This is a genomic window from Pseudoalteromonas sp. N1230-9 (assembly GCF_032716425.1).
In the GTDB taxonomy this organism is placed as follows: Bacteria; Pseudomonadota; Gammaproteobacteria; order Enterobacterales; family Alteromonadaceae; genus Pseudoalteromonas.
On sequence record NZ_CP090419.1, the window covers coordinates 3,401,986 to 3,459,656 of the forward strand.

The window sequence follows — 57,671 nt, forward strand, 5'->3', positions numbered from 1 at the left end:
GCTGCTAACATACCGTTTTTCATGCCACCATGCAGACTGTGCTTTAATACCACAGCTAAACTCGGCCCCGGTGACATTGCGCCCATAATACAAACAGCGACTAAGCTAAGCCATAAAGGTAATGTCATTACAGCTGGTACTCAAAATCGTAATAATGAATCCCTTCTTCGACCCGAATGTGCATTTTTCCTGTTAAACCTTCAAGTTCACCGGCCCCCGAGTCAGGCACTACTTCTAGAATCAAACGATCTGCCCCTTTATCCATCGTGCCAAAATGTTGCAAAACAAAACTGCCCTGCTTGCCATTGAGCTTTCCTACCACTTGTTCAATTGCAACATAACCTGCACTGCCTTGGGTTGCTGTCATGGCACTTAACATCTCACCTTGACTCAATGCCTCAAGTGCACCAGAGAATTCTTTATCTATTGACATACGTCCAAGATTCACACCATCTTGACCTGTCGCATAACCACCGATTGGGTTTAATTTAACGGTGAATTCACCACTAACAGTTATTGATTCCATACTAATCCCTTACTTTACTGTTGATTTTTAAAACAAAGAATCCATATCTATACCCTATTCACTTAAAAGAATCTAGCATGGCAAAAACCAAAGAGCAGGCCGCTTTTCGAAGCTTATTACCCATTTTAGCGTTTATAAAGCCTTATAAGTGGGTGGTATTAGCCGCCCTTGCAGCTTTGTTACTCACCGCAGGTGTCAATCTATCGCTTGGTCAAGGCGTTAAATTTGTCATTGATCATGGCTTTATTGCTGGCTCACAAACCCAGCTTCAACAAGCTGTAATGGTACTCATTGGTTTGATTAGCTTATTAGCTGTTGGCACATTCTGCCGCTTTTATTTAATGTCGTGGATTGGCGAGCGAGTCAGTAATGATATTCGTAAAGCGGTGTTCGACCGTATCGTCACTTTGCACCCAAGCTACTTTGAAGAAAACCGCAGCGGCGAGCTTATGTCGCGCCTGACCACCGACACCACCTTGTTACAATCTATCATCGGCTCCTCTTTTTCAATGGCATTACGCAGTAGCTTAATGCTGATTGGTGGCTTGGCTATGCTACTTATCACCAACTTAAAGCTAACCCTTGTGGTTATTGCTTGCGTACCTGTGGTACTACTTCCAATGATGATTTTTGGCCGAAAAGTGAGGAAACTCGCGAGCTCTAGCCAAGATGCCATTGCCGATATCAGTACTTACGCAGGCGAGATAATCCAGAATATTAAAGTTGTACAAAGCTACAGCCATGAAGAACGTGAAAAAGCGGCCTTTGCTAACGAGACCAATAAAGCCTTTCAGGTGGCTAAAAGCCGCATCAAGCAACGCTCATTTTTAATTGCAGCAGTGATATTCCTCACCTTTACAGCTATTAGTATTATGCTTTGGATTGGTGGCAGTGATGTACTTGCGGGCACAATGACAGGCGGTGAGCTTGGTGCTTTCGTGTTTTATGCCATTATGGTGGCGATGTCTGTGGCAACGGTTGCCGAAGTTTACGGTGAATTACAAAGAGCAGCAGGTGCTGCCGCGCGCTTGCTAGAGCTACTTGCCGTTGAAAGTATGATCCAAAGCCCAGACAAAAACAGTGATGCACAATTTCATGCAAATAAAGTAGCACACCCTGCAATTCAGTTTGAAAATGTGTCTTTCCATTACCCTTCAAGGCCAGATAGCGCCGCATTAAATACGCTTAATTTAACCGTAAAACAAGGGCAAACAGTGGCGATTGTCGGCCCATCAGGGGCGGGTAAAACCACATTGTTTGAATTACTACAGCGCTTTTACGATCCAAGTTCAGGGAGTATTTCACTAGCAGGGGTTAATATTAAAGACCTTTCACTAAATTGCTTGCGTCAGCAAATGGGTATGGTGGCACAAAACCCTATTTTATTTAGTTCAGATGTGATGCATAACATTCGCTATGGCAACCCTGATGCAACCGAAGAACAAGTTTATACGGCGGCAAAATATGCTCATGCAGATGAGTTTATTACTCAATTACCGGATGGTTATCAAAGCTTTTTAGGTGAACAAGGAGTCAGGCTTTCTGGTGGGCAAAAACAACGCATTGTGCTGGCACGGGCAATATTAAAAGATCCTGCCATTCTTTTACTTGATGAGGCTACCAGTGCTCTTGATGCGCAAAGTGAGTTTCATGTACAAGCCGCACTTGAACATTTAATGCAAGATAGAACAACACTGATCATTGCACATCGTTTAGCAACAGTTAAACATGCTGATGTAATCGTGGTAATGGATAAAGGGGAAGTGATTGCGACAGGAACACATCCGCAATTACTAGCTGCTAATCCTTTGTATAAGCAGTTGTGCGAGCTTCAATTTAATCGTGATTAACAAAAAGGGATTGTCAGGTTTGAAAGGGCAAATCAAACCTGACCACAAGCTCAGGCTTTAAGCCTAACCTTGTGTGTTTGGTACAATTTGAATCTCTACACGACGATTCAGAGCGCGACCGTTTGCCGTATCGTTACTTGCTACTGGACGTGTTTCACCATAACCTCGTGTACTTATACGGGCAGATAATATCTGCTGATTCACAAGGTAATCTTTAACACTTTGTGCACGTTGTTGAGAAAGCGTCATATTATAGCTATCACGACCAGTGCTATCAGTATGACCTTCAACACTTAAATAGGTTTTTTCGTACTTGTTCATCACCTGAGCAATAGCATTCAGCGTATTATGAAAGCCCGATGTGATATAAGATTGGTCAGTTGCAAATGTAATATTCGATGGCATAACTAGACGAATATTGTCGCCTTCACGAACAACCTCAACACCAGAGCCTGCCAGCTCATCACGGAAAGCCTCTTCTTGCTTGTCCATGTAATCACCTACAGCTGCACCCGCTAGCGCACCGATTGCTGCACCAATGAAAATACGTTTATCATCATGATCGCCTGTCGCTTTACCTAAAACAGCTCCTGTTGCTGCGCCAATAGCTGCGCCTTTACCTGTATTTGTTGTCTCACAACCTGTTAATAAAACAGCGAATACACCTACTGCTAGAACCGATTTGCTAAAAGTCATGTGTCTCTCCATGGCAATTACTAAATATTGAATTATTAACAATTATGAACAAATAACAATGAACAAACCATGAAGAATAGGTTAATTGTTCACATTTAGTTTTGTAACAGCCGGCAGGTTATAAACCTTAACTAACTCGCTCAGCCGACCACTTTCAACAATTGTATTCAGGTGTTCTTGAAACTGCCGTGCTAATTCAGTGTTAGCAAACTGCTTACTAAGCGCAAGGTGCCCGTAGATTACATCATCAAAACGATAAGGCATTTTAATAATTTGTTTTGTGGGACGATGTAAAAACACTGACGCATTATCGGCAGTATCTTCGACACCGATAACTAACTCTACACGTCCTTTAAGTAACATCTCGAAGGCATTATTTTCACTAAGCGCTTCCACTTTTATCAATCGTTTGTCTTGGTCAAAGCGAGGAAAGTGAACAGCACCACGCGTTACAGCTATGCGTTTACCACGTAAGTCTTGATATTTATTGACAGTAAATACGCTACTAACACGAGCATAAAACACAAATGAAGACGTCAGCACCATATAAGGAGGTGTTAAAAAGTGCATTGTTTTCTCACGCTCAGCGGTGCGGATTAATCCACCTTTAACATCGATTTCATTTTGCTGAAGCATTTTCACACAGCGAGGGAATGGACAAGCAACAAAATCAACTCTAAATGGTAAGCTTTTTTGCATGTCGCGCATTATATCAACTACTACACCACTAAATTTTCCATCTTTAGTCGCTACGCTATAAGGTGGCGCGTGATCTAACCCGACCGTTACTTTAGGCAACGGCGAAGCAAAAGCAACTTCTGTACTAAATAGTAATAGCAGATAAGTAAAATATTGTTTCAAAGGGCTACTCACACCAAGTTCACTCATTTTTGATAATGAAAGACACGTTAGTGTCATAAAAACCACAAAAATGTCATACAATGTTGTCATAATAGAGTGGATTACCTGTATGGCAAAAGCAATGTTACTCATTATATTTAAACAATTTTTATTACTAGGCTGTATGAGTTTTGGTGGCCCTGCAGCTCACCTTGGTTATTTCAAAAGGCATTTTGTTGACAATCTGAACTGGCTAAGCAACGAACGGTACGCGCAATTAATTAGCCTTAGCCAAGCTCTACCTGGACCGGGGTCCAGCCAAGTCAGCTTTGCTATTGGGGTCGAAAAAGCAGGATTGCTGGGTGGCCTTAGCGCATTTATTGGCTTTACCCTACCTTCATTTTTAATTATGTTTTTCCTCGCGTTGAGCGCCCATCAATTTGGTAACCTTTACTTTGCCGTGATTGCAGGTCTTAAACTTTTTGCTGTAGTGATTGTCGCCGATGCAACCTACAGTATGGCAGTGAGCTTTTGTAAAACCCACTTACACAAGCTTATCGCGATGATGAGTACACTTGCGCTAATATTCTTTTCACAGTTATCAAGCCAAGTTTTTGTGCTTATTGTGGTAGCTGTAATTGGCTGGTTTTCCCCGACCATTAAACTTCCCCTCACCAATAATAGTAAAAAAGTGACTATCGCGTGGCTCCCCCTTGGGCTATTCGGTACCTTACTGTTACTTAGCTTTTTGCCTTTAGGTGAATGGTTTGAAATGTTCGCACCATTTTACCAAACTGGCGCGATGGTATTTGGCGGTGGTCATGTAGTGCTCCCCATTTTGCAAGCTGGCGTACCAACTCTTGAGACCGAACAATTCTTGTCGGCTTATGCTAGTGCACAAGCAATCCCTGGACCTATGTTTACTATTGCCACATACTTAGGCGCACAAGTGATGCCCAACTCCTCATTGACAGGCGCAATCATCGCAACAGTTTTAATTTTCTTACCTGGTTTTTTATTAATGTTCGCATTTTTGAAAAGCTGGTTGCAGCTTGCTGATAAGCCCCGTTTTGCAGGAAGTATTGCTGCATTAAATGCCGCAGTAGTCGGCTTTTTAGCAGCTGCGCTTTACTCTCCGATTTGGCAATCAGCAATACACTCTGTGTGGCATATCATCGTTGTGTTAGTCGCGTTTGCTTGGCTCAGACTTGCAAAGCCACCAATTTGGTGGCTATTGATAGGTTTTATTATGCTGGCGTTGGGGCAGCAATATATTAGCTAGTACTATTATTAACTCGCCGTGCTATTTACCTTAATGCTCGGTTTGATACTGCTCTGATCATTAGCGCTAAATTGCCCCGTGACACTTTGATATGGGCGTAGTCCAAAAATCGGAATCACTGCTAGCAAATGGTCCATAATTTCAGCTTGAAGATGCTCGTAAGAAATCCAACGCTTATCTTCACTAAAGCAATAAAATTCAATCGGTAACCCATGGTTGAGCGGTTGTAACTCACGTACCATCAACGTGAGATCACGGTTTATCTTTTCGTGCTGTTTTAAATAGCCTTCAGCATAACGACGAAACAAACCAAGATTTGTAACAGGCTCAGGTAAGCTAGAAACACGAATATAATCATGTAATGGAATCGCACTGTCGATTTGCTCGCGAAATGCTTCATCAACTAAGCGAATACTGTTCATATCAATGTTCAAAGAACGCTTGATACGACGCCCGCCAGACTCCTGCATTCCTCGCCAGTTTTTGAAAGAGCCAGCAACAAGCATGTAAGTCGGGATCGTTGTGATTGTGTTATCCCAGTTACGAACTTTCACCGTATTTAAGCCTAGATCAATGACTTCTCCATCCGCGCCATAACTGTCAACTTGAATCCAATCACCATAAGTAACTAACCGATTAGCTGCAATTTGAATACTGGCAACAAAACCTAAAATCGTGTCTTTAAATACTAACAAGGTCACCGCAGCAATTGCACCAAAGCCAGACAAAATATAGGTCGGTGACTTCTCAAGTAAAATACTGACAATTAAGATTGCACAGATCATAAACGTGATAAGTTTTACCACTTGAATAAGACCTTGAATCGGCACTTCTCTTGCGAAATCAAGCTGATTGTAAATACCGCCTGCGACACTAACAATACTGCTAATGATGAAGCCGCCATAAATAATTAGCACTATTTGCCCTATCGTTTTAAGTATAAGGGCTGCAACATCAGTAACAGGGTATACATTGTCAAAGGTAGCTAAAAATAATACACAACATAACGTACCGGCAAAACGGCCATTAAGCTTAGTCAACAAAGGGGCTAAAGCGCCAATGCGCTCAGGTGATAAACGCGTCACTGCTTTTTGAATACCAGGAAGCATAAGTTTGCGTGTAAAAACATACACAAACAGTAATGCACACACGCCAATAGCCGTTGCAGTAAGTGCGCTAAGCAGCTGTGCATCAGGCATATTTTCAAACCAAGGCATGACTAATTTTTGCAGGTTAGTTTGCTTCATGGTGTTTCAACTTCCTCATTCATCGTTGCCATATAGTTGTCTTGTTGCGTTTGGTGATAACTTATTAGCTGAGCATCTTTTTGCAACCATAAATCGTTAATATGTTGCTGGAAAGAGGTTCTAAAGTCACGGTCATGCTGATAGTCGCCAATCATTTGTGCAGCAATTGCTTGCACTTGCATATCCACTTTTATCGCATCAAGACGACCACGAATTAAATTGCGGCAGATATGTTCTCCCTCTCCTTGATAAATAATCGATGTATTCAAAAGTGCATCAAATTGCTCTCCCAATACTTCAAGGGCAAAAGCAATCCCGCCAGCTTTTGGTTTGAGTAAGTGGGTAAAGGGACTATTTTGTCTATGGTGCTTTTGAGTGGTAAAACGCGTGCCTTCGACAAAGTTAATAATGGTTGTTGGGTGATTTCTAAAATCTCGACAGCTGCGCTTGGTTCTCTCAACGTCAAGGCCTTTGAGTTTAGGGTTTTTAGCCAGCTGCGACTTACTTATACGCTTCATAAATGGCATACCCATTGCCCATGCCCCCGTGCCGATGAAAGGCACGTACTTTAATTCATCTTTTAGAAAAAATTTAGGTGCTGGTAGTGCATCAATCGCACTCAATACAACAATATCAAGCCAGCTCATATGGTTTGAGATAAGTAAGTACCAACCTTTACGATTTAATGAGCCTTGAATATTAACTTCTATACTGGGGCACCCAAGCCATAGTGCAAGGCGGTTACCATTACACCAGCCTTTATAAGCTAAATGCAAAGTATGACTAACCACCTTAAACGGTAAAACCAATTTGAGCACACCTAATAGCAGCACAAGCGTGCCCCATAGAATGACATTGGCAAACAGCACAATACTGACAAGTAGCCCTGTTAGCCAATTAGGTAAAAATTTTTTTAACATATGTGTGCTCTCAATGGCGCAAGTAACTATGATTTTACTTGCGATTCAAATTGCGCTAATTGCTGATTTTTCTGCAACCAGATTTGGTTCAATTCAGCCTGAAAGTTCACCCTAAAGTCTGCATCGTTAGTGTAATCACCAATTAAGTTAGGGCTTACATCCATCACTTCAACACGGACATCAATGCATTTTACACGGCCGCTCGCAAAATCAACAAAGCTCGGGATCCCATCAGGGTAATGTATGGTGACATTGACCACTTTTGAGATTTGCTCTCCCATCGCTTGCATAACAAACGCTACACCACCTGCTTTAGGCTTTAGTAAATACTCAAACGGGCTATTTTGACGTTGATGCTTTTCAGCCGTAAACCGTGTTCCTTCAACAAAGTTAACAACACTTACTGGCATCTCTTTAAACTTTTCACAGGCTTTACGTGTTGTTTCTAAGTCTTTACCACGTAACTTGGGGTTTTTCTTCAACTGACTTTTACTAGTACGGGTCATAAATGGAAAATCGAGTGCCCACCAAGACAAACCTAAAAAAGGCACATAAATTAATTCTTTTTTTAAGAAAAAATTTAAAAATGGAATGCGTCGATTAAAAATGCGTTGCATCACCAAAATATCAACCCAGCTTTGATGGTTTGCAATCACTAAATACCAGTCTTTTGCTTGTAATTGCTCAAGCCCTGTAACATTAAGCTTGTAAGGGGCAAATATATTTTGATTAACACTGTTACCAGAAACCCAAACTGTCGCACACTGCTTGGCAAGCCAGCTCATTAGTTTTTGCAATGGCTTGATTGGAATCAACTTAATCAGACCGCAAATAAAAATCGGCACAAACCAAAAAAGTGTATTGATGGTATAAAAGAAAATACTTAACACACAACGAATAACGGACATTACAACTTATTCCTTTAACGCTTAATCTTCAAAATACGTGTAGCCTGCAAGGCCGGCATTTAGTTCGGACAAATATTGTGCCTTATATTGCTCATCAATTGCCAGTTCACTGACCCTTTTTGCGAAGTTTTCAGCAAGAATTTCGCTATCATAATCAACAAACTTTAATACGTCCTTAACGCTATCACCTTTTATTGCATTCGTTAGCTGGTAGCCGCTGTCGGTGAGTTCCACATGAACCGAGTCAGTATCACCAAACAAGTTGTGTAAATCACCTAAAATTTCTTGATATGCCCCCACTAAGAACATCGCAATATGGTACTGCTGCCCCGGTTTATATTCAGGGATAGGTAGGCTGCTCTCAATCCCCGTGCCTTCAACATAATTACGGATTTGCCCATCAGAATCACAGGTAATATCTTGAATAATGGCGCGTTGGGTTAGTGGCTGATGTAAATTTTCAACAGGCATGACGGGGAATAACTGTTGAATCCCCCACACGTCTGGCAATGATTGAAACAATGAAAAGTTAACAAACAGTTTGTCAGCCAACTTTTCATTGAGATCATCGAGCACCTCACGATGCGCACGTGCATTTTCGCTAAGCGAAGCACGAACACGATGTAAAATAGTAAAATAAAGCTGCTCTAGCTTAGCCCACTCAAGCATGCTCAGTAAGCCGTGCACATATTGGTCGTGAGCTTCACTAAATAAATGCATAGCATCATGATAGATTTCTAAGGCCATACGGGGTGTTAAACGCTGTAAGCATTGCCACATATCTTCAAGCACTAACACACTATTTGTTTCTGGAGGCGCAGGGTTAGCATGATTAGGCGCACGCTCAACGTCAATCACGTCAGTAATCAATACCGCGTGGTGCGCAGTTAACGCACGACCCGACTCTGTAATAATAGCTGGATGTTTTAAGTCATGCTGTTGGCATACTTCAGCAAACGCATTCACAACATTACGTGCATACTCTTCAACACTATAATTCATTGAACATGCGCTACGTGAACCAGAGCCTTCATAGTCAACACCGAGTCCTCCACCAACATCAACGGTATTAAGAGGCACACCGAGTTGTGTTAGCTCAGCAAAGTGGCGGGCACATTCGCGTAACGCTCTATGAATGTCACGGATATTGGCAATTTGTGAACCGATATGAAAGTGCACTAGCTGCATCAGGTGTAATTTATTATGTGATTTTAATAACTCAACAGCCGAAAGCACCTGTCCCGCCGTTAAGCCGAACTTACCTTTTTCACCACCTGTGTTTTGCCACTTACCTTTACCCACGGAGTTTAAACGGATACGAATACCAATTGAGGGTTCAATACCTAAATCATCAATTTCAGTTAATAGCGTTGTTAACTCAGAAAGCTTCTCAACGACAATGTGAACTTTATGACCAAGGGCTTGACCTATGCAGGCTAGGCGCAAAAACTCACTGTCTTTGTAACCATTACAAACAATGGTAATAGGGTTTTGCGCAACACCCAAGATCGCCATTAATTCAGGTTTAGAACCTGCTTCTAAACCAACCAAGCCGCTTGGATGAGCCAGAAGTTTAGTTACCACAGAGCGCTGTTGGTTTACTTTAATTGGGTATACACAAGTATAACTACCTTGATAATCTCGTGCATCGCGTGCTTTGGTAAATGCACTCGTTAAAGTGCCAACACGATTTTGCAGAATATCGGTAAAACGCACTAGAACAGGTAATGTTAGACCTTGCTTTTTAAATTGTTCAGTCAGTTCAGATAAGGAAATCGCCGCCTTAGCTTGATCACCATCAGGGTAAGCAACCAGCTCTCCCTGCGCATTAATGTCAAAATAGCCGTCACTCCAATGAGCGACATTATACGTGTTGCGTGCTTTATCTAAACCCCAAGTCATGGCATTGTCTTCTGTAGTTTCTTTAATATAAACGCATATTTTAATACGCTACCCGCCACCACGCTAACAAAAAATACTGATTAGACCAAAGACAAGTCAAATTAAATGATGTTTATTATCTAAGTCCCCCTTAAAATTCCGAAAATAATAAACCTATCAGCTGTAGAATGAATAATATTAGGGTGCCGTTAGCTGGCCTTCATCTACACTCAAAACGCCTGTATAGGCTATGGGTGCCAGCTCTGGCTCACTTACGAGTAAAAGCGTGAAGGAGTACTGCTCAGCAACATCATTCAGTAACTGCCTGATCTCAGGGTGAGCAATAAACACCGGCAAATCGATTACCAATACCGCAGGTTGTATAAGTAGTGCTCTCGCTAATAAAATTCTGGCGACTAAGCTTTGTGGACAACCGCGTCCAAGCTCAGCAACTCGGCTATCTAGTAAAGATTCATTAAATCCTAATTTTGCAATGAATGCTTCAACCTCTGTACTTCGCTTTTTTCCCGTGCCGTATAAAATATTGCTGTAAATTGATCCCTTAAAAAGCTGAGAAAATTCATCAATAACAACAATCAACTGCTGTAAACGTCTAAAGTCTAGGTTTTCAAACCGTCTTCGACCTAACACTAAAAACCCAGAGACAGGTTCTAGTTGTTGCGCAAGAGCGCGACATAGCATTGACTTACCAGCTTGCCCACGAATTAAAATACGCTCGCCAGCAGCAATCACAGCATTACACTCTGGCATTGCACTCAAAATACGTAACTGACGTAGTTTTAAATCATAGCGTTGAAAACGCTTTAAACGATGCTCCGCACGCTTTGTTGTTAATGTGCAGCGATCATGAGCTAATTTTAAACGCTTTCGAGCAACATAAAAGTTAACCCAATCGGCCCAGCTTCTAATTAAATAATCGATACTCAATAAACATAGAGATAAAATAAGTACGCGAACTAAACTTGACCACGCCATTATGTTCATATCTTTTGAGTTCAGTACGATTAAAGTGGTCACTGTGAGTGGTGCTAAGCTTCGGCATATTAAAATACCTCCTCGCCAATACACAAGCTGCCATGCTAAATCACGTCCTCGACGATCAATACGCTTCACTTCTTTACCTTGATTCCTCATCCGAGCAACATTGAGATAACCAAAGCAACGCTCGCTCAAATGCCCACTTAAGCGACCACGACTAGTACGAATATTACCCGCGACCCGCAAAGCCCACAGCGTAATGGACGCAATAAAAGCAAACACTATAATCACAGCAAGTAGTACATCAAAAGCCAGTTTTTGATTCTGCATAAACAGCAGCCAACCAAAAACGATTAGCCCTATTCCTCCCATTTGTCCGTAAGCTAAGCCTCGTCCTGCAAAATGAGCAACACCATTGGCGTCACTTATTAAGCGGTTCATAGCCACGCCAAGACGGTTGGGCCCATGCTCTATATCTGCACTCAACATCCGCTGAAAAAGCGCATTACGATATGCTAAAACGAGTTTCTGTCCATTTTGCTCGGCAAGAACACTGAGGCAAAATCTGGCTACAAGATTAACTAAAACGCCCCCCAAAAGTGCTATGGTTAGCGAGAACACCTCGCTTTGCCAAGCATTTGAAAACCAAATTAACTTGTAGCTACTCGCTCCTACACTTAGCAATGCTAATAGAGTGAGGGATATAAGCCGCAACGGCCCAATCCCCGACAAAAATGTAGGAAATCCACTGTTCATACTAGGCTGTACCTGATGTGTAAGCGTCAGTTCCTAAAATATAACAAGCTGTTGTAGGGTCGCGTAAATCAGCTAAATCATACACAGTCATTCCTAATGCATTTGCCGCCTCACGTGTGGCTAATGGAGAAGCACAGATACGTCCACCAATTCCCTGCACATTGTATCCCTGGTTCACCAGCCAACTGGCACCACTTTGCGCCCCCATAGCTTCGCGTGCAGTAAATAAAACATTTGGAAAATGTTGTTTAAAGTCAGGACTTTCTAGAATCGCATTTGTTTCTTGTTGATAGATACCATCAGCCACTTCAATCACAATTGCAGTGCAACCCTTGCGTATTAGTTCTGCCGCTAGAACAGGATAAATTTGCTTCGCTTGTTCATTACCAATATTAAAACTTGTTGGATAACCTGCATCAGTAAAGTCAAGTACGTGCGCGGCACCTGAATCCTTCATTAGCCAAAGATCACCACCTGCTCCAGTGCCTGTAATCTTCATTGCCCCCACAGTGTGACCAGCAGCATTTAAACCATGAATTAAATGGGCCGCTGTGGTTGTTTTACCCGCATTCATCGAAGTACCAACCACCACCACGCTTGGCACACTATTGGCTACGAGTCCATATTGATGGCTGGGCAGTTTATAATCAGCGACATTTATAACCTGATCATGTTTATTGGTGATTAATCCTATTGGTTGAATAGCAGTGGGTACTGAAATGCGACTGTGCCAACCAAGCGCTAAACCAGCAATACCACCAGCAGCAACCATATGACAAGCATCTAAGTTATTGGGTACGGTCGCTTCAAATTGATCTGGAGCATAACGATTGCCAAAAGCGAGAATAATCTCATCACCTTCATATAAAGTTGCTTTACGACCATCAATTCGTTCTATTTTTGTGTGGTGACCAATCTCTGTCACTCTTGCTAATACAAGGTCACCACTTTTAGGTGACTGGTTTGTGTTTAATCCCTGCAAATCATTGCTGTCTACTCGGCGCGTTACAAAAGCACGCTTTGCAGACTGAAGGCGCTGTGACATAGTGTAAGATGATGCTGACATAATATAATTCCTATACATTAAGTGACTATAATTGGCCTCATTGCCAATCAATGAGTGCATCTTAAAAGCATCACCCTGACAGCTATGTTATATACCCAGTAAGCTTGCTGTAATATTCAAAAAAGACATTACAAATCAAATAAATAACTATTTATTTTTTATTAAAATAATAAATTAGTAAACCTAAGTGGTGACTGTAAGGTTGTTGTAAGCTAAGGCTAAGTATACTCCTTTGTTGCTATCTTCTTTTTTAGGCGGGCTATGTCGTTATCCAACAATAAACAATGCCATTTTATCCCTTTAGCAATCGTTTTATTTTTGCTGACAGGGTTCGCTTATGGTCAAGATGAGCAGTGCACAGTTCAAAGCAACACTCCCTCAGCGAAAGTTTTTTATCGCTTTATTAAAAAGTTTAAAGCTGAAGACTTATTAAATGGGGAGACTCTTTTGAAATCAAATGTGCAGCAACTCGACTGTCAACCAGTCTTTAAGGTCAAAATTGTTAATCGTAGTGGTGATGTCAGTCATCGTTATTACCAAACCGACACCTTTGAGTTGATATTAGATGATAGTAAAAAGCAATGGGATCCCATCAACCGTGTTTTTCAAGAATTAGATAAACTGGTTGGTGATAAGAGTAGCAGCAAGGAACAACCATAAAAGGAAGCAATATGCGCGCGTTAGTCGTTGAAGATAATACTCAAGCTGCCGAGCAAATTAGTCACGCATTAACTGAACATGGATTTGCAGTCGATCAATGTCATGATGGTGAAGAAGCGTGGTTTATAGGTGATACGGAAGAATATGATATCGCTATTTTAGATATTGGCTTGCCAAAACGTGATGGCTTAAGTGTCTTATCTGATTGGCGAAGAAATGGTAATAAAATGCCCGTTATTATCTTAACCGCCCGTGATACATGGCGTGAGCGGGTAACAGGGTTAAGAGCTGGCGCAGATGATTACTTAATCAAACCATTTGAAATGGAAGAATTACTCGCACGCGTAGAAGCCCTTGTTAGGCGCAGCAATGGCCATGCTAGCAGCGTTTTAAGTGCCGGTTCTTTGGAATTAGATACCGCAACTCAACGTGCGACACTGGCAGGAACTCATCTTGATCTAAGCGCATTAGAATATCGTTTACTCGCCTACTTAATGAATAGACAGAATCAGGTTGTCTCCAAAGCAACACTGACAGAGCATTTATATCAAATGGACTTTGAACATAACTCAAATGTTATTGAAGTTTTGGTCAACCGTGTACGTAAAAAGCTAGGCACCACGCATATTCAAACCCGACGCGGACAAGGATATCTTCTCAATGCCGACGAATAAAACTTACTCGTTACGCGGTCGTTTAATCCAGCGCATGATCATTTTCATGATAATTGCGCTGAGTGTGTTATCGGTGGCACTAGTCATGCTTTTCGACTCATATATAGAGCGACGATTTGACCGAACGCTAACAAATAAATCAAACTCGTTATTGGCTGCCACACAGTTCACCGCATCTGGGGAGTTACAGCTGGATCACATCTCTGCGGCAGCGCGATTTCAAGAACCTTTATCTGGTTGGTATTGGCAAGTCATTCATCAAGGTGAGGTAAAACAGCAATCAGCTTCTTTATATGCCGACGCCCCGTTTCCTTTAATTGCTGAGCATAATAACCCGCAGCTAACTTTTATTGAATTTGAAGGACCAACAGGCTTAGCCTTACGAGGGGCCATTCGTCGTGTTCATTTTCAAGCTATCGATCAAACGGTATTCATCATTGTCAGTGGTCCAAAAGATGATATTCATAGTGATGTAATTGCTTTTGCAACACGCTTAATAGTCGCGTTTGCACTTTTAGGCTTAGTATTTGCCAGCCTTTTACTCTGGCAACTAAAAAAAATGCTTCATCCGATAAAAGAGTTACAACGAGGAATTCGCGCCATTCGAGATGGACAGCAAGACTCCTTGACTTTATCTCTTCCGAATGAGCTTGATGAAGTACAAACTGAACTTAATCATTTGCTACAAAATAATAAAGAAATATTAGAACGAGCTCGTTTGCAAGCATCGAATCTCGCTCATGCTTTGAAAAATCCAATTTCAGTGCTGAAGAATCATGCAAATCAGTTACCTCAAAGCGACGCAAAAATCATTCTCGAACAAGCTGAAAAGCTGAGTCAAAGCACGCATAGCCACTTGGCACGCGCTCGTTTGGCGGGCTCATTTGAAAAACTGGCAGCAAGAACCAATGTCGCAGACACACTCAGTGAGCTGATTTTTAGCCTTGAGCTTTTATATAAGCAAAAAGGCTTGAAAATAGATTTCTCTTGCCACCCTCATCTGCAATTTAATGGCGATAACCATGATCTTGATGAGGTCTTAGGGAATCTAATCGATAATGCCTGTAAATGGGCCATACAACGTGTATTTATTAAAGCAACACATGTTGAGCGAGGCATAGAAATATGCATAGAAGATGACGGCCCAGGTATTCCAATCACTGAACGCCAAACTGTGTTTGCTCCTGGCAAGCGCTTAGATGAAACAACACAAGGCAGTGGCTTAGGCCTCAATATAGTTCAAGATATTGTTCTACTGTATGGCGGCACTATTTCCTTGTATGACAGTACACTTTCAAAAACAGGTTTAGGTATCACTTTGCTACTACCTGGCACGCATATAATCATGGATTGACACTCGGAGTTCTTATGAAACAATTAATCTTATCAATTGCTTTATTTACCCTAACTGGATGCCAGCTCACTGAATTAATTAAAGATCCTGGGACAATTGAAACACAACTGAAAAAACAGCATGCCTTAGCAGCATTGGCGATCAACGAAGAGCTTGATCTGTTTTTAAGTGATCAAGGTCGTCAGCACCTGTTTCGTGAGTTGGCTCATAGCCTAAAAAAACCCACACACAGTAAAATAGTTAATCAAGACTCAGTGACTAAAACTCGCTGGACGGCAACCATCGACGACACCACTTTACAAGCCTTTCAGCTACAACGTGTTGGTCAAGAAAGTATAAAAACCAATTTTGAACTCATGTTTCTTGATATACCGGTGATTAGCAAAAATAAAATATCTCTTTTTCAGGCGCCATCGCCTGATTCAGCACCAATGGGTCAAATTGCCAAGAATGAATTAGTGAAAGTGCTAGCCTTAGAGCTTAATGAAGAATGGGCATTAATTGAGCGAGATAACCAGCTCATCGGCTATGCAAAATATGCCGATTTTGAAAATACAATCAAAAAGCGAGATTTTCTAAACAGCCGTCCGTATGAGCTAAAAGTAACATATGATAACGATCTAACCCGCGATGGCTATGTATTACCTATTCACCACATTTTTGGGTTAGCGCAGTGCCGCATTGTTAAATTACAATTTAAGCGCCAAGCGATACAACAGCAGCGCACTATCAATTTATGCCAAAAAACACCTGATGTTTGGTTTATTGATCCTCACCACGATAGCGCAACCACAGCCAATTAATAACCTGACACTCACCTTACAACGCCTCTAAGTATTTTGTCAGGATAGGTTTTTTACTATGTCTCTTATTTATTTAATAAGAGACAAAACATGCGATACTCATACACTATTTTCCCTGTAACCCTACTACTCACAAGTGCACAAGTCAGCAGCAGTGACATACAATTAAAAGACTTAATAAATGAGCTTGATATTTCACCTTACGCTAATTTAAAAATTGCCGCGACTTATAGCAATAAGCAAGAAAAAACAAATGAACGGTCAAACCGTTCTTCTCAACAGTGGCAATTAAAAGATAATGCCAGTAAAGCAGGAGTTAAATTTAATTACCCTGTTGCCCAAAGCAAGATCTACGGTCGTTATGAATTGGGAACCAATGCTAATACTGATGACACGCCCTTTTTTAAAACTCGGCAAGCCTATTTAGGTGTACGCACCCAATGGGGGAAACTACAGTATGGGCAACAAAATGCGATTGTAAAAAACTACGACAACTTTGACCGTAGCCACCGTGTGGGCGCATCGGTTCATTTAACAAAAGACGAGTTAAACACCAAACGCCCTTCTCATACCATGCAATATCACACTCGCTTTGATGAGTTTCGCCTTTCAGGTCAATACAACTTCAGCCGCACACTGGAAAATAGACCGCAATTGAGAATTGGTAGCCAGCGATTGAGGGTCAAAGATACTAAGCTAGATTACGGGGTTGGACTAGGTATTCATTACACAGGTCTCAAAAATATCGAGCTTGAAGCTGGTTATCAAGCCAGCTATTACGAACAAGCCAAGTATCATACCCACATCGCTTCTGCTAAATGGCAAGCAAGCTCAAATTTGCAAGTTTCTATTTATGGCGCAACACACTCACTCAAAGACTTACAAAAATCTAAAACCGCAGAATCTCGACACTACGCACTTGGCGCTCGTTATCGTTTATTTGACCAGCACCGAATCTATGGCAGTCTAGAGTATGCTTATGGCGCTAATGACATAAAAGGAGCGAAGCAACGCGCCCTTGTCATTGGTAACGACTATCGATTTGCATCGCAAAAACACGCTTATGTAGAAATTCGAAAACGTTATTTCGATGCTGATAAGGCTGATGATATTAATGTGGCTCTTGGCATTAATATTAAATTTTAATTAGTCTTACTATTTGGATAATGGTTTATTTTTGTAATGCCTGTAGTTTATTGTTTTATATAATTATTAATTGTTTATCTCGATAAAACGACACAACCTTTATCACGATTAAAAAGGTGCCAACTACAAGGTGAAGAAAAATTTTCGCTATACTGATTAAAATTTGATTGAGCAATTGGCCAAGCACTGGCAGAATTGCACCCCTTTTTTACCATTAACCAAAAGTGTATAAGCAAGATGGCTAATTTAGATCAAAACAACTGGTTCACTGAAATTAGTGACCGTGATGGTAGTGCCTTTTCACTTCGCATAAACAAAAAGCTTGATGAACAGCAGTCACCATTTCAAAAAGTAGAAATGTATGAAACGACTGACTTTGGTAATCTTATGATTATTGATGGCTGCACTATGGTAAGTAGCCGTGAAAACTTTTTCTATCACGAAATGATCAGCCATCCAGCATTGCTTGCACACCCCGCTCCTAAAAATGTAGTTATCATTGGTGGTGGCGACTGTGGAACATTGCGCGAAGTATTAAAGCACCCAGGTGTTGAAAGCGTGACGCAAATTGATATTGATGAAGTCGTGACACAAATGTCACTAAAATATTTCCCAGAATTATGTGAATCAAACCAAGATCCACGCGCCACTGTGATGTTTGACGACGGTATCAAATACATGCGTGAAGCTGCACCTGAGTCAATCGATGTTGTGATTGTAGACGGTACAGACCCTGTTGGTCCGGGTGAAGGTTTATTTAACCATGCTTTTTATACTAGCTGTTTAACGGCCTTGCGCCCTGGTGGTATCTTAATTCAACAAAGTGAATCACCGCTTATGCACATGCCACTGTTAGTAGAAATGCGCGACGCGATGACTGAAGTTGGTTTTAATGACCTGCAAACACTGCCTTTCCCACAACCAATCTACCCAAGTGGTTTATGGTCAGTGACGCTTGCGCGTAAATCAGAAGCTTTCAATGGTTTTCGTGAAAACGATGCTAATACTCTTTCACAAAGCACAGAATACTATAACGCAGGCATTCACCACGGTGCATTAGCCACACCAAATTATATGAAACGTGCTTTTGAGAAAAAGTAGTTTTACCTAAATTGAAAAGGGCTCAATGAGCCCTTTTTTGTTACCAATTGGTTTTAAACCTTAAATCGATTAACTAAATGATTAAGCTCATTAGTTAATTGGCTCATACGATTAGCCACCTCTTGAGTCGAGCTTGCTAAGCCTCCGCCTTGCTGAGTTTGATCGTTTAAGTCTGACAAGTTTTGACTTATTTCATCAGCCACTGCGGTTTGCTCTTCAGTTGCTTGCGCCGTCTGCATTGCCATGTCGTTGACTTTCACTGATGATTCTTGCATCAGGTTTAATACATCATTTGTTTGCGTGAATGATTCAACCGCTTCATCGGCATAACGCTTACCACTATTGATAGCCTGTAGTGATTGCTCCACACTTGCTGCAAACTGCTCAACCATCGTTTGTATGTCATTCGTGCTGTCTTGCGTTCGCGTTGCAAGGGTACGTACTTCATCTGCTACAACAGCAAACCCACGGCCTTGTTCGCCTGCTCGAGCAGCCTCAATGGCCGCATTCAAAGCGAGTAAATTTGTTTGCTCAGCAATGGCACGTATTACTTCAAGTACTTTGGCAATATTATCTGAGCTTTGTTGTAACTCTGTAGAGCGTTGGCTTGCATGCTCCATATTTTCGGATAATGCGATAATTTTTCTGCTTGAGTTATCAACTGCCGACAAACCCTGCTTGGCAAGCTGTTGTGAGTTATCAGCCTCATGGGATGAGTTTTGCGCTACATTTGCCACTTCACGGCTAGCGACACTCATTTCATGTACTGCGCTGACAATCGACTCAGATGCTTGGCTGAGCTTTTGATTAACTTGATGGTTTTGATTAGCAAAACTGCCTAAGTCGTTACCTAAGTCATTTAACTCTTTAGCTTGTTCTAAAATGTCTTTAATCAACTGCTGCAAATTATCTAAAAAGCGGTTGAAAGCAGTCGCAAGCTCAGCAAATTCGTCTTGTGTTTTTACATTAATTCGCCCCGTTAAATCACCATCTCCAGAAGCGATTTCATTAATGCGCTCGGTGACATAATTAATTTGTGTAGTTAATTGACGCGGTACAAAATAACTAAACCAACCTGCAATGGCTAATACAACGGCGATCATGATCATTAACATCACTTTAAAGCTAATCACTTTGCTCATCAGCTTCTCGGTTTCAGCTTGTGAGGTTTTATCTGCCGCTTCCCCCGCTTTATCAAGGATATCTCGAAGCGCTGAAAATGCGCGCTCAGCGTTTTGTTTTTTCTCGCTACTCAATGAATCATTTATGTAAGAAGTGGATGCTGAAAACCATGAATCAAAGGCTTTATTAAAACCACCAAATTGTCTTGTTACCTCAGGATAGGCAGACATATAAGATAGATACTGTTTGAAACGATCAGCCACTTGATTTGCATTTTCTTGATGATCATCTAAATAAGCTTTATCACCTTTATCTGTGGTCACTAAGTGAAGTTCAGCCACTTTTGCTTGGTATAAATCTCTGTCTGCATTTACGACTACTGATACAGCATTAACAAACCGCTCTGACTGTGCGTCTATTGCTACTCTTTGTAAGTTTATTAAGTAGGTGTAACCTGCTATCAAGATCACAATAGCAATTGCGAGTAAAACGATAGGCAGTGAACTTTTGACACGTATGCTATGTAATTTCATACATTTTCCTAATCAAATTCTTAATCAGCATATTTGTAAGAGCTTAGCTGAAATACATTAAAAGTGTATGAAGTTAAAAGCGCCAATGTGCAGAAAGCATAAATTGTTGTTGTGAATTGCGCTCATTAAATCCCATACTTGGTCTATTTTGAGCGTCACTGCTCAGTACTGAATATTCAGCACCCACTTGCCACTGTGTTGACAACTGATATCGCCAACTAGCGGTTAAAGCTTCTCCTCGGCTTTGGTTAGGATCAAACACCCAATCATCATGATCACTAACCTTAAAGTAATCATACCTAATTGTGAGACGATGCTGGTCTAACTTGTGGCTTAACATAATAAAATGACTGTAAAAACTATTGTTTACGCCTCGGTTTTTACCCATTGCGGTCTTACCATCTAAGAGCTGCATAATAATGCGTGTCTGCTTGGTAAACTTGTACAACCACGCAGCACTCAAAAAGCGCGTATCCCAAGCATACTGACCGGTACGCGTATTTATTGCACTTGGATCACCATTGTTATCATAGTAGTAGATACGAAATTGTGAGCGCTTTTGATAATCCCAATGTGCGCCAACATAGTAACCAAACCGACCATCGACTTCTTCAAAAGGCTGCACATAGTCGGCCTGCTTGATGAGCTGTGAATTAGAAAAAGATGCTGGCACAGAAAAGTCGATACGCTCATTAAATGTTGTTTGCCTATCATGAAGTGCAAAACCACGCCAAGACAACAGCGTTCCTGCAGGATCGTTACCTTTAAAAACCGCTGCAACGGCCTCAAAACTATGGTCACTACGAAACTGTCGACCTGGGCGCTTTATACTTGTTTCCACACCAAAAGTACGAACTTCTTCACCTAACCAACTATTAATGGCTGAGTTGGTGTAGTTATAAGGCGACATCCAGCCACTTTGTGGGTTCTCAAGCGACATTTTCGGATAAAAACCACCCGCTTTAACAGCTAACTTATAACGACTTTCTGTCAACGGCTGGTATTGTAGATAAGCTTGGCTAAAACCAATTGTCATAGAAGGGTCAGCATGAACATTAACAGTTGTGTGCACAGACCAATCTCTATCTAACTCTAAGCGACTGCTGAGCATCGCTTGAGAAAGACGAATACCATCATGGTCATTATCATAGCGATATAAACCAATACCGGTACGCTGGTAGCTGGCTAATTGATCGCCTTTTAGTGCGGATATTGCGATTAATCCTTCATGCTCTGCAAGTACAGAGCTAGGTAAACCAACAAGCACAGAGCACAGTACTACTTGCCACTTATTCATAGTCATCGAACTCGTCACTGCTTAATTCAAGTGCTGGTAAAAGCGCCTGCTTTAATTGATAACGTAACACACTGTTTTTGCTATTAAACGAAGTAATTTCTGGTTCGCTAATGTCAGACAACCGATCATGCCATATCGCTAACTCAAACGTCCCTTCGGGGAGATCTAAATCAACAAAACCTTGTTCATCAGTTTGCGCAAATGATGGACTATCAACCACAACAATATAACCCAGCATCCAGTCATGAATATTACATCCGAGTTCAACAACCCCTGTCTGCTCAAAACGAACCGGCTTTTCAGGTTTATCTCGGTAAAGTTTTAATTCGAAGTGTTTTGCTTTAGAAAATGAATACACATGGTGCATGATAGAATCTAAGTTCGGAAACTCAACATTCGCCCCTTTAGGCACCACTAATACATGAGGAGAAAAAGCTCTATTTTCTTGGCTCATGGTGTAACTAGCTTCCGTTGATGGACTTTGAGAATGGTCTTTCAACCAAACAACAGCATTAGCAACAGGCTGACTGTTTTGGTCAACAACTTGAATTTTCTGTGCCATAAGTGTTGGACTAAAGGTAAGTAATAACAGGATTATTCTTATCATTTTTGATGAACCTTTTCATATGCTTGGCTTTTTAAAATCAGTGCGTACTTTGCTGAATACGTATGCAGATACCTCGTATTAACACGCAAGTCAATTTATGCTTATTGTGACAACAATTCACAATCATAAGCCGCCAAGGAACAACAATGCGATTTACAGCTTTAATGTTAGCAGCCTTTTCAGGTACTTGCCTAGCACAAACCACGACTGTCAGCTCTCCTGATGGGCAAATAAAAGTCACGATTTCCGATGAACAACACGCACCTAGCTACGAAGTTAGCTTTGCAGGTAAACAAATTATTGCAAACTCTGCGCTGGGCTTGGTGTTCAAGCAACAACCAGCAATGAGCGAAGGCTACAAAATTAGCAGCCAGACAACTGATTCTGTAAAAAGCAGCTGGGAGCAACCTTGGGGTGAACGCCAAATTGTTGTTGATAACCACAATGAAGTGGCTGTTACATTTAAAAAGCCACAACCTCAAGGCGGCACATTTACAGTGCGCTTTCGTGCTTTTAACGACGGGGTTGGCTTTCGATACGAATTACCAAAGCAAGCAGGCTTTGAAGATATAGAGATCACAAAAGAACTCACTGAGTTTGCTATCACAGATTCATCAGATGCAACGGCTTGGTGGATACCTGCACGCGGTTGGAATCGCTATGAATATGTTTATAACACCACACCATTACATAAAGCGGCACTGGTACACACACCATTTACCTTAAAAAACAAAGATGGCATCCATATTAGTATTCACGAAGCTGCCCTTGTTGACTATGCTGGCATGGTGCTAAATCAACGCCGTGACGGTACTTTTCAAGCCGATTTAACACCTTGGTCTGATGGCGTAGCAGTTAAGAAGCACGGCGCATTTAATACTCCTTGGCGTACTATTCAAATTGGTGATGAAGCTGTTGATTTAATTAACTCAGATATAATCTTAAATCTAAACGAACCAAATAAACTTGGTGATGTATCGTGGGTTAAACCTGGCAAATACGTCGGTATTTGGTGGGGTATGCATATCAATGAAAATACGTGGGGTAGCGGTAAGATTCATGGTGCTACAACCGCAAACACTAAATACTATATGGACTTTGCAGCTAAGTATGGCTTCGATGGCGTACTCGTCGAGGGCTGGAATATTGGCTGGGATGGCGACTGGTTCTATAACGGTGATGTATTTAGCTTCACACAGCCTTATGATGACTTCGACATTGAGGAATTAACTCGCTATGGCAAAGAAAAAGGCGTGCAATTAATCGGGCACCACGAAACATCAGGTAACGTTACCAACTACCGCAATCAAATGGAAGATGCGTTTGCGCTGTACGAAAAATCAAATGTGAGCCAAGTAAAAACAGGTTACGTTGCTGACGGCGGCAACATAAAGCGTATTGATGAAAACGGTATTGTGCGTAAAGAATGGCACGATAGTCAGTTTATGGTAAACGAATACCTATATAACGTAAAACTGGCTGCAAAACATAAGATTAGCATTAATACTCACGAACCAATCAAAGATACTGGCCTGCGCCGTACATACCCAAACTGGATAACCCGAGAAGGTGCGCGCGGACAAGAGTTTAATGCATGGGGAACCCCTCCAAACCCACCAGAGCACATTCCTATGCTTGCCTTCACTCGCATGCTGGCAGGCCCAATGGACTTTACGCCAGGTATTTTTGATATGGGCTTTAACGGTTTAGGTGCCGATACCAACCGCCCACAAACAACCCTAGCGAAGCAATTAGCGCTATATGTTGTAATGTACAGCCCAATTCAAATGGCGGCAGATTTGCCACGTAACTACTTAGCGAAACCAGATGCATTCCAATTTATTCAAGATGTACCAACTGACTGGCAACAAAGTATTGCACTACAAGGCGAAGTTGGCGATTACGTTGTGTTTGCACGTAAAGAGCGCAAGCGTGATCAATACTCAGGTAACGACTGGTATCTAGGTGCTGTTACAGACGAACAAGCCCGCACTTTAGAAGTGAAGTTAGACTTCTTAGATAAAGGTAAAAAGTTTGAAGCGCAAATCTACCGCGATGGTGACAAAGCACAGTGGGTAAATAACCCTTACGACTTAAAAGTAGAAAAACGCATTGTTAGCGCCGATGATAAGCTAACGTTAAAGCTTGCTACCAGCGGCGGCACATCGATTCGTTTTAAAGCAATCTAAGCTGTAAGTTTTAAGCTTCAAGAAAAAAGAGCGCGGCATTTGATGTCGCGCTTTTTTATTGTTTTGAGAAATAGGAGGACTAGTAATGGCTATGGTTACTTGCAAATCACCTTTCTCAAAGGTAAATTTTTTGAATGATTACTCAGGTAAGTAAAGAATGGACCCTTTAGAAAGACTTGCACAGAGAAATACCGCACATAAAACAGCTCGTAAAAAAGAAAAGCGTGAATTACTTTGGCATATTCCGATCACTGTAATCAGTATTTTAACTTATATGTCTATTTACATCTTTTTAGTGACTGACGACATAAACCCGAATGATTTGCCAATAACTGTAAAGCCAGTATGGGTGGTTTCAAATCTACTAACTCTGGGGCTAGGTGCCACGCTCTTTGTAAGCAGTATTGCGTTTTTAGTATTTCTATATTTTTTAACGAAATATATAAAGGTAAATATTTTAAAGCTCAAAGTGGCAACTATAACTGCTATGCTATTTCTGGTTAGTGTATCTTTTTTTGCACTTGGCAATTTTTGTAACAGCTTAATTTATAAAAATAAAATTTTAATTGCCGAGTTCATGCATTTTGGCTTTTATGAACCACCGACTCTCATTCAGATGGCTTTAAACTGGCTAACTATCTTAATAGTTATCTTGCTACTTTCTTTAAATTTCATCATTGCTTCAGCCCCCTTCAAAGCAAGAAAGCACTTTAAAACTAGTTTTATTGATAACTCATAACTGTGGCAACTTAAATTATAAGTAACTAACTGCTCTGTAAATCTTCACCCATAAAAAAAGCAGCCCACTCGGGCTGCTTGAAACTCATAGCTTAAGGCTTAAAGCTAAATACTTTTAAAAAGGCAAATAGATTTGCGCGCTGAGGCCTCCCTCTGGGCGATTAAGTAGTTGTACTCGGCCGCCGTGCATATCAACAATACGTTTGATAATCGCAAGGCCTAAGCCACTGCCTTCACTACCACGTGCCGCATCACCTTGTTTGAACGGCTCAAAGACAGTTTCAAGTTCGCTTTCAGGAATACCCGGCCCTTGGTCATTCACAACCACCATGGCAAACTTTTTATTACTGCTCATGCGCGTTTCCACTTCAATATCACCATCAGAGTAACGAATAGCATTTTCAATCATATTGGTAACAACACGCTTTATAGCAACCGTACTGACAGGTACATTACTAATGCTGGGGTTTTCTTTAAAGCTAATTTGCCGATGATGCTTTTGCTCAGCCTCAACCACTTCATTGACGATGGCATTAAGATCTTCAAGAGCAAGCTCTTCGCGCTTGTGATGACGCAAATATTCAATAAATTGATCGATAATTGCATTCATATCCTCAATATCATGAATAATTCCTTCACGCAGATAATCTTCGTCGTCAGACATCATTTCTGTTGCTAAACGAATACGTGTAAGTGGCGTACGTAAGTCATGGGAAACCCCTGCCATAAGTAAACGACGATCGTTTTCTAATGCCGCAATACCACGCGACATTTGATTAAACGCACGGGTTACTTCTATCACTTCAGTTGAACCTTGCTCTTCAAGCTTTGTTGAGAAGTCCCCAACACCCACTTTAACTGCCGCCAGCTGTAGCGCTTTTAATGGTCGGTTTAGATGGCGCGCAAACAACCAACCACCTAATACGCTTAAAAAGCCGATACTAGATAAATAAAAAGTGAGGAATTCAAGGTTATTCTCTTGTAACCCAGTTAATGGCACTCGCACCCAATAACCAGGGGCTTGTGGTGCTTCAACCCAGTATACAAGTGGATCTGTTTGGCTTATACGTACGCGCGCAGAGCCGTTGAGTTGCTCCGACATGCTGCGTGAAAGCATTGAATACTCTCGTGTCTCCGCCAGACCTTCACGCATAGCTTGGCGCTGCGTCATGACTTCAATGCCAGTGATTTCAAAAAACTTTTCAGACGCTTCTTTACTTACTTCAACGCCTTCTTCCCACTCAATAAACACTGTTTTAACTTGTTTCGAGAGGATCAGATTAACTTGCTCTATGGTGGGTTTAACAACATAAAAACTAACCGTTATATAGGACACTATTTGATTGATTAAAAGCAGTGCAGCAACCAAAAATACGGTTTGTCCAAACGCACTACGTGGAAACATCCCCATAACAGCTACTTTTCACCATCTGGCACAAATACGTAGCCTAAGCCCCATACTGTTTGGATATAACGAGGATTAGCGGCATCCACTTCAATCATACGTCGCAAGCGCGACACCTGCACATCGATACTACGCTCAAGTGCACTGTAATCACGGCCGCGGGCTAGATTCATTAGTTTATCGCGACTAAGCGGTTCACGAGGATGTGTTACCAACGCTTTTAATACCGCAAACTCACCACTGGTCAGCGACATCGTTTTATCACCATGCGACATTTCTCGAGTAGCAAGATTAAGCGTAAATTCGCCAAATGATATTTCGTTCTCTTCTGCTGCTGGCGCACCAGGTACTTCCTTTGCTCGACGACGTAAAATGGCTTTAATACGCGCTAACAGTTCACGGGGATTAAATGGTTTTGGAATATAATCATCAGCGCCGAGTTCTAAGCCGATAATACGGTCTACCTCATCACCTTTTGCCGTTAACATAACAATGGGTATATCATTTTCTTTTTGACGTAAACGACGACAAATCGACAAACCATCTTCTCCAGGTAGCATAAGATCAAGCACCATTAGATGAAAATTTTCACGCTCAATTAAGCGATCCATCTGTTCAGAGTTTGCCGCTGTACGAACGATAAACCCTTGTTCTACCAAGTAACGTTCAAGCAAACTACGCAAACGCATATCGTCATCAACTACCAATACTTTTGTCGTTTCGTGTCCCATAACTTTCATTCTTTTTGTAATATGTTACTTGTTAATATAAATGAAAAACTTAAGAATAAAAAACGAATTGAACGCTTAGATTGTTACTGAACATTTCAAAACTATCTCGACAAAGGCAAAAGACTTTTATACCTTGCACAGGTTTTCTTTAAAGGTTTAATAGATATGGCAAAAACCAACTTAATCACACGTGAAGGGTATCAGCAATTGCAACAAGAGCACGATTACCTATGGCATGAGAAACGCCCTGAAATCACCAAGATTGTGACATGGGCTGCAAGCCTTGGTGACCGCTCTGAAAATGCCGACTATCAATTCAATAAGCGTGTATTACGACAAATAGATCGTCGAGTGCGCTATTTGCGTAAACGTATGCCTGATCTAAAAATCGTTGATTACAACCCACAGCAAGCTGGGAAGGTGTTTTTTGGTGCTTGGGTTGAGATAGAAAACGAGCAAGGAGAAACCAAACGCTTCCGAATTGTTGGCCCTGACGAAATTTATGAACGCAAAGATTATATTTCTATCGATGCGCCGATGGCTCGCGCGCTCCTTGGCAAGCAAGTCGATGACGATTTTTCAGTCACGACCCCTGAAGGCCAAAAAGAATGGTATGTCAATGAGATAAGCTATCCAGATGCGCCATAATTAATAAAATAAATTCAGAAAAGGTTAATTTGTGATTGTTTAGTCTAAAAATGTGATCTATAACTAAAGAAGCTTAAGACGTTTTTAAGCTTGATGTTTAGAAGGTAGTAACTATGTCAAACGCAATACATCGCATATTAAGTAATGCCATTGTGTTCGCACTTTTAATCAGTGTGAGTTTGATTTCTTACGCCAGCGACATAGAAAACCATTCTGATAGTGTTACACCCACCTCACATTTTATTGCGTGTGATAATGCAGACCTTGCTAACCTTGATACTGATTTAGATAAACATACTCCAGCACTCAACTTTCGCGCAGCCCAACCACTGCCTGATGTGCGCCTAGGTGTACGTGTTTTTACTCAGACTAAGGCCTCTGTATACAGTGCGCACCAGCGAGGGCCACCTGTATTTTAATTTAACTACGTTTTTAAAAATCGATGCTTAATTAAAATTTATGGTGACAAATATGAATAATTTCAAAGAATTACGTCTTCAAGATGTATCTAATGGTGCATTATCTAACGCTGTTAATGAAGTAGAACCAACACTTGATCTAACATCTCCAGCATTAAAAGTACTAAATAGCTTTACACAAAAAGATCCACTACGTGCTCACGCAAGCATCACCATTGTTGATGCGCTAAAACAAACAAGTAACCGCTGCTCTGACTTCATCTTAGTCGTTGATGACACAGACAAGTTAGTTGGGATCACATCGAGTGCTGATCTACAAAGCTCTAAAATAATGATTCTTGCACAACGTTTGAACTTACATCGCGATGAAGTGACTTTGCATGATGTAATGACACCGCTAAATAATCTAGCTGGTGTAAGCTTACAGAGCATCAGCTATGCATGTATTGGGGATGCACTACAAACCATGGAACACCAAGGTATGATGTTTCTTTTAGTAACAAGTGCTGAACATGAAATTTGTGGGTTAATTTCTGCACGTGAAATTGCTAAAAAGCTACATATTCCTGTCAATATTAACCCTATTGCAAACAGCTTCAGTGAAGTGATGCAGCATATCGATCACCCTCACTAAGCCATAAATATTGCGTTGTGTAGAACAATTTTCGAAGGCCTTAAAAGCAGTGCTTTTAAGGCCTTCTTATTGTGATATTATTCAGGCAATTAATCTTCAGTTTACTGATTTTCTATTTTTAAAAAGGTTTATGCATGAGCAATATCTCTGCACGCTTAGCGACCGAGCTAAATGCCCAGCAACCACAAGTTGTTGCTGCAATCAAATTACTTGATGAAGGTGCCACAGTCCCTTTTATCGCACGTTACCGGAAAGAAGTTACAGGCGGCCTAGACGACACGCAATTACGACTACTTGAACAGCGCCTTTCGTACCTACGCGAGCTTGAAGAGCGCCGCAGCTTTATTCTTGCCACAATTGAAGAACAAGGTAAGCTAACCGCCGAGCTAAGTAGTGATATTAATAACGCTGACAGTAAAACAGAGCTTGAAGATTTATACCTACCATTCAAACCTAAACGCCGCACGAAAGGACAAATTGCCATTGAAGCGGGTATTGAACCACTTGCCGATGCGCTATTTAATGACCCCAACCTCGAACCAGAGCAGCAAGCTGCTGACTATATTAATGCTGACGCAGGCTTTGCTGATACAAAAGCGGTGCTTGACGGTGCTAAATTTATTTTGATGGAACGCTTTTCTGAAGACGCCAAACTGCTTGCTAAATTCCGTAGTCATATTGCACAACACGGCCAAATTGAAAGTACAGTAATCGCTGGTCAAGAAAATGAAGGTGCTAAATACCGTGATTACTTTGAGCACCAAGAGCCGCTTAAAAAAATCCCTTCACACCGTGCTCTCGCCATGCTTCGCGCTCGCAATGAAGGCATTTTACAATTAAGCATCAACCCAGAACCAAGTGCAGAAAACCCAGCACAGGTATGTGCACAAATGATTGCTGACTACTATCGGTTAGATGTGAGCAATAGCGCTGCAAGCAGCTGGTTAATGAGTGTTGTACAGTGGGCTTGGAAGATTAAATTAAGCCTACACTTAGAAAATGAATTTTTAGGTGCAATGCGCGAAAAAGCGGAAACCGGCGCGATTGACGTATTTGCAAAAAATCTAAAAGACTTATTAATGGCTGCGCCTGCAGGGCCACGTACAACCTTAGGACTTGATCCTGGTTTACGTACGGGTTGTAAAATTGCTGTTGTAGACAGCACTGGTAAGCTTTTAACAACGCAAACAATTTTCCCACATGCGCCGCAAAATCATTGGGAAAAATCACTTCGCACACTTGAGCAACTTTGTCGCCAATATAAAGTTGAGTTAATCGCGATTGGTAATGGCACTGCATCACGTGAGTCTGATAAGTTAGTTGCTGAATTGATTAAAACCAACAGTGAACTTAAATTAAATAAAATAATGGTCAGTGAAGCAGGTGCATCTGTTTATTCAGCGTCTGAATTTGCCGCCAACGAATTCCCTAACCTTGATGTATCATTGCGCGGTGCAGTGTCAATTGCACGTCGTTTGCAAGATCCGCTTGCCGAGCTTGTAAAAATCGAACCTAAATCAATTGGTGTAGGTCAATATCAACACGATGTTTCACAAAGCCAACTAGGTCAAACCCTGACCTCGGTTGTCGAAGACTGTGTAAACTCAGTCGGTGTTGATTTAAATATGGCCTCAGTGCCGTTACTGACTCGTGTATCTGGCTTAAACAAAACACTAGCGCAAAACATTGTTAGCTATCGTGATGCCAATGGCTCATTTAGCAAACGCTCTGAGCTTAAAAAAGTTGAGCGCCTAGGACCAAAAGCCTTTGAACAAGCAGCTGGTTTCTTGCGTATTAGCACAGGTTCAGATCCTCTTGATAACTCATCAGTTCACCCTGAAGCCTACCCTGTTGTTAAGCGTATATGTGAAAAGAACAGCTTAGATGTAAATAGCTTAATTGGTAACACTGATATTTTGAATAAATTGGTTGCCAACAACTACACAGATGAAAAATTTGGTTTACCAACCGTTACCGACATTATTAAAGAGCTTGATAAACCAGGTCGAGACCCTCGCCCAGAGTTTAAAACTGCTGAATTTAAAGCCGGTGTTGAAACCATTAACGACCTAAAACCAGGTATGATTCTAGAAGGTGTGGTTTCCAATGTTGCCAACTTTGGTGCCTTCGTTGATGTGGGTGTACACCAAGATGGTTTAGTTCATATTTCAGCGATAACCAACAAGTTCATTTCTGATCCACGCGAAGTGGTTAAAGCAGGTGATATTGTTAAAGTAAAAGTACTTGAGGTTGATGCAGCGCGTAAACGTATCAGTTTTACAATGCGTTTAGATGATGATGTAGATACAAGCAATAAAACCGCACCTGCAGGCAAATCAAAGCCTGCGGCTAAAGCAAAAAGTGCGCCTAAGCAAAAGCGTGACTTTGGTAATGCGGCAATGGGTAACGCATTTGCCGATGCATTTGCAAATGCTAAAGTAAAAAAATAGTTTTAGCTTAAAAACAAAAACGCGGTTCAAATTGAACCGCGCCTCTTATAAATCTGATAATTATATAACCGCCGAAAAATTATTCTGTTCCCCAGGCGATGTAGCCATTTGATAAAAGTTGGCTATTCGTGTGGCTCGCTCATCAACTTCCACATCTCGTTTGGCTGTCTTGGTCTGAGAAGTGCTGACCGCTTCACTTTCATCTTCAGCACCTTCACGGTCAATTCTTAATGACGACGATTCATCACCACCCTGTGCTTTTTCGCGCGACTGCATAGCAAGTTCAGCCTGCGCTGCGGCAAGTTTCTGTGTCGCATCGGCTGCAATAGCACGGTCTGCACTGGATGGCTCTTGAGGTGCAAGCGCTGCCGCTCTTACCGTTTGCATTTTATCGATTGTTGCCTGAGGGTCACCACTTACCTCAGCCACATCAATTTGTACTTCCCCGCCAACCGCGTAGTTTGTGCCGTCGGGGCCTCGTTGATACTCATAACTTGGCGAGCCTGCGTATTTCCCCCCCACCGAAGCATGCGCCTGTTCATGTACACGCACTTCAGTGTCTCGCGCTTTCAGCTCTTTAATTTGTTCAAGCTCTAGCTGTTCTTGCTGTGCAACTTTTTGCTCTTGTTTTTGCTCTTCTTGTTGCTGCTGCTCTGATTTCTCGTCACTACCTTGTTCGCTTTGCTCTCGCTCTTGAATCGCTTTATCGTCTTCAAGACGACCCTTAGCATCATAAGTGCTTACATCGCCGCTTGGCTGTCTTGCTTTTTCGCCATCACTCAGTGCTTTATTTTCTGCGTTACTCGAACTAGTTGCCACAGGAGGTGGGATGACTTCACGCAACTGGTTATCACGGCGTGCACTTTCGGTATGTACGTTCGCCGTGTTAATGTTGATTACGGGAAAGGGAGTAACGATATTCATAGCTAAGCTTTTATATCAATTAGCGTGCCTAATACTTCATCGGCAGTTTGAATCGTATTAACGTTAGCCTTAGCATTGAACTCTTCAACTTTCAGGTTCACCAATGCTTCATCAATACGAGCAGGCTGAGACACAGGTGGCGTAACCGCTTCCTCTGGTCTTGCACCTTGTAATTGTCTTTGCTGAGCAAGTTGAGCGTCGTCTTGCTGGTCAATAGACGCGCGGCTAATTTGCGCACTTGCTTTTTCAATGCCTTGACTTGCGCGGTTGTAACCTTCTACGCCATTATTAAATACAGAACTGATTGGCATCATATCCTCCAACAGTGAGATCTTCCCTACAAGTATCGCTCACAAAACAATCAAAATAAAGTAAAATCCCCCTATTTTTGGGCTCTGCAGAGCAATATTTAATTAACACATTGATTTCAGAGCGCTTATAAATTCAGTTTTATGAGAAATAAAAGGAGCGTGAGATGCCTTATCGATCACCTCATATTCAAAGTTAGGCTGCAAAGCCTGCATATCCTTAATTGCACGGTAAGGAACTAGCGCATCTAAACGCCCAAATATACCGCGAATAGGGAGCGTTATTTTGCTAAATAGCTGACGTAAATCTTCTTGCTGTAGGATATCTAGGCCTGCACTGAGGGCTCGCTCTTGCGGTGCTGGATACTGTTTTAATAATCTTTTTAACGCTTTAATATCGTCACGAGCTGATTCGCTGCCCATGGCTTGAATCGCTAGGAATCGCTCGATAGTTTTGTCTGTGTGAGTGACTAGTTGCTCTTTAAACGCATCAAGCACTTCAGGCTTAATACCCGCCCAATTATCAGCTTGAGCAAAAAAAGGGCTCGATGCCACTAAAATAACCTTGGATACTTTTTCTGGCCAGTGAGCGGCAATGTAAAGTGAAAATAATCCGCCAAGCGACCACCCAACTAGTATTGAGTCGTTATGCAATTGTTCACTCAGCATCTTGGCTGCTTCATGCAAATTATAGGTATTGGGTAATGACTGCGCTTCACCAAAGCCTGGTAAATCAAGGCAGCGAATAGTGCCCTCATATGAAAACTCAAGCTCTGGCAAAATCACTTGCCAGACCCCTTGATTCATTCCCCAGCCATGTAATAACACCATTTCATTTTGCATATTTTTAAACTCTCAAGCACACTGATGGCTCATGATAGCGTTTAAAGGATTGAATGCAATGGCTCACTTAACGAAGATATTAAAACATAGCTTACATGCGCTGTTTCCTAACTTTTGTGTTACGTGTCAAACGCATATAAAAAGTAACTATGCACTTTGCGAGCATTGTTTAAACGACTTAAGGTTATTTGATCTAAGCAAACATGCTAATTTACTTCACCGCCCTGATATTTGTGATGCATTCCCCGATTGTCATTTTGATCACCTCATAGCCTGTGCATGGTATGAAGCCCCTATGAAACAGTGGCTTAAACAACTGAAGTTTAGTGATAAACAGTACTATAAAATAGCCCTACAACAGGTTATTTATTTGCAGTTACAGCACGCTAAAGCAGTCAATGAATCTTGGCCTGATGAGTTTATTATTATGCCGCTGCATAATAAACGCTTTATAAAACGAGGGTACAATCAGGTAAGCCAAACTTGGCTACCGGTGTTAAAAGCAATGAACTTAGTTGTAACAGAGCCGCTTGTTAAACAAAAAGCAACGATTGCACAATCTTCTCTCAGTAAAGCTAAACGAATTAAAAATATGCGTAATGCATTTATGTGCCAAGCAAATTTGCAGGGTAAGTCGGTCGCCATTATTGATGATGTAATGACATCAGGGGCAACATTGAATGCAGCAACCGATGAGCTAAAAAAAGCAGGTGCCAAACACGTATGGGCAATGCTGACGTGTTTGACCCCTTTAGGAGAACCTTAAAATACGTTAATCGCCCGCAGCATGAAAGGCATTACCAAAGAATAAAGCATTGCTCAATAATCGGCTAGTACCATACCAATAACCACGAAACACAGGGTTATCCGTCATACCAATAACACTGCCTTTTCCATATGAGTGAGCAATTAAGCCCGCAGCACCGGCAACTTGCTCTACATTCACATCATCAGTAAAGCCCGCTAATAATGGCTTATCTGTGTATGTCAAAACATTTACAAACGGTGCATCTGACTTTTCAAGCAACCAAGTGCTATTTTTAAATACTGGCAGGGTATTACGGTTAAGTGAAAATGTTAGCGGGTGTGATAAATCAACAGACGTATTAAAAATTGCTCCGGCAATACGTTGACGGCCCGCTAAGTGACCTTTATCGGCATAAGTAAGTCCTTGCGTATTAAATGCGCTCGCTACATCACGACGAGATAAGTAACTGGCCTTTAATAATTGTTGGTCAGCGAGGAACTTGGCACCTCCTTTATGACCCCAAATAACACCACCTTTACGCACCCAAGCTTTGATCGCAACCTTGGTCGCATCATCAAGTGCATTGTAATTACCATGAGCCAAAATAATATGGCTGTAATTCTCAAGGTCAAGGCTGCTAAGACGAGGCATTTCAACAATAGTTGGCGCAGTGCCTACAAAACGGTCGAGGTAATACCATACTTCACCCAACTCATATTGGCTGGTTCCGGCACCACCCACGAGTAAAACTTTAGGCGCTTTTACAACTGCCATAGAGCGAGAGCCTAAATCAGCCCCTTTCACCGTTAAACCTGAGCTAATTGGCGTAATTTCAATACCGAACTCAGTCTGTGCTTGATTTAAGTAATCAACCCAATTGCTGTCTGTTTGCAAACCTGCGGGGAGCAAAATACTACCGGGTTCAAATGAAACCTCACCACTGGGCGTTTTAGCGGTAAGAGGGCTCAATGCAACACGCGCTTTAACACCTTGCTTTAGCAAAGTATTCAACATTTTTGGTGCAAGATAATCATCCCACTTGAATGCGTAAGCATAGCTTTGTGGCAATGTTGCGTAACTTGACTTAACTCCTTTTTGCCAAGGCATTTTTGCAACATCAAGCCCCCATTTACTACTTACTTTTGCAAACTCTAAATTAAATGCATGCGCGAGTGTCCAGCCAGACACATCATAGAATGTGTTATCAACAAAGCGTTGTTGTTCACTAAAAACGGCTTTCACTAAGCGAAACTGTGGTTGTGCTAATGGTACGAAATAGCTGTTTTCAGAGAAGCTTTGACCATTCACTTTTAATGGCTCTTCAAGCATATACGCATTGATTTGGTGTTGCTTTAATAACGCTAAAAAGTACTGCATGCGGCTGTTATCTGCACCGCCTTTAACAACATACCCTTTAAAGTCTTCATCACCAGCAAGGTCAATCGCTTTGTTATAAAACTCAGCTTGGTAATCAAGCAAATCTTGGCGGTTTTCAATTGCAGCCTGAAATGTAGATAAACTAGTTAGTAATTGATTTTTAATCGTAAACGGAAAGCTTAACGGGCCGTTGATTGTATCTTGTAAATGACCACGTGAGCTGGCTTGCTCAAATAAAATACCCACCCCACCATTCACGTCAGGGTAAGTTGAACCTTTTCCGTAGTAAAAATCATCAAAACTTTCTTCGGTGAAGTACAAAGCATTATGCTCATCAAGCGTCTTCGCATGATAGTTAGCAATAGCTTTAGTCAAAGTCACATTTTCTTCTGGTGTAATCGGGTGCTTGCGCGTCGGAATACCGGGTTGAAAAAAGAAAGTGCTGTTTGGTCCCATCTCGTGGAAGTCAGTAAGAATATTCGGCTTCCATTGATGGAACTGAGCTATACGTGCTCGTGATTCAGGGTGTTGTAGTAATAACCAGTCGCGGTTTAAGTCAAATAAATAATGATTAGTACGGCTACTAGGCCAGTTTTCTCTATGCTCGCGAGTTTCTGGATCTGACGATAAATTCATACCGCGATTACTGTTTGCCCAGTTCGCGAAACGCGCTAAACCATCAGGATTTAAAGATGGGTCCAGTAAGATAACGGTATTGTCCAGTAAAGTATCAATTTCTGGGCCTTGCGCAGCAGCTAAGTAATAAGCCACTAATAATGAAGCATTACTCCCTGATGACTCATTACCATGCACGCTATACCCCATCCATACAACCGCCGGCTGTTTGCTTGAGTCTGATGATTCACCGTCCAAACGTGCTAGGTGGGCTTTACGAATAGCCTCAACTTGCCCTAATTTTTCTGGCGCAGTGATAGTTAACATAACCAATGGGCGTTGTTCATGAGTACGACCGATCACTTGAAAGTTCATTCGGTCACTTTTATCGGCAAGAATTTGCATATATTGCACAAGCTGATCATGGCGAACATGCCACTCACCTACTTCGTAACCTAACACCTGTTCAGGTGTTGGAATGGTTGGATCAAATTTCACATCTTGTTCAAAGTAATAAGAAAGGGGTTTCGCTAATGCGCTAACGCTCACTAGCATGGTTAATATTGTTATTATTAAACGCATAGATAGCACCTGTACTTAATTGATGTTTTCACGCTACCACTAGACAAAATAGATGCAACTTTTTACGCTCAACACTGGCGACAATACGATGAGCGGAGTATGATACACAGTATCCGAGTAATTTAGTCAAGTATAGTCCGTTTTATGATCTCTATTTCTGAATCTGCACAATCTCATTTTGCTAAACTTTTAGCAGACCAAGCTGAACAAACAAACATTCGTGTTTTTGTTGTAAATCCAGGTACTTCGCAGGCGGAGTGTGGTGTTTCTTACTGCCCAGAAGACGCGGTTGAAGCGACTGATATTCGTCTACCTTTTAATGGCTTTGATGCCGTTGTTGACGCAGAAAGTGCGCCTTTTTTAGAAGAAGCTGAAATCGATTTTGTAACTGACAAAATGGGCACTCAGTTAACTCTAAAAGCGCCTAATGCCAAAGCACGTAAGCTTAGCGACGACGCGACGTTACAAGAGCGTGTACAACACATGCTTGAAACTGAAGTCAATCCACAACTTGCAAACCACGGTGGTCAAGTTGGTTTAGTTGAAATTACCGCTGACGGTATTGCTGTTCTGCAATTTGGTGGTGGCTGTAACGGTTGTTCGATGATTGATGTCACGTTGAAAGAGGGCATCGAGAAAGAAATGATCGCTAAGTTTGATGAAATCAATGGTGTGAGAGACATTACCGATCACCAATCTGGTGAGCACTCTTACTACTAATCGGTATCTAAAGCATGCTTAAACAATGGGTATTTCGCTTAGGTAGCGACCCCAAATTAAGCTTAAAACGCTTTCTTTGCGGCCTAGCACTGTTTGTGCTGGCCGTAATTTTTATTGCCATTGGTTATTATGGCCCTGCAATCTTGCAACTGATTGGCTTACTTATTTTGGCCATCGCGTTATTTTTTGCCGCTTGGGGTTATTTAGGTATTTTTGCCAACCGTTTTGCACAGGTTCTTGAGCGAGCATCTCCCAAAGATGATGATCCTGACCTTTGGAAATAAACGCTTATTTCAACAAGCCATTTTGTTTAACAATATAACGATAGCGCAACCATAACGTTATACCGCGCATCAGCATAAAAATGGTCATTGCGAACCAAAGGCCATGGTTTTGCCAATCACTTACCAACCAAAACAGTCCAAAAAAGCCGAGCGCTGCACTAACCAGCATCGTATTTCGCATATCTTTTGCACGCGTTAAACCAACAAAAACACCATCGAATAAAAAGCATGCCATTGCTGCAATAGGTAAGATAATCACCCATGGCAAATAATCTGCTGCCATCGTAATCACTTCTGGCACATCGGTTAATAAACGAATAATTGCATTACCAAAAATTAAAAATATTAAGCTATAAAATAATGCAAAAAGCCCTCCCCAGAACAAACTCAAATTAACCCACAGCTGTATGTGCTCAGTGCTCTTTTCGCCTTTTGCTTTACCTACTTTAGCTTCACTTGCATATGCAATACCATCAAGCGCAAAGCTTACGAGCATTAAAAAGTTCAGCAGTACTGCATTCGCTGCGAGTGTCGTTTCGCCAATTCTTGCGCCATAGAAGGTCATAAAGCTAAAACACAATTGCAACGCCAGTGAACGTATGAAGATATCACGGTTTAAATTAACTAATTCGAGCAATTTAGCCATGTTAAACCACGCCTTTACCGCTAAGTTAATGCCCTGCTTTTTAGCCAACTGATAAACTAAACAAAGTGCAAAGGCTAAAGCGATGTAATCTGCAATTAACGATGCCCAAGCCGCTCCAGCCACTTTCCAATCAAGAAAAACAACAAAATAGATATCAAGCACGATATTGGTAATATTGGTGATGAGTAATAAATAGAACGGCCCTCTGCCGTAATGCACCCCCAACATCCACCCTAATAGCACTAAATTACACAAAGCAGCTGGCGCACTAAAAATACGGATTGAAAAATAGCTATGTGCTTGCTCCAACACTGCTTGATTTGCGCCCGATAAATATGCCATTAAGGATTGAATAGGTACACTAAGCGCGATTAGTATAAGCGCAACGAAAGTCGCTAACAATAAACTGCGCTTTAATAACTCAGCTAGCAAAGTATGATCGTCTCGACCGTAAGCTTGCGCAACAAGCCCCGTGGTGCTCATACGTAAAAATCCTGCTAGCCAAAATAATAGGGAGATAACTGCTGAGCCCAGTGCAATACCGGCTAAGTAGTGAGCACTGCCTAAATGACCGATGACAGCAGTATCAACTAATCCTAACAATGGAACAGTAATATTTGATAAGATCATTGGACCGGCTAATAACAGCAAACTTTTATGGTGTGCCTTATGACGTTTAAGAAAATGTTTCATGTAGTATTTGCAGTCCTGTTAGGTTTATCAGTGCGTGCCCACGGCGCCGTTATTTTACAGTATCACCACGTGAGTGAAACCCTTCCGGCTGTTACAAGCGTCAGCAGCGAGACGTTTACCAAGCACATGCAATATTTAAAAGACCAGCAATTTAATGTTATCCCATTGAATGAGTTGATTTCTCAACTGCAGGCAGGTCAAGAGTTAGCCGATAAAACTGTCGCAATCACGTTTGATGATGGTTATAAAAATAATTATGAACAAGCCGCCCCTATCCTCGAAAAGTATGGCTACCCCTATACTATTTTTGTAAACCCTGAACTTATTGATAGTGGTAAAAGCTATGTCATGACTTGGCAGCAATTAAAAGAGCTGGCTAATAAAGGAGCCTTAATAAGCAATCATACGCAAGTGCACAATTACATGCATTTAAAACAAGAAGGTGAGACTGATGCTCAGTGGCAGTCTCGTACTAAAAAAGATATTTTAAATGCCCAAAAGCGCATTAAAGATGAAATAGGTCATGATTATAAATACCTTGCTTACCCTTATGGTGAGTTCAATAACGAGTTACAAGCATTAATTAAGTCATTGGGTTTTGTTGGTATTGGTCAACATTCAGGTGCAGTAGGAGTTCACTCTGATTTTACGCGATTACCGCGTTTTCCTGCGTCAGGCTTTTATTCTAAACTTGATACCCTGTCGACGAAACTTGACTCACAAGCTTTTACAATTAAAGCATTAAATTACGCCGATAGTGTCACCAGCGAAAACCCGCCAAGTTTAAGCATTCAATTCGATATGCAAGATTTCCACAAAAGTCAGTTTGCATGCTATGTATCGGGTGTTGGTCAAGCTAACCTTGAGTGGATAAGCAAAGATACAGTACACATTACCTCGCCTAATAAATTGAAAAAGGGTCGCTCTCGGTTCAACTGTACAGCCCCTTCTATCAACAAAAAAGGCAGTTATTATTGGTTTTCACAACCTTGGGTAATTACACCTTAGCAGCCTGTTTAAGCATGTGTGCAGCTACTTTATCAAGCCTGACAATTTCATTAGCCGCATTCAATTCGATTGCGGCTTTTGGCATCCCCCATACCACAGACGATAACTCATCCTGTGCCATGGTATAGGCACCAGCTTGATGTAAAGCTAACAACCCTTTTGCGCCATCACTTCCCATGCCGGTTAATAAAGACGCTACCGTTGTTTTGCAATTTAAAACCGCTAAAGAGTTAAATAGCACATCCACAGCAGGTCGATGACGATTAACGGGCTCGCCTGAGTCTAATTGGCAATACAGCGCAGCCCCCTTTTTCACCACACTTAAATGCTGATCGCCTGGGGCAATATAAGCCCAGCCTGCTTCTAACTTGTCACCTTGCTCTGCCTCTTTAACATTTATCGCACAGAGTCGGTCCATCCGCATCGCAAATGAAGTGCTAAACACAGGTGGAATATGTTGCGTTATCACAATGGGGGGGCAGTGTTTGGGCATACGAATAAGCACTTCTTTGATTGCCTCTGTTCCCCCCGTTGAAGCACCTATGGCCATAACTGCATTACTTTTAAATTGCAGACTGTCGAGTGAGCTATCTTTTTCTAGTTTCTGCTCTTTAAATGCTCGGATCCTTGCACCTGCTGCTGTACGGACTTTTTGTTGTACTAAGTGCGCATAGCGTTGCAAGTTTTCAGACACATTAGCCGTTGGTTTTGCGATAAAATCCACAGCCCCGAGTTCTAGCGCTTCGAGGGTAATAGGTGAGCCTTTTTGAGTCAATGTCGAAACCATAACAACCGGCATAGGTCGCAAGCGCATTAAATTCTTCAAAAAGCTTAAGCCATCCATTTTTGGCATTTCAATATCAAGCGTCAGCACATCAGGGTTTAAACGCTTAATGAGATCACGTGCTTGGTAAGGGTCTTCAGCTGCACCGACAACATGCATATCATCCGCTTGCTCAAGTACCTCTTTCAGTAAACCACGGATCAAGGGAGAATCATCAACAATAAGTACCTTGATCATACACTCTCCTAAAATAGCTCAATGTCTGTTCCAGCATCTTGCTGCTCGATTTCGTGTAAGTATTTAACTTCACGTTTCTCTAGTTTATCAGTATGCAGATCACGCAGCTTTTTCACTTGTGCTTGACCCGTCTGAGGATTAAAAATTATTTTACGAGGCCAAGGCCCACCGACGTCATGTGATATTAAATCTAAACCTTCCTCAAGTACATATGCATTTGCAAAGCGAATATTACCGACACCTATATCTGTCATTGAACGAATAATTTTACCACCACCAAATAGCTTCACTTTTAAATTACGTTTTGATGCACCATTTTTAAGGATTTCATTAATTAAAAACTCCATGGCCCAGTTACCATAACGGCAATTTAAACTGTGAGCATTACTCGGATCCACGCCTTTTTGCATTGGCAGCATAAAGTGGTTCATACCACCAATCCCTAACCCTTGTTCATAGATACATGCAGCAATACATGAGCCAAGTACGGTGGTGATCAGTTCATCATTTTTAGAGACATAGAATTCACCCGGTAACACTTTTGCGACAACCTTTTGCCTGTGACTATCCCAAAAACGCTTTACGTGCTCAAACCCTGATAATACTGGTTTGAAATGACTATTCATTGACCACCTTTTGATAAATCGTTTGGCCTAAGTTTTTAAATTCTTTATGGTCTTTGCCCATAGTTTCTGAATGCCCCAAAAACAAATGCCCCGCGTCACTCAGTAAGTCAAAGTAACGATGAAAAAGCGTATCTTTTGTCGGCTTGTCAAAGTAAATAACCACGTTGCGACAAAAAATGACATCAAATGATCTCTTCATCGGCCACTGCTCAAGTAAATTCAATCTCTTAAAAAAGATATTCTCTTGTAACTGTGGTTTTACTTTATAGAGCTGACCATCATGACTTTTTAAAAACCAGCGTTTTAGCTGACTTTTATCGAGCCCATTTACATTGGCCGCTGTATAAGTACCAGCTTGCGCCTTAGCAAGTACGTTTGAATCAAGGTCAGTGGCCAGAATTTTTACATCCCAATTAGTCGGGAACAAACCACTTAGGGTCATTGCTATCGTATAGGGCTCTTCCCCTGTGGAGCAGCCTGCTGACCAAACGCGCACTCGCTTTTGCTTTGCATTTGTAGTCAATAGCCTCGGCACTATAGAATTTTTTAGATAGTTAAAGTGATGTGGTTCACGAAAAAATGACGTCAAATTTGTGGTAATCGCATTGATAAACTCACTAAATTCTCGCTCTTTATGTTCTTCTAAAAAAGCTAAATAGTCCTTAAAGCTCTTTAACTTAAGTAACCTAAGTCGCCTTGCCAAGCGTGAATACACCATTTCACGCTTATGCTCAGCAAGTACGATACCGCAAGCATCGTATACCTGAGATGAAATGTTTTTGAAGTCACTATCCGTTAGTAAAAACTCTTTCATAATTTGACCCACCAGCCTTAGAGGGAATACACATTGTATTAGCGATGTAGAGAGGGAAGAGTTTTAAAACTCTTCCCACTCGTCACTTGGGTCTACAAAATTATTACCTTTAGGCGAGACTGGCCCCGATTGGCTTGGTCGCTTAACGGATACACTCGAAGCACGGCTGGTTATGTCTGTTTCTTCTTGCTCTGAAAGCGAGAAGAAGTTCAATAAACGTCGCATATCATTTGCTTGCTCAGCCATTGACTCACCAGCCGCAGATGCCTCTTCAACTAATGCTGCATTTTGTTGAGTCATTTCATCCATTTGTGCAATTGCTTTATTGACTTGTTCAATACCTGAACTTTGCTCTTCTGATGCTTGGGCAATATCAGAGATCATAGCTGTGACTCTTTGTACGGCAGTCACAATTTCTTGTAGTGTTGAGCCAGATTCATTAACCAGTAGAGTACCGTCTTCGACTTTACCCACACTATCGCGGATTAACTCTTTAATTTCTTTTGCAGCTGCCGCAGAGCGCTGTGCAAGATTACGCACTTCCCCTGCAACCACAGCAAATCCTCGACCTTGTTCACCCGCTCTTGCAGCCTCAACAGCGGCATTTAATGCAAGTAAGTTCGTTTGGAAAGCTATTTCATCAATCACACTAATAATATCGGCAATCTTCTTACTCGACTCATTAATGGCCGACATACTTGTTACTGCGCGATTAACAACTTCACCACCTTTTTGCGCCTTAGCACGTGTTTCCTCGGCAAGTTCGTTCACTTCTTTGGCATTATCAGCATTTTGACGAACTGTACTGGTCATTTCTTCCATACTTGATGCTGTTTCTTCAAGTGAAGATGCTTGCTCTTCAGTGCGTTGACTCAAGTCAGCATTGCCTTGCGAGATTTCTTCAGCACCACTAGCAACTAATGTCGCAGAGCTATTAATACGGTTAATCACTTCCGTTAATTTATCAGCCGTGGCATTGGCATCACGTTTTAATTTCTCAAATGACCCTTGGTATTCTTGTTCAATACGTTTTGATAGGTCGCCGTTCGCCATAGCATCAAGCATATTACCAGTGTCTTTCACTGCATCGTCAACAATGGCCACCATGCTATTTAAACCTTGCGCTAAGCGTAGGAAAAAGCCAGTTTTACCTGTTTCTTCGACACGGGCTTCTAAGTCCCCTTTACCTGCGGCAGCGACTAAACCAGCAATTTCTTTTTCAATTGCAACCTCGGCTGTTCTGTCTTCCCATTCCACCACTGTACCAATGCGCTCATTATCTGGTGTAAAAATAGGATTTGCCACAAGACCAAAGGTACGTCCGCCAACAACAATCTCCGTACTGTAGGTACTGCTAAGTTTTGCCAGCATATTGCGTTGATGGGCAGGGTTTTTATGAAATACATCGATATTTTGACCGATTAAGTTGTTGCTATTAAAGTTAGGCAAGTCTTTACGCAAGTCACTTTCAGCAATTTTCATCATGTTCAATACAGCTTCATTCATGTAGATAATATTATTACCCGCATCAGCTATCATGGTATTTGTTGCGACCCTGTCAAGCGCACGACGCACTCGCAGGTTTTCTTCAGCTTCACGCTTTTCAGCCTCAGCTTTATTAACACTGTCAGTAATATCTTGCCACTCAACGATGGTTCCTAAGCGCTTGCCAGCACTATTCACCCAAGGAGTAGCAATCAAACTAAAAATTAAACCTGCAAGTCGCAAGGTGGTTTTATAAGGCTCTGTCAGTGCCTTTAATAATTCACGCTGATGGCTTGGTTTTTTATGAAAATCGTCAACACAGGTACCCACTAAATTTGCTACCGAGAAATTAGGTAATACTGACTGCAAGTCACTTTCACGCGCCTTTAGCATTTGTTTTACCTGCTCATTAACAAAAATAATTTCAAGATCATTATTCGCAATCATCACGTTTGCTTGGCAAACACGTAACGCGTTAGATAAATCTGCATCACGTTGTGATTGTTTGTCTCGTTCTTTTTGTGCTGATATATCACTGGCAAACTTAATGACTTTAACGACTTGACCGTTACTATCAATAATTGGGTTATAGGTCGCTTGGATCCAAATCTCTTGGCCATTTTTACCGATGCGCTTGAACTCATCAGAGATAAATTCGCCACTTCGCAAACGCTGCCAGAACTGCTGGTATTCGGTGCTTTGAGACTCCTCTTCAGCAACAAACATCGCGTGATGCTGCCCTTGAATCTCCTCAAGCCGGTAACCCATGACGCTTAAGAAATTTGCATTGGCTGTCAAGATTGTTCCCGATGGTTGAAATTCAATCACTGCAAGTGATTTATTCAATGCAGTAACAATTAAATCATTATTTGACTCAACACTTTTAGGACTGCTAAACCATCCCATACCCTTCACCTTCTTGTTAATCAACCCAATTAAATGTCCATCGTTTTTTCTAGGTCTAATAATGCGACCATTTTTTCACCCACATTCACCAAACCTGCCACAAATTGCGCATGCTCCGAATCTGATAAGTGGGGCACTGCTTTTGCTTCATGCTCAGCAATGCTATAGACATCCGAGACGGCATCGACAACGATACCCATAATTTTACTTGTGCTTTCTAATTTCACCTTAAGAACAATCACCACCGTAAGCGGCCCATACTCAATAGCAGGAATCGCAAAGCGACGCCGCAAATCAATAATAGGCACTATGGTGCCTCGCAGATTTATTACCCCTTTAACAAAATCTGGCGCATTTGGAATGACGGTTATCTCTTCCCAGCTGCGAATTTCTTGAACTGTTAAAATATCAACGCCATATTCTTCATCTGCCATAATGAACGTTAGAAACTGTTTCACATCCTGATCTTGTTCTAAAGTTAATTTGTTATGTAGGTCGTCTTGCGGTGTAATCATGACGCCTCCAAACTAGCTTTAGACTCGATGATAAGCTCTTGGCTTCCCGGTTTTTTCAGGCCTGATAATTTAATCAATCCACTAATATCAACAATCAACGAAACCCGACCGTCACCTAATATTGTTGCGCCAGACACACCATCTACTTTTTGATAATTGGCTTCTAAGCTTTTGATAACCACTTGTTGCTGAGACAGTAAGTCATCCACCAATAGACCCACTTTTTGGTTGTCGCTTTCAACAACAACTAACAAGGTCTTATCAAGCGTCTCTATCGCACCTTGGTGATTAAAAATAGTGTATAAACGTAAGATAGGAATATATTCATCACGCAGGCGCAATACGTCTAAATCCTTGCCTACCCGACTTACTTTACTGATATCTATTTGGAGAGATTCAATTATCGAAATGAGTGGAATGATGTAAGTATGCTCAGCAATACGTACTAACTGGCCATCAAGAATCGCTAATGTCAGTGGTAAACGAATAGTAAAAGTTGAGCCTACACCGGGGGCTGAAGATACTTCGACTGACCCGCTCAGTGCTTCAATATTTCTTCTCACCACATCCATGCCGACGCCTCGTCCGGATAGATCGCTCACTTGATCTGCGGTCGAAAAACCAGGTAAGAAAATGAGTTCGTTAATTTCATTATCACTAAGATCATCAGACTCGGAAATTAAGCCATTTTTTATCGCTTTCTCACGGATTTTCGTGGTATTTAAACCCTGCCCATCATCCATGATCTCAATAACGATGTTCCCGCCTTGATGAAAAGCATTCAACGTAACGGTACCTACCGGATCTTTACCTGCTGCGACTCGTTTTTCAACTGTCTCTAGACCATGATCAAGTGAGTTTCTGACTAGATGCACCATAGGATCAGAGATTTTCTCCATCACAGTTTTATCCAGCTCGGTTTGTTCACCTAAAAGCTTTAGCTCAACTTGCTTGTCGAGTTTTTGAGAAATATCACGCACCAAACGTGGAAAACGGCTAAAAACGAAGCTAATCGGCAACATTCTTATACGCATCACATTTTCTTGTAAATCCCGAGTGTTGTGAGCGAGTTGAGCAAGCCCTTCTTGTAAAGAGGCAATGGTTGCTTCAGTTATCTCTTGCTCACCCAACTGGCTAAGCATGGCTTGTGTAATAACGAGCTCACCGACCATGTTAATTAGCGAGTCCACCTTATCGATTCCAACACGAATCGAAGTAGACTCTGTATTGGCCGCGGCTGATTTAACAGGAGCTGATTTCTTCACTTCCGCCGTTGGCTTAGCCGCAGTTTCTGCCTCTTTGATCTCTGTATCTGTGGCTGCTTGTGCTACTTTTGTTTCTTCTAGTTCATCACCAAATAATCCACCGCATAGCGTAATGGTGATGTCAGCATCATCTTCGACCCATTCAAAAATCTCTTCGATGCAGCTTTGCTCTTTATCTGTGGTTAAAAAGAAGCGCCAAGATAAAAAACACTCTTCAGGTGCAAAGTCAGTGATATCTGGCACATCATCTTGAAATGCCTGAGTTTCAAGATCACCTAGCTCAGCGAGCTCGCTGATCATATAAAGCGGTTCGTTACCTGTTTTAAATAAATGGTGGTGAGGCTTAAAATCTATCTGAAAGGTATTGCGACTACTTTCTGTGACGGGCTCTTCGCTATCTGTATCACTTGCCGCGGCTTTTGTTGCTGCACGCATACCTAAAATTTCTTCAAATTTTATACGTAGTTCATCAGCTTCCGCTAAATCGGGCTGTTGCTCAGCCTGCAGTGAACGTAATAATGCCCGCAAACAATCAACTGACTTTAAAAGTAGGTTTACATGCTCAGCAGTTAAGTCTCGTGAGCCTTCACGAATTTGGTCTAAAAGGGTTTCTAGAACGTGGGTAAAATCAGCTACCGATGTAAATCCAAATGTTCCGCTACCTCCTTTGATAGAATGTGCAGCGCGAAAAATAGTATTGATTGTTTCTAAGTCTTCTTCGCCTGGAACTAGGTTTAATAACTCAGCTTCCATTGCATCGAGTCCTTCAAAGCTTTCTTCGAAGAACACTTCAAAAAATTGGCTTAGATCTATACTCATGCCCCGCTCCTATTGTTAGCGAATCACTTTTTTTAATACCGCTAACAATTGCTCTGGGTTAAAAGGCTTCACTATCCAGCCTGTTGCGCCAGCAGCTTTACCCTCAGATTTCTTATCTAGACCCGATTCTGTGGTCAGCATAAGTAAGGGAGTAAATTTGTAGTTTGGTAGAGTGCGTAACTCTCTTATCAGTGTAATACCATCCATTACCGGCATGTTGACATCAGAGATAACCGCATCAAAGCCCTGCTGTTTTGCGATACTCAATGCTTCGCTGCCATCCTTTGCTTCGGTCACATCAAAGCCCGCTTTTTTAAGGGTAAAACCAACCATTTGTCGCATTGATGCTGAGTCATCGACTGCTAAAATTTTTTTCATAAAAACCTCTTAATTGGCATTTTCAAGCACAAGGTAATGACTTAATCCCAAACTATTAATTGCCTGTTGCAATGGCTCGCTTTGTCCAATCCAAATAATTTTATGCTGAACCGAAAGCAAATGTTTTTGCAATGCACACAGTAGCTGTACTGACGCAGTATCGGCTCTCGTTACTTCACTGATATCAAGACATATATCATCATTTGACGATAATTCTTGTAGTAAATCTTGGTGTAGTGACTCAACATGAGTAATTGCGAGTTCAGTAGGAAGCTTTATCATTAACGCGCTCTTACACAGCTTTTAATAATTCATAACAAAAGCTTAGACTGAGTTAATAAAATTGCCATTTTTTAAATTAAAAAATAGTAAATTTTTTTAGTAGGTTAGAGGAAAAATAAAAAAAGAGAGCATCTGCTCTCTTTTAAAATACTTAACTTCTCTATACAAGTTATAGAGCATAATAGTCAGCAATTTCCTTAAACTCTTGCGTTAATGTTTTGGCATTAATCAAAGGCACGCTACCTTGCTTAAATTCAGGTTTAAAAATCGCTCGCACAGCCCCTGCCTGATCAACCATCACCACCGAAGCACTATGGTCGACAGCATACTCTTGCTCATCGCTATCATTAATCGCATAAATTAAGCCAAGCTCCCGCACAAAAGGAAATAGCTGTTTATGCGACCCTGATACAGCTAAAAAATCAGTATTGAAATAATCAATATAAGCTTTGCGTTTAGCCGTTGTATCTCGCTTTGGATCGACAGCAACAAACCACACCTGTACGTCATAATTGTTGCTCAATTGCTTTTGTACACTTGTAAGTTTTGCCAATGTCATAGGGCAAATATCAGGACAGCTGGTGTAACCTAAAAACAGTAAATTCCAATGCCCCTTTAATTGACTATTATCAGCAGGATTTCCATGTTGGTCAGTTAATAAAAAAGGGCTTATTAGCTTTGCCTTCTCATACACAAGCGCAGAAACATCAGGGGCAGACTTCTCACTACCGCAACCGATGATAATAAGGCTAAGGCATACCATTAGCGCAGCTAAAAAATGCTTCATACAAGAAACCACTTATCAATAAATAGGGCGATAAAGAGTAGCATTAAATGTACGATTGAAAAACGAAATAAGTCCATTGCCGTACCCTCTTTAGGCGCAAGCTTAAGTTTTAGTGCTTTATAGATAAAAACCGCATTTAAGGCACTTGCAGCAAATAAATAAATAATCCCCGACATGCCTATTAGGTAAGGCAATACACATACTAAGGCCAGTAAAATTGAGTATGCCACTACACATGTTTTGCAAAACTCAATGCCGTGAGTGACAGGTAACATAGGGATTTTTGCCCGCTCATAATCACTTTTACGCGCAATAGCCAGCGCCCAGAAGTGTGGCGGTGTCCAAGTAAAAATAATCATCACTAATAACCAGGGCGCAGCTGCCATGTGCCCTGTTTCTGATACCCACCCTAATAAAGGTGGCATCGCACCAGCAAGTCCACCGATGACAATATTTTGTGGGGTTGCTCGTTTTAAAAAAGAAGTATAGATAAAAGCATAGCCAACCAAAGCAAACAGCGTAAGCACAGCAGTTAGCGTATTCGCCCAGATCATCAACATAATAAACCCAAGTACGCCAATGGTGGCGGCAAAACTAAGAGCGTGCAGCTTACTTAAGCGGCCTTTTGCCACAGGACGATGTCGTGTGCGTGCCATTTTGCTATCAATTTCGCTATCAACGACATGATTTATTACTGCCGCAGCTGCAGATAATAAACCTATGCCTAGTAGACTTGCTAATTGAACAAATACATCTCTTCCCATATCAGGTGCAAGTGCTAATCCTACCCAAGCCGTGAGTACTAACATCGCAACAACTTTAAATTTACTTATTGCTAGATAGTCCTTCAGTAATTCAGTGATCTGCGCTGTTACTGATTTTTCAGTTGTTAAAATAAGTGCCATCCCAGCCCCCTAAGTTCTTGCTTTTAGATGAAAACAAAGTCTAACCATGCTCAAAAGCAACAATGCCGCCATTAAGTTATGAGCAAGTGCGACGCCTAATGGAAAATGCCAATGCACGACGGCAAGACCCAAGCAAATCTGGCATAACAAGGCCACCAGTACTGTTACAGTGCAGTGCTTGATCTTTCGAGAATAGGACTTCGAAAAGATTCGCCACATAATCAACGCAAGCACCACGCACGTTACCAGTGCCCATATGCGATGTAGTAAATGTATAGACATGCGTGCCTGTTGAGATAACACGCCATACTCATAGGTACTGTGCTCGAGCGGCAGCTGAAACACACTTGAGAATGAAAACGGCTGTCCGTAACTACATAGTGGTAAACCATTACAGTGCGGAGCTGCATAATTAGCCGCAAGCCAACCGCCTAAAGCTATCTGTAATACCAACACCACTAACCCTATCAGCGCTAATCTGTAATAAGGCCTCGCCCCTGCATCACCGCCAGTAATAGGCTTAGAAGTCAGCCGCAAATATAGTAAAAACACTAAAGATAAGATGCTAAACCCACCCAATAAATGCCCCATAACAACCAAAGGTTGCAGATTCATGGTCACTGTCCACATTCCTAGAGCCGCTTGAAAAACCACCAGCAATAAAAGTGCTAGCGGTAGTTTCACTGGGGTAGTGGGGTATTGACGTTTTAGCCAAGCAAATACAAACAACGCCAATATAAATAGGCCTAATGCTCCTGCAAAATAGCGATGAATCATTTCTTTCCATGCTTTTGCTGCTTCAAACATCATATCTGGATAATTCTGCTCAACATGCAAAAGTGCAGTTTCATGCTTTGGCACAGTTAAAAACCCGTAACATCCAGGCCAATCAGGGCAACCAAGCCCTGCATCACTTAACCGCGTATATGCCCCAAGCCCCACCACTAAAACAGATAGAAAACACGTAAATAAGACTAAATATTTATAATTTTTATACATTATTGCCCCTTACCGAGTATTAACTTGAACGTGCGTAGTTGAGTAGTTTTTTTAAATCTTTCAGTAAGCCTTTTTGAATTAACCGATTCTCTTCAGGTTCGTTTTTATAGGGGTAATGCAAAACAACCAGTCCCATATGATCGACTAAATATAAATCCCCCGCTTGAAGATCTGCGTTTTCTTCTAAATGGCGCCAATTCGCTGCTGTTTTTTGCTGCCGACTTAACACAGCAACATCCACTTTTTGCTGATTTTTTCCTAGAGCAACGTATAAGTTTTCAAGACTCGCAAGCTGCTTTTCACACCTTGATTGGCAATCATCTGGATAGTTAAGTGCAATTGTCCATTGCTTAGGATCACCTTGCTGCCAATCAGCGAGTTTTACTTCGGTCTTTAACAGCTCACCATGATTACTAGAGCCACTTGGCAACCACTCAAGCTTTAATGCTGCAAAGGCCAGAATAAGGGGCACAAAACAACACAGAGCAAACAAACTAAGTGGATTTATTTTCATGATGTCTCCTTCTCATCGCAAAATACGCAATAACAACACAGGCCAAGCCAATTAGTAGCCATTGCACTGCATAGGCGTAATGTTTATCAGGACCCATCACAACACTTTTGTAATGGGGGGTTGCTAAGCCGTCTGCTTCTTTACGATAACCAATAAAGGCGTGTAACGGCTGCTCTAGTTGACGGCTAAAAATGGCTAAATCGACTCCCTGAATACGTTTAGGCCAGCCTCTTTCTGCACCAATCTCATCCGCTAAAGTAAAGCCTTGAAGCTGGCCTTGTTTTATTTGAACTGTCGCTGTAATAAGCGCACTGCTAGGCCAAGCCACTGCTGGCAATTGATTGCGATCAGCGGGGGCTTTGAGCCAACCAAAATTAACAATTAAAGGGGCTACTTCTCCTTCGATGCTTACAGCTGCAAGTAAGTCATAACCTACTTGCCCTTGATATATTTGATTATCAAGTAGCCAGTAATGTTGTTTATTAACCGCCCCAGAGACTTTGACCTGTAAGCCCGTTTTGTTAACACCATCGGGTAAGCTTTGCAGTGCTTGCCAATCCATAACACCTTGTTGGCTTGATACAGCGAGCTGACTTAATTGCTGCTGTTTTTGTTCACCGCGTTGATACTGCCAAACACTTAAACGCAAACAAATCAGCACCGCAAACACCACAACGCAAATTGCGATAATTGAACTAAGCTTTTGTTTACGCCATAAAATTAACTGCATCAAGGAAACCTAAAATGATAAAAATCATCATTGTGTTGTTATTGTTATATATTGTGTTTAACCTTTTTCGAGCACTGTTTGTAATGATGTCAGCAAAACAGACCACACGACCTATGTCACACTATTTAGGACGCAGAGTACTTTTCTCTGTTGTTGTGTTGGTGATCATTATTGCCGCAATGAAATTGGGCTTTATTCACACCAACCCATCACCTCTTCGTCACGCTACAGCACATACACAAATACAAATAAACACAGCCAAACCACATCAACAAAATGCCAATACCAAGCTGCGGCCTGAAACGCAAAATGCTTTTCACTACTAAAATGACCTTTGAATATACGCAACAGTACGACAAACAGAATTACCGTCCCCAAGGTCACGTGCATACCGTGAAAACCAGTTAATAAAAAGAACGTGTTACCATATACACCCGCATCTAGGGTTAAACCGAGATCCTGATAAGCATGCATATATTCATATACTTGTAAGCCTAAAAAAACGACACCTAATAACACGGTTAGCGATAAAAATACTTTTAGCGCACCTCGCTTATTGTTTTCCATTGCCACATGAGCAAAGTGAATAGTGACCGAAGAGGTAAGTAAAATAAGGGTGTTAATTAATGGGAGCCCTTGCCAGCCCATAGCCTGTGTTGTCTCACCACTTGGTGTGGTTAAAAGAGGCCATACGGCTTCAAAGGTTGGCCAAAGTACTTCGTTGGTCATGGCATTGTTACCAGCCCCCCCCAACCAAGGTACAGAAATCATACGGGCATAAAAAAGTGCACCGAAAAACGCCATAAAAAACATTACTTCAGAGAATATAAACCAGCTCATGCCCTGCCTGAATGAACGGTCCATTTGTGCTGAGTAAAGCCCCTTATGCGACTCTTCAATAACGTTCCTAAACCAGCTGAAAACCATATAAATTAATATCGCAATGCCTAAATACAGTACATATTGACCACTGCTGCCTTCGCCACTGACTTGCATTACAGTTAAGCCAGCACCAACAGCAATTAAAAACATCGCAATTGCACCGACAATCGGCCACGGACTTTCAGCTGGTACATAATATTTTTCGTAATTCTGACTCATTTTGTTTGCTCCTAATTAGCAATTAGCTTGGCGGCTTCATCGTTTTTAGCCACAACCTGCCCGCTAATATCAAACACGGTATAGGACAATGTCAGTTCTTCAACATCATCCGGTAGCTCAGTATCGACATAAAATAATAAGGTAAACTCGATTTCTTCACCTGCTTTCATAGGCTGTTGATCGAAGCAAAAACAGGCTATTTTATGTAAGTATTTAGCTGCTTTTCCTGGTGATACCGAGGGGATTGCTTGCATTATTTTGTCTGTGCTGCTGGTATTCTTAGCACTAAACTTAACTTCACGCATAGCGCCTGGCTGCACAGCAACACTGTACTGCTGAGACTCAACTTTAAATGGTGCTCCGCTTTGTGCATGTGTTGTAAAGCTTACATCTACCGAGCGTTCAGTATTAACTGTGTCACTCACTACAGCCTTCTCAAGAGAAGGTTTGCCATTTAAGCCCGTAACATCACAAAACACGTCGTAAAGCGGCACCAATGCAAAGGCAAATGCAAACATACCAAGGCATGCTAGCAGGAGCTTTTTGAGCAAAGGTGCATGATTCATTACTTAATCTCCGGCGGTGTCTCAAAGGTGTGGTAAGGTGCGGGCGAATCAACTTCCCACTCTAGCCCCTCTGCACCGTCCCATACCTTAGCAGGTGCTTTTTCGCCGCCTCTGGCACATTTAAATACCACCAGCACAAACAGCAGCTGTGATAAACCAAACGCAAACCCACCAATACTAATAATGGCGTTAAAGTCTGCAAATTGCAGAGCATAATCAGGGATACGGCGCGGCATGCCAGCAAGGCCAACAAAATGCATTGGGAAAAACAGCACATTGACACTAATCAGTGATAACCAGAAATGCCATTTCGCCAAGGTTTCGTTATACATATTGCCAGTCCATTTTGGCAGCCAGTAATAGGCTCCCGCCATAATAGAAAATACAGCGCCTGTAACGAGTACATAGTGGAAGTGTGCGACCACAAAATAAGTATCATGATATTGGAAATCAGCAGGTGTGATCGCGAGCATCAAGCCAGAGAAACCTCCCAAGGTGAACAATACGATAAAAGCAATGGCAAACATCATGGGGATTTCAAAACTAATTGACCCTCGCCACATGGTAGCGACCCAATTAAACACTTTTACGCCTGTCGGTACCGAAATCAACATAGTAGCGTACATAAAGAACAACTCACCCGCAACTGGCATGCCTGTGGTGAACATGTGATGTGCCCATACGATAAAGCTAAGCAGCGCAATCGATGAAGTTGCATACACCATAGAGGCATAACCAAATAGCTTTTTACGTGAGAAAGTCGGCACGATAGTAGAGATAATACCGAACGCCGGCAAAATCATGATATACACCTCAGGGTGCCCAAAGAACCAAAAGATATGCTGGAACATCACAGGGTCGCCCCCCCCTGCGGCATCAAAAAAGCTGGTCGCAAAGTATTTATCAGTGAGCACCATGGTCACCGCACCGGCAAGCACAGGCATCACAGCAATCAATAAGAATGCGGTGATCAACCATGTCCAAACAAACAATGGCAGCTTCATCCATGTCATGCCAGGGGCTCTTAAGTTCACAATGGTCACGATAACGTTAATCGCCCCCATGATTGAACTAATGCCCATTATATGCACAGCGAAGACAAAGAGTGCGGTGTTATCGTTACTATAAGTAGTCGACAGTGGCGCATAAAAAGTCCAACCGAATGCAGGGCCACCACCAGGCATAAGCAATGAAGCTAACAGGATTAAAAAAGCGAAAGGTAGAATCCAGAAACTCCAGTTATTCATCCTTGGCAAAGCCATATCAGGTGCACCAATCATCATTGGCACCATCCAGTTGGCCAATCCAGTAAAGGCAGGCATAACTGCCCCAAATACCATGATCAAACCATGTACTGTCGTCATTTGATTAAAAAAGTGTGGATCAACAAGTTGCAGACCCGGCTGGAAAAGCTCTGCACGGATCACCATTGCCATCGCACCACCAATTAGAAACATGGTTAGTGAGAAAATGAGGTATAAACTACCAATATCTTTATGGTTTGTTGTATATAACCAACGCTTGAAACCCTTAGCAGGGTGATGGTCGTGATGCGCATGCTCAGTGGCTTGCTCATTAATAACGTTACTCATTAGTTCGCCTCCGCTGCTGCATCAATCGCTGCTTGAATTTGACTCGGCTGGATGACATCACCCGTATCATTGCCCCAAGCATTTCGTTTATACGTAATGACAGCTGCAAGCTGCTTAATTGAAAGCTGTTTATCGAATGCTTGCATTGCTGTACCAGGCTTGCCATGAAGCACAATATCAATGTGATCTTTAACATCACCTAGTACAATAGGGCTACCTTTAAGCGCAGGAAATACGCCTGGTAGCCCCATACCTGTTGGCTGATGACATGCTGCACAGCTAGCCATGTAGACTTGCTCACCTAGTGTCATTAACTCTTCTTTCGCAAGTGTTTGATCAAGTAATGCAGCATCCGCTGCTGCCGCATTCGCTTTTTCTTGTTTGGCATCAGCTAACCAAGTTGCAAACTCATCTTCAGGTAATGCTTGAACCACAACAGGCATAAAACCATGATCTTTACCACACAGTTCAGCACATTGGCCCCGATAAACACCAGGTTCGTTAATTCGTGTCCATGCTTCATTGATAAAGCCCGGATTTGCATCTTTTTTCACCGCAAAATCAGGAACCCACCAAGAGTGAATAACATCGTCAGAAGTCATCAAAAAGCGTACTTTTTTATTGATAGGAAGAACCAGCGGCTTATCGACTTCAAGTAAGTAATTTGCTGTCTTTTCAGCTTGGTTATCTATTTGATCTTTTGGTGTCGACAAAATCGAGTAATAGGCAATATCTTCACCCATATATTCGTAATGCCATTTCCATTGAGAGCCCGTGACCTTAATGGTGATATCCGCCTTAGAGGCATCTTCCATGGCGATTAAGGTTTTTGTGGCAGGCACAGCCATGGCAATTAAAATCACAAACGGAATGGCAGTCCAAAGAATTTCAACTTTTGTGCTTTCATGAAATTGGGCAGGCTTTGCCCCTTTTGATTTTCTATGATGTATTAAAGCCCAAAACATCACCGCAAAAACGATGACGCCGATTACACAACAGATAATAAATATCGTCATGTGTAACTCATAAACATTATTACTTATATCAGTTACCCCTTTACGCATATTAAATTGACTATTTGCCAATACTAACTGCGGTAGAGACACTAATATAAGCCACAAGGCATAACGCATTTTACCCATGTGACAGCTCCTTTAGATGCTATTGCAAGACGCAAAGCGAAAAGGCGTACAGCTAGGTGCCCATTCGTATTTTTATTGTTAAGAGCAAACACGTACCAACACGACAGAAATCTGATACAAGCTCATCGTTTAACACCACAGCACATTATTTTGTGTCTTTTTAGTAAAACGGTGTTAACACAATGTATTAACCAATTAGTTAAAAAATGAACAATAAGCAAGTTTTTAATCTAAGAAATGTTTATTTTGGTGCAAAAATAACAACTATAATCAGAGCGTTATTTGTAAAAAAAGGAGAAGAGCAAAAACTCAAAAAGAAAGGAAAACTGCGCTATACATGGACTCCCAGCAACGCTAATGGGTCACAAATCGATGCTAAATAGGTAAAAAGCGGCGTCGCACCAAATTAAATCAGTTTGACGCACCATTTTGGAAACATCTTACTCAGTACAATACATCAAAACAAAAAACGAGCGTGACTGAGAACACTAAAGTTACTTAAGTATATTAGCGTTACATCCAATCAGCATTACGAATAACGCCCACTGCCAATCCTTCAATATTGAAAGATTCGTGTTCGAGATCAACTTCAATCGGTGCAAACTCGTCATTTTCTGCATGTAGGAGGACTTTTCGACCTGCTTTTTCTAAGCGTTTTACAGTCACATCTTCATCAACACGCGCAACGACAACTTGACCATTTTCAGCCACTTGTGTTCTGTGTACTGCCAGTAAATCACCATCCATAATGCCTATATCTTTCATACTCATGCCATTAACACGTAGTAAAAAATCTGCAGCGGGCTTAAACAAAGATGGATCAACCTGACAATGACTCTCTACATGTTCCTGCGCTAAAATTGGCTCACCTGCGGCAACACGACCAATTAAAGGGAGTCCTAGTTGTTCTGGCTCATCTTCTTCAACTAACTGAATACCACGACTCGCACCAGGCTTCATTTTTATCATGCCTTTTTTAGCCAGCGCTTTAAGA

58 protein-coding genes (2 of these 58 only partly in view) are annotated in these 57,671 nt (G+C 41.6%); 20 read left to right on the top strand and 38 right to left on the bottom strand.

Annotation, left to right across the window (positions count from 1 at the left end):
* Positions 1–128 carry the 5' portion of a LysE family translocator gene (locus LY624_RS15955; protein WP_341803448.1) on the bottom strand. 490 nt of this gene lie to the left of the window's left edge, so 128 of the gene's 618 nt are visible here — the first part of the coding sequence; it begins with the start codon at positions 126–128; its stop codon lies beyond the left edge, outside the window.
* Positions 128–526, bottom strand: coding sequence for a DUF3224 domain-containing protein (locus LY624_RS15960; RefSeq protein WP_237120305.1), 399 nt, complete (start codon positions 524–526; stop codon positions 128–130). The genes LY624_RS15955 and LY624_RS15960 overlap by 1 nt, the downstream gene beginning before the upstream one ends.
* 77 nt (positions 527–603) lie before the next feature.
* Between LY624_RS15960 and LY624_RS15965 the strand changes: the two genes are divergently transcribed.
* Positions 604–2,376: an ABC transporter transmembrane domain-containing protein gene (locus tag LY624_RS15965; RefSeq protein WP_341803449.1), complete on the top strand. Its 1,773-nt coding sequence runs from the start codon at positions 604–606 to the stop codon at positions 2,374–2,376.
* A gap of 63 nt (positions 2,377–2,439) precedes the next feature.
* On the opposite strand, the gene LY624_RS15970 is transcribed toward LY624_RS15965, so the two are convergent.
* Complete coding sequence (locus LY624_RS15970; protein ID WP_130149132.1) at positions 2,440–3,072, bottom strand: OmpA family protein; 633 nt, start codon at positions 3,070–3,072, stop codon at positions 2,440–2,442.
* An 81-nt stretch (positions 3,073–3,153) separates the two neighbouring features.
* Complete coding sequence (locus tag LY624_RS15975) at positions 3,154–4,023, bottom strand: substrate-binding periplasmic protein (RefSeq protein ID WP_341803450.1); 870 nt, start codon at positions 4,021–4,023, stop codon at positions 3,154–3,156.
* A 31-nt stretch (positions 4,024–4,054) separates the two neighbouring features.
* Between LY624_RS15975 and chrA the strand changes: the two genes are divergently transcribed.
* The gene (chrA, locus tag LY624_RS15980) at positions 4,055–5,194 is read left to right on the top strand and encodes a chromate efflux transporter (RefSeq protein WP_341804418.1); all 1,140 of its coding nucleotides are present in this window, start codon (positions 4,055–4,057) and stop codon (positions 5,192–5,194) included.
* An 8-nt stretch (positions 5,195–5,202) separates the two neighbouring features.
* Here the strand turns inward: chrA and LY624_RS15985 are convergent, their stop codons facing one another.
* From LY624_RS15985 to LY624_RS16010, 6 genes are all read right to left on the bottom strand, one after another.
* On the bottom strand, positions 5,203–6,441 hold the full coding sequence (locus LY624_RS15985) for a mechanosensitive ion channel family protein (protein WP_130149136.1): 1,239 nt from the start codon (positions 6,439–6,441) through the stop codon (positions 5,203–5,205).
* Positions 6,438–7,361, bottom strand: coding sequence for an acetyltransferase (locus LY624_RS15990; protein ID WP_341803451.1), 924 nt, complete (start codon positions 7,359–7,361; stop codon positions 6,438–6,440). The genes LY624_RS15985 and LY624_RS15990 overlap by 4 nt, the downstream gene beginning before the upstream one ends.
* A gap of 26 nt (positions 7,362–7,387) precedes the next feature.
* Positions 7,388–8,269, bottom strand: coding sequence for an acyltransferase (locus tag LY624_RS15995; RefSeq protein ID WP_130149138.1), 882 nt, complete (start codon positions 8,267–8,269; stop codon positions 7,388–7,390).
* A 21-nt stretch (positions 8,270–8,290) separates the two neighbouring features.
* Positions 8,291–10,171, bottom strand: a complete 1,881-nt coding sequence (gene speA / locus LY624_RS16000) for a biosynthetic arginine decarboxylase (RefSeq protein WP_341803452.1) — start codon at positions 10,169–10,171, stop codon at positions 8,291–8,293.
* A 177-nt stretch (positions 10,172–10,348) separates the two neighbouring features.
* On the bottom strand, positions 10,349–11,905 hold the full coding sequence (locus tag LY624_RS16005; protein ID WP_341803453.1) for an ABC transporter ATP-binding protein: 1,557 nt from the start codon (positions 11,903–11,905) through the stop codon (positions 10,349–10,351).
* A 1-nt stretch (position 11,906) separates the two neighbouring features.
* A complete protein-coding gene (locus LY624_RS16010; RefSeq protein ID WP_237114556.1) occupies positions 11,907–12,971 on the bottom strand; it encodes a molybdopterin guanine dinucleotide synthesis B family protein in 1,065 nt (354 codons plus the stop codon).
* 261 nt (positions 12,972–13,232) lie between these two features.
* Between LY624_RS16010 and LY624_RS16015 the strand changes: the two genes are divergently transcribed.
* From LY624_RS16015 to speE, 6 genes are all read left to right on the top strand, one after another.
* A complete protein-coding gene (locus LY624_RS16015; RefSeq protein WP_130149141.1) occupies positions 13,233–13,631 on the top strand; it encodes a hypothetical protein in 399 nt (132 codons plus the stop codon).
* A gap of 11 nt (positions 13,632–13,642) precedes the next feature.
* Entirely contained in the window at positions 13,643–14,305 is a 663-nt protein-coding gene (locus LY624_RS16020; RefSeq protein WP_130149142.1) for a response regulator transcription factor, read from the top strand.
* Positions 14,292–15,659, top strand: coding sequence for an ATP-binding protein (locus LY624_RS16025; RefSeq protein ID WP_341803454.1), 1,368 nt, complete (start codon positions 14,292–14,294; stop codon positions 15,657–15,659). Before LY624_RS16020 ends, LY624_RS16025 begins: the two co-directional genes overlap by 14 nt.
* 14 nt (positions 15,660–15,673) lie before the next feature.
* A complete protein-coding gene (locus tag LY624_RS16030; RefSeq protein WP_341803455.1) occupies positions 15,674–16,462 on the top strand; it encodes an SH3 domain-containing protein in 789 nt (262 codons plus the stop codon).
* A 90-nt stretch (positions 16,463–16,552) separates the two neighbouring features.
* Positions 16,553–17,608, top strand: coding sequence for a porin (locus LY624_RS16035; RefSeq protein WP_341803456.1), 1,056 nt, complete (start codon positions 16,553–16,555; stop codon positions 17,606–17,608).
* Positions 17,609–17,845: 237 nt separating this feature from the next.
* On the top strand, positions 17,846–18,709 hold the full coding sequence (gene speE / locus LY624_RS16040) for a polyamine aminopropyltransferase (protein ID WP_130149146.1): 864 nt from the start codon (positions 17,846–17,848) through the stop codon (positions 18,707–18,709).
* 53 nt (positions 18,710–18,762) lie between these two features.
* Here the strand turns inward: speE and LY624_RS16045 are convergent, their stop codons facing one another.
* The 3 genes from LY624_RS16045 to LY624_RS16055 form a co-directional block, all read right to left on the bottom strand.
* Positions 18,763–20,364 carry a methyl-accepting chemotaxis protein gene (locus LY624_RS16045; protein ID WP_341803457.1) on the bottom strand — a complete coding sequence of 534 codons (1,602 nt, stop codon included), beginning with the start codon at positions 20,362–20,364 and terminating at the stop codon, positions 18,763–18,765.
* 73 nt (positions 20,365–20,437) lie between these two features.
* Positions 20,438–21,667 carry a hypothetical protein gene (locus LY624_RS16050; protein WP_341803458.1) on the bottom strand — a complete coding sequence of 410 codons (1,230 nt, stop codon included), beginning with the start codon at positions 21,665–21,667 and terminating at the stop codon, positions 20,438–20,440.
* Positions 21,654–22,268, bottom strand: a complete 615-nt coding sequence (locus LY624_RS16055) for a methylamine utilization protein (protein ID WP_341803459.1) — start codon at positions 22,266–22,268, stop codon at positions 21,654–21,656. Before LY624_RS16055 ends, LY624_RS16050 begins: the two co-directional genes overlap by 14 nt.
* 146 nt (positions 22,269–22,414) lie before the next feature.
* On the opposite strand from LY624_RS16055, the gene LY624_RS16060 reads away from it, so the two are divergent.
* Together LY624_RS16060 and LY624_RS16065 are read left to right on the top strand one after the other, a co-directional pair.
* On the top strand, positions 22,415–24,457 hold the full coding sequence (locus LY624_RS16060; RefSeq protein ID WP_341803460.1) for a glycoside hydrolase family 97 protein: 2,043 nt from the start codon (positions 22,415–22,417) through the stop codon (positions 24,455–24,457).
* Positions 24,458–24,614: 157 nt separating this feature from the next.
* Entirely contained in the window at positions 24,615–25,196 is a 582-nt protein-coding gene (locus LY624_RS16065; protein WP_341803461.1) for a hypothetical protein, read from the top strand.
* Between the two features lie 114 nt (positions 25,197–25,310).
* Here the strand turns inward: LY624_RS16065 and envZ are convergent, their stop codons facing one another.
* Together envZ and ompR are read right to left on the bottom strand one after the other, a co-directional pair.
* Positions 25,311–26,606 (bottom strand): two-component system sensor histidine kinase EnvZ, encoded by a 1,296-nt coding sequence (gene envZ / locus LY624_RS16070; RefSeq protein WP_341803462.1) that lies wholly within the window; start codon positions 26,604–26,606, stop codon positions 25,311–25,313.
* Positions 26,607–26,611: 5 nt separating this feature from the next.
* Positions 26,612–27,331 carry an osmolarity response regulator transcription factor OmpR gene (gene ompR, locus LY624_RS16075; protein ID WP_062568318.1) on the bottom strand — a complete coding sequence of 240 codons (720 nt, stop codon included), beginning with the start codon at positions 27,329–27,331 and terminating at the stop codon, positions 26,612–26,614.
* Positions 27,332–27,496: 165 nt separating this feature from the next.
* On the opposite strand from ompR, the gene greB reads away from it, so the two are divergent.
* The 4 genes from greB (at position 27,497) to LY624_RS16095 (ending at position 31,482) form a co-directional block, all read left to right on the top strand.
* Positions 27,497–27,979 carry a transcription elongation factor GreB gene (gene greB, locus LY624_RS16080; RefSeq protein ID WP_062568319.1) on the top strand — a complete coding sequence of 161 codons (483 nt, stop codon included), beginning with the start codon at positions 27,497–27,499 and terminating at the stop codon, positions 27,977–27,979.
* Positions 27,980–28,092: 113 nt separating this feature from the next.
* Positions 28,093–28,398, top strand: a complete 306-nt coding sequence (locus LY624_RS16085; RefSeq protein ID WP_130149153.1) for a hypothetical protein — start codon at positions 28,093–28,095, stop codon at positions 28,396–28,398.
* A 52-nt stretch (positions 28,399–28,450) separates the two neighbouring features.
* Positions 28,451–29,032: a CBS domain-containing protein gene (locus LY624_RS16090; RefSeq protein WP_341803463.1), complete on the top strand. Its 582-nt coding sequence runs from the start codon at positions 28,451–28,453 to the stop codon at positions 29,030–29,032.
* Between the two features lie 134 nt (positions 29,033–29,166).
* Complete coding sequence (locus LY624_RS16095) at positions 29,167–31,482, top strand: Tex family protein (RefSeq protein WP_341803464.1); 2,316 nt, start codon at positions 29,167–29,169, stop codon at positions 31,480–31,482.
* Between the two features lie 60 nt (positions 31,483–31,542).
* Here the strand turns inward: LY624_RS16095 and LY624_RS16100 are convergent, their stop codons facing one another.
* The 3 genes from LY624_RS16100 to bioH all read right to left on the bottom strand — a co-directional run bounded on the left by LY624_RS16100 (position 31,543) and on the right by bioH (position 33,557).
* Positions 31,543–32,406, bottom strand: a complete 864-nt coding sequence (locus LY624_RS16100) for a putative metalloprotease CJM1_0395 family protein (RefSeq protein WP_341803465.1) — start codon at positions 32,404–32,406, stop codon at positions 31,543–31,545.
* A gap of 2 nt (positions 32,407–32,408) precedes the next feature.
* Complete coding sequence (locus LY624_RS16105; protein WP_062568324.1) at positions 32,409–32,717, bottom strand: hypothetical protein; 309 nt, start codon at positions 32,715–32,717, stop codon at positions 32,409–32,411.
* Between the two features lie 102 nt (positions 32,718–32,819).
* Positions 32,820–33,557 carry a pimeloyl-ACP methyl ester esterase BioH gene (gene bioH, locus LY624_RS16110; protein ID WP_341803466.1) on the bottom strand — a complete coding sequence of 246 codons (738 nt, stop codon included), beginning with the start codon at positions 33,555–33,557 and terminating at the stop codon, positions 32,820–32,822.
* A 58-nt stretch (positions 33,558–33,615) separates the two neighbouring features.
* Here bioH and LY624_RS16115 point away from each other — a divergent pair, with 58 nt between their 5' ends.
* Positions 33,616–34,323 carry a ComF family protein gene (locus tag LY624_RS16115; protein ID WP_130149158.1) on the top strand — a complete coding sequence of 236 codons (708 nt, stop codon included), beginning with the start codon at positions 33,616–33,618 and terminating at the stop codon, positions 34,321–34,323.
* Between the two features lie 6 nt (positions 34,324–34,329).
* Here the strand turns inward: LY624_RS16115 and LY624_RS16120 are convergent, their stop codons facing one another.
* A complete protein-coding gene (locus LY624_RS16120) occupies positions 34,330–36,879 on the bottom strand; it encodes a M14 metallopeptidase family protein (protein ID WP_341803467.1) in 2,550 nt (849 codons plus the stop codon).
* A gap of 144 nt (positions 36,880–37,023) precedes the next feature.
* Between LY624_RS16120 and nfuA the strand changes: the two genes are divergently transcribed.
* Positions 37,024–37,599 carry a Fe-S biogenesis protein NfuA gene (nfuA, locus tag LY624_RS16125; RefSeq protein ID WP_062568328.1) on the top strand — a complete coding sequence of 192 codons (576 nt, stop codon included), beginning with the start codon at positions 37,024–37,026 and terminating at the stop codon, positions 37,597–37,599.
* A gap of 14 nt (positions 37,600–37,613) precedes the next feature.
* Positions 37,614–37,883, top strand: coding sequence for a hypothetical protein (locus tag LY624_RS16130; RefSeq protein ID WP_130149160.1), 270 nt, complete (start codon positions 37,614–37,616; stop codon positions 37,881–37,883).
* Between the two features lie 4 nt (positions 37,884–37,887).
* Here LY624_RS16130 and dinF read toward each other — a convergent pair whose 3' ends face one another.
* Positions 37,888–39,159: an MATE family efflux transporter DinF gene (gene dinF, locus LY624_RS16135; protein WP_240701198.1), complete on the bottom strand. Its 1,272-nt coding sequence runs from the start codon at positions 39,157–39,159 to the stop codon at positions 37,888–37,890.
* Positions 39,160–39,198: 39 nt separating this feature from the next.
* On the opposite strand from dinF, the gene LY624_RS16140 reads away from it, so the two are divergent.
* Positions 39,199–40,230 carry a polysaccharide deacetylase family protein gene (locus LY624_RS16140; RefSeq protein ID WP_341803468.1) on the top strand — a complete coding sequence of 344 codons (1,032 nt, stop codon included), beginning with the start codon at positions 39,199–39,201 and terminating at the stop codon, positions 40,228–40,230.
* Here the strand turns inward: LY624_RS16140 and LY624_RS16145 are convergent.
* The 13 genes from LY624_RS16145 to LY624_RS16205 form a co-directional block, all read right to left on the bottom strand.
* Entirely contained in the window at positions 40,220–41,251 is a 1,032-nt protein-coding gene (locus LY624_RS16145; protein WP_341803469.1) for a protein-glutamate methylesterase/protein-glutamine glutaminase, read from the bottom strand. The genes LY624_RS16140 and LY624_RS16145 overlap by 11 nt on opposite strands.
* Positions 41,252–41,259: 8 nt before the next feature.
* Entirely contained in the window at positions 41,260–41,877 is a 618-nt protein-coding gene (cheD, locus tag LY624_RS16150; protein ID WP_341803470.1) for a chemoreceptor glutamine deamidase CheD, read from the bottom strand.
* Positions 41,870–42,691, bottom strand: coding sequence for a CheR family methyltransferase (locus LY624_RS16155; RefSeq protein ID WP_341803471.1), 822 nt, complete (start codon positions 42,689–42,691; stop codon positions 41,870–41,872). Before LY624_RS16155 ends, cheD begins: the two co-directional genes overlap by 8 nt.
* A gap of 63 nt (positions 42,692–42,754) precedes the next feature.
* A complete protein-coding gene (locus tag LY624_RS16160) occupies positions 42,755–45,082 on the bottom strand; it encodes a methyl-accepting chemotaxis protein (RefSeq protein ID WP_341803472.1) in 2,328 nt (775 codons plus the stop codon).
* 29 nt (positions 45,083–45,111) lie between these two features.
* Complete coding sequence (locus LY624_RS16165) at positions 45,112–45,597, bottom strand: chemotaxis protein CheW (RefSeq protein WP_341803473.1); 486 nt, start codon at positions 45,595–45,597, stop codon at positions 45,112–45,114.
* Positions 45,594–47,681: a chemotaxis protein CheA gene (locus tag LY624_RS16170; protein ID WP_341803474.1), complete on the bottom strand. Its 2,088-nt coding sequence runs from the start codon at positions 47,679–47,681 to the stop codon at positions 45,594–45,596. The genes LY624_RS16165 and LY624_RS16170 overlap by 4 nt, the downstream gene beginning before the upstream one ends.
* A gap of 15 nt (positions 47,682–47,696) precedes the next feature.
* Positions 47,697–48,059: a response regulator gene (locus tag LY624_RS16175; protein WP_130149168.1), complete on the bottom strand. Its 363-nt coding sequence runs from the start codon at positions 48,057–48,059 to the stop codon at positions 47,697–47,699.
* Positions 48,060–48,068: 9 nt separating this feature from the next.
* Complete coding sequence (locus LY624_RS16180; protein WP_130149169.1) at positions 48,069–48,341, bottom strand: STAS domain-containing protein; 273 nt, start codon at positions 48,339–48,341, stop codon at positions 48,069–48,071.
* Between the two features lie 169 nt (positions 48,342–48,510).
* Positions 48,511–49,128 carry an SCO family protein gene (locus tag LY624_RS16185; RefSeq protein ID WP_341803475.1) on the bottom strand — a complete coding sequence of 206 codons (618 nt, stop codon included), beginning with the start codon at positions 49,126–49,128 and terminating at the stop codon, positions 48,511–48,513.
* On the bottom strand, positions 49,125–50,033 hold the full coding sequence (cyoE, locus tag LY624_RS16190) for a heme o synthase (protein ID WP_341803476.1): 909 nt from the start codon (positions 50,031–50,033) through the stop codon (positions 49,125–49,127). The genes LY624_RS16185 and cyoE overlap by 4 nt, the downstream gene beginning before the upstream one ends.
* 9 nt (positions 50,034–50,042) lie before the next feature.
* Entirely contained in the window at positions 50,043–51,032 is a 990-nt protein-coding gene (locus LY624_RS16195) for a COX15/CtaA family protein (RefSeq protein WP_130149176.1), read from the bottom strand.
* Positions 51,033–51,051: 19 nt separating this feature from the next.
* Positions 51,052–51,546: a transmembrane cytochrome oxidase associated protein gene (locus LY624_RS16200; RefSeq protein ID WP_130149177.1), complete on the bottom strand. Its 495-nt coding sequence runs from the start codon at positions 51,544–51,546 to the stop codon at positions 51,052–51,054.
* Positions 51,527–52,276: an SURF1 family protein gene (locus tag LY624_RS16205; protein ID WP_341803477.1), complete on the bottom strand. Its 750-nt coding sequence runs from the start codon at positions 52,274–52,276 to the stop codon at positions 51,527–51,529. Before LY624_RS16205 ends, LY624_RS16200 begins: the two co-directional genes overlap by 20 nt.
* A gap of 14 nt (positions 52,277–52,290) precedes the next feature.
* Here LY624_RS16205 and LY624_RS16210 point away from each other — a divergent pair, with 14 nt between their 5' ends.
* Positions 52,291–52,602, top strand: coding sequence for a DUF2909 domain-containing protein (locus tag LY624_RS16210; protein ID WP_341803478.1), 312 nt, complete (start codon positions 52,291–52,293; stop codon positions 52,600–52,602).
* On the opposite strand, the gene LY624_RS16215 is transcribed toward LY624_RS16210, so the two are convergent.
* The 4 genes from LY624_RS16215 to coxB are packed head-to-tail and all read right to left on the bottom strand — an operon-like array spanning position 52,502 to position 56,677.
* Positions 52,502–53,377: a cytochrome c oxidase subunit 3 gene (locus LY624_RS16215; protein ID WP_341803479.1), complete on the bottom strand. Its 876-nt coding sequence runs from the start codon at positions 53,375–53,377 to the stop codon at positions 52,502–52,504. The two genes, LY624_RS16210 and LY624_RS16215, sit on opposite strands and share 101 nt — an antisense overlap.
* An 11-nt stretch (positions 53,378–53,388) precedes the next feature.
* A complete protein-coding gene (locus tag LY624_RS16220) occupies positions 53,389–53,943 on the bottom strand; it encodes a cytochrome c oxidase assembly protein (protein ID WP_237120344.1) in 555 nt (184 codons plus the stop codon).
* A complete protein-coding gene (ctaD, locus tag LY624_RS16225; protein ID WP_130149182.1) occupies positions 53,943–55,535 on the bottom strand; it encodes a cytochrome c oxidase subunit I in 1,593 nt (530 codons plus the stop codon). The genes LY624_RS16220 and ctaD overlap by 1 nt, the downstream gene beginning before the upstream one ends.
* Positions 55,535–56,677: a cytochrome c oxidase subunit II gene (coxB, locus tag LY624_RS16230; RefSeq protein WP_341803480.1), complete on the bottom strand. Its 1,143-nt coding sequence runs from the start codon at positions 56,675–56,677 to the stop codon at positions 55,535–55,537. Before coxB ends, ctaD begins: the two co-directional genes overlap by 1 nt.
* A gap of 206 nt (positions 56,678–56,883) precedes the next feature.
* Here coxB and LY624_RS16235 point away from each other — a divergent pair, with 206 nt between their 5' ends.
* A complete protein-coding gene (locus LY624_RS16235; protein WP_341803481.1) occupies positions 56,884–57,060 on the top strand; it encodes a hypothetical protein in 177 nt (58 codons plus the stop codon).
* Positions 57,061–57,190: 130 nt separating this feature from the next.
* Here the strand turns inward: LY624_RS16235 and lexA are convergent, their stop codons facing one another.
* Positions 57,191–57,671: the 3' portion of a transcriptional repressor LexA gene (gene lexA, locus LY624_RS16240; RefSeq protein ID WP_062568348.1), read on the bottom strand. 137 nt of this gene lie beyond the right edge of the window; 481 of the gene's 618 nt are visible here — the last part of the coding sequence; the start codon falls outside the window, past its right edge; it ends in the stop codon at positions 57,191–57,193.

Bases quoted from the DNA above. Each gene is read 5' to 3' on its own strand.
- LY624_RS15960 (WP_237120305.1), bottom strand. From the start codon at position 526: ATGGAATCAATAACTGTTAGTGGTGAATTCACCGTTAAATTAAACCCA.
- LY624_RS15965 (WP_341803449.1), top strand. From the start codon at position 604: ATGGCAAAAACCAAAGAGCAGGCCGCTTTTCGAAGCTTATTACCCATT.
- LY624_RS15970 (WP_130149132.1), bottom strand. From the start codon at position 3,072: ATGACTTTTAGCAAATCGGTTCTAGCAGTAGGTGTATTCGCTGTTTTA.
- LY624_RS15975 (WP_341803450.1), bottom strand. From the start codon at position 4,023: ATGACAACATTGTATGACATTTTTGTGGTTTTTATGACACTAACGTGT.
- chrA (WP_341804418.1), top strand. From the start codon at position 4,055: ATGTTACTCATTATATTTAAACAATTTTTATTACTAGGCTGTATGAGT.
- LY624_RS15985 (WP_130149136.1), bottom strand. From the start codon at position 6,441: ATGAAGCAAACTAACCTGCAAAAATTAGTCATGCCTTGGTTTGAAAAT.
- LY624_RS15990 (WP_341803451.1), bottom strand. From the start codon at position 7,361: ATGTTAAAAAAATTTTTACCTAATTGGCTAACAGGGCTACTTGTCAGT.
- LY624_RS15995 (WP_130149138.1), bottom strand. From the start codon at position 8,269: ATGTCCGTTATTCGTTGTGTGTTAAGTATTTTCTTTTATACCATCAAT.
- speA (WP_341803452.1), bottom strand. From the start codon at position 10,171: ATGACTTGGGGTTTAGATAAAGCACGCAACACGTATAATGTCGCTCAT.
- LY624_RS16005 (WP_341803453.1), bottom strand. From the start codon at position 11,905: ATGAACAGTGGATTTCCTACATTTTTGTCGGGGATTGGGCCGTTGCGG.
- LY624_RS16010 (WP_237114556.1), bottom strand. From the start codon at position 12,971: ATGTCAGCATCATCTTACACTATGTCACAGCGCCTTCAGTCTGCAAAG.
- LY624_RS16015 (WP_130149141.1), top strand. From the start codon at position 13,233: ATGTCGTTATCCAACAATAAACAATGCCATTTTATCCCTTTAGCAATC.
- LY624_RS16020 (WP_130149142.1), top strand. From the start codon at position 13,643: ATGCGCGCGTTAGTCGTTGAAGATAATACTCAAGCTGCCGAGCAAATT.
- LY624_RS16025 (WP_341803454.1), top strand. From the start codon at position 14,292: ATGCCGACGAATAAAACTTACTCGTTACGCGGTCGTTTAATCCAGCGC.
- LY624_RS16030 (WP_341803455.1), top strand. From the start codon at position 15,674: ATGAAACAATTAATCTTATCAATTGCTTTATTTACCCTAACTGGATGC.
- LY624_RS16035 (WP_341803456.1), top strand. From the start codon at position 16,553: ATGCGATACTCATACACTATTTTCCCTGTAACCCTACTACTCACAAGT.
- speE (WP_130149146.1), top strand. From the start codon at position 17,846: ATGGCTAATTTAGATCAAAACAACTGGTTCACTGAAATTAGTGACCGT.
- LY624_RS16045 (WP_341803457.1), bottom strand. From the start codon at position 20,364: ATGAAATTACATAGCATACGTGTCAAAAGTTCACTGCCTATCGTTTTA.
- LY624_RS16050 (WP_341803458.1), bottom strand. From the start codon at position 21,667: ATGACTATGAATAAGTGGCAAGTAGTACTGTGCTCTGTGCTTGTTGGT.
- LY624_RS16055 (WP_341803459.1), bottom strand. From the start codon at position 22,268: ATGATAAGAATAATCCTGTTATTACTTACCTTTAGTCCAACACTTATG.
- LY624_RS16060 (WP_341803460.1), top strand. From the start codon at position 22,415: ATGCGATTTACAGCTTTAATGTTAGCAGCCTTTTCAGGTACTTGCCTA.
- LY624_RS16065 (WP_341803461.1), top strand. From the start codon at position 24,615: ATGGACCCTTTAGAAAGACTTGCACAGAGAAATACCGCACATAAAACA.
- envZ (WP_341803462.1), bottom strand. From the start codon at position 26,606: ATGGGGATGTTTCCACGTAGTGCGTTTGGACAAACCGTATTTTTGGTT.
- ompR (WP_062568318.1), bottom strand. From the start codon at position 27,331: ATGGGACACGAAACGACAAAAGTATTGGTAGTTGATGACGATATGCGT.
- greB (WP_062568319.1), top strand. From the start codon at position 27,497: ATGGCAAAAACCAACTTAATCACACGTGAAGGGTATCAGCAATTGCAA.
- LY624_RS16085 (WP_130149153.1), top strand. From the start codon at position 28,093: ATGTCAAACGCAATACATCGCATATTAAGTAATGCCATTGTGTTCGCA.
- LY624_RS16090 (WP_341803463.1), top strand. From the start codon at position 28,451: ATGAATAATTTCAAAGAATTACGTCTTCAAGATGTATCTAATGGTGCA.
- LY624_RS16095 (WP_341803464.1), top strand. From the start codon at position 29,167: ATGAGCAATATCTCTGCACGCTTAGCGACCGAGCTAAATGCCCAGCAA.
- LY624_RS16100 (WP_341803465.1), bottom strand. From the start codon at position 32,406: ATGAATATCGTTACTCCCTTTCCCGTAATCAACATTAACACGGCGAAC.
- LY624_RS16105 (WP_062568324.1), bottom strand. From the start codon at position 32,717: ATGCCAATCAGTTCTGTATTTAATAATGGCGTAGAAGGTTACAACCGC.
- bioH (WP_341803466.1), bottom strand. From the start codon at position 33,557: ATGCAAAATGAAATGGTGTTATTACATGGCTGGGGAATGAATCAAGGG.
- LY624_RS16115 (WP_130149158.1), top strand. From the start codon at position 33,616: ATGGCTCACTTAACGAAGATATTAAAACATAGCTTACATGCGCTGTTT.
- LY624_RS16120 (WP_341803467.1), bottom strand. From the start codon at position 36,879: ATGCGTTTAATAATAACAATATTAACCATGCTAGTGAGCGTTAGCGCA.
- nfuA (WP_062568328.1), top strand. From the start codon at position 37,024: ATGATCTCTATTTCTGAATCTGCACAATCTCATTTTGCTAAACTTTTA.
- LY624_RS16130 (WP_130149160.1), top strand. From the start codon at position 37,614: ATGCTTAAACAATGGGTATTTCGCTTAGGTAGCGACCCCAAATTAAGC.
- dinF (WP_240701198.1), bottom strand. From the start codon at position 39,159: ATGATCTTATCAAATATTACTGTTCCATTGTTAGGATTAGTTGATACT.
- LY624_RS16140 (WP_341803468.1), top strand. From the start codon at position 39,199: ATGACGTTTAAGAAAATGTTTCATGTAGTATTTGCAGTCCTGTTAGGT.
- LY624_RS16145 (WP_341803469.1), bottom strand. From the start codon at position 41,251: ATGATCAAGGTACTTATTGTTGATGATTCTCCCTTGATCCGTGGTTTA.
- cheD (WP_341803470.1), bottom strand. From the start codon at position 41,877: ATGAATAGTCATTTCAAACCAGTATTATCAGGGTTTGAGCACGTAAAG.
- LY624_RS16155 (WP_341803471.1), bottom strand. From the start codon at position 42,691: ATGAAAGAGTTTTTACTAACGGATAGTGACTTCAAAAACATTTCATCT.
- LY624_RS16160 (WP_341803472.1), bottom strand. From the start codon at position 45,082: ATGGGATGGTTTAGCAGTCCTAAAAGTGTTGAGTCAAATAATGATTTA.
- LY624_RS16165 (WP_341803473.1), bottom strand. From the start codon at position 45,597: ATGATTACACCGCAAGACGACCTACATAACAAATTAACTTTAGAACAA.
- LY624_RS16170 (WP_341803474.1), bottom strand. From the start codon at position 47,681: ATGAGTATAGATCTAAGCCAATTTTTTGAAGTGTTCTTCGAAGAAAGC.
- LY624_RS16175 (WP_130149168.1), bottom strand. From the start codon at position 48,059: ATGAAAAAAATTTTAGCAGTCGATGACTCAGCATCAATGCGACAAATG.
- LY624_RS16180 (WP_130149169.1), bottom strand. From the start codon at position 48,341: ATGATAAAGCTTCCTACTGAACTCGCAATTACTCATGTTGAGTCACTA.
- LY624_RS16185 (WP_341803475.1), bottom strand. From the start codon at position 49,128: ATGAAGCATTTTTTAGCTGCGCTAATGGTATGCCTTAGCCTTATTATC.
- cyoE (WP_341803476.1), bottom strand. From the start codon at position 50,033: ATGGCACTTATTTTAACAACTGAAAAATCAGTAACAGCGCAGATCACT.
- LY624_RS16195 (WP_130149176.1), bottom strand. From the start codon at position 51,032: ATGTATAAAAATTATAAATATTTAGTCTTATTTACGTGTTTTCTATCT.
- LY624_RS16200 (WP_130149177.1), bottom strand. From the start codon at position 51,546: ATGAAAATAAATCCACTTAGTTTGTTTGCTCTGTGTTGTTTTGTGCCC.
- LY624_RS16205 (WP_341803477.1), bottom strand. From the start codon at position 52,276: ATGCAGTTAATTTTATGGCGTAAACAAAAGCTTAGTTCAATTATCGCA.
- LY624_RS16210 (WP_341803478.1), top strand. From the start codon at position 52,291: ATGATAAAAATCATCATTGTGTTGTTATTGTTATATATTGTGTTTAAC.
- LY624_RS16215 (WP_341803479.1), bottom strand. From the start codon at position 53,377: ATGAGTCAGAATTACGAAAAATATTATGTACCAGCTGAAAGTCCGTGG.
- LY624_RS16220 (WP_237120344.1), bottom strand. From the start codon at position 53,943: ATGAATCATGCACCTTTGCTCAAAAAGCTCCTGCTAGCATGCCTTGGT.
- ctaD (WP_130149182.1), bottom strand. From the start codon at position 55,535: ATGAGTAACGTTATTAATGAGCAAGCCACTGAGCATGCGCATCACGAC.
- coxB (WP_341803480.1), bottom strand. From the start codon at position 56,677: ATGGGTAAAATGCGTTATGCCTTGTGGCTTATATTAGTGTCTCTACCG.
- LY624_RS16235 (WP_341803481.1), top strand. From the start codon at position 56,884: ATGAACAATAAGCAAGTTTTTAATCTAAGAAATGTTTATTTTGGTGCA.